This is a genomic window from Actinopolymorpha singaporensis (assembly GCF_900104745.1).
Taxonomy (GTDB): Bacteria; Actinomycetota; Actinomycetes; order Propionibacteriales; family Actinopolymorphaceae; genus Actinopolymorpha; species Actinopolymorpha singaporensis.
In genome coordinates, this window is sequence record NZ_LT629732.1 from 682,479 (window position 1) to 738,000 (window position 55,522).

Below are 55,522 nucleotides of genomic sequence, written 5' to 3' on the forward strand. Positions count from 1 at the left end.
ACCGAGGAGGCCACCCGGCTCGCCGACCGCGGGGAGACCGTGCCCGACTCCGTGTGGGACGAGGCGACCCGCCACTTCGGCGAGCCCGAACTCGCCGGGCTGATCTTCGCGATCGCCCACAGCAACGCCTGGAACCGGATCATGGCGATCACCCGGACACCCGCCGGGGCAGCACTGCGTGCCGCTGCCGCGAACCCGCTGTCCAGCGGCTGACATCGGGGGCTGACTGTTCTGCGGTAGGGCCCGCGACGTGCGATCATCGGACCCCTCGTCGGCGTCGCGGGCCCCGCGCCCGCCCCGGAACAGGGAGCACAGGCACATGAAGATCGTCGGGGTCATCGTCGCCATCTGGCTGCTCATCGGCGTCGTCGCCGTTGCCCAGCGGGGCTACTTCGCCGGGTCCGACCAGAGCTGCGCCAAGGCCGGCACCATCGCGGTGACCGTGGTCGCCGGTCCGCTCAACTACGTGGGCGCCAACCCCAAGGTGAAGTGCGAGCTGCCGCAGCCTTCCTCCTAGGGTGTGTCCTGCAGGCGACGGCCCTGCGGGCGAACCAGCGGGCAGGGAGGCGATCGGCGTGGCGGACACGGAGGCCGGCGGCGGCACGGTCGCCAAGTACGCAGCGGTCCGCGCGCACCTGCTCGAACTGATCCGCGACCGGCTCGAACCGCACCAGCGGCTGCCCACCGAGCGCCAGTTGTGCGCCGACCTCGGGGTGAGCCGGTTGACCGTGCGCCGAGCCGTCGAACAACTCGTCGGCGAGGGCGTGGTCTACCGCATCCAGGGTTCGGGCACCTACGTCGCCGAGCCCGCCATCCGCAAGCGTGAGCTCCTGTCCTCGTTCAGCGACGACATGCGTACCCGCGGGCTCGCGCCGGGGGCGAAGCTGCTGCGCGCCGAGCAGACCGTTGCCGGCGCCCGGGAGGGCTGGCGCCTCGGGGTGAGCCCCGGCGAGCCACTCGTCCACCTTGTCCGGCTCCGGCTGGCCAACTCGGTGCCGATGTGCCTGGAGGACGTCTGGCTGGTGGCCGGGCTCGTCCCGGACCTGCTGGACTCACCGGTGGAGGGTTCGCTGTACGAGACGCTGCTCAGCCGCTACCGCATCGCCCTGGACCGGGCCGAGCAGGAGGTACGCGCCACCATCGTGGACCGCGAGCAGGCCGCGCTGCTGGAGGTGCCCGCGCTGACCCCCGCCCTGCTGGTGGAACGCGTCACCTACGACGTACGCGGGCGCGCGGTCGAGTTCGCCCGGTCGCTGTACCGCGGCGACCGGTACAGCCTGGAGCAGACCCTCCGCCGCCAGTAGCCCCGCCGCCAGTAGCCCTGCCGCCGGTAGCCCCGCCGCCGGTAGCCCGCCCGACGCTTCGCCGGGTAGGTCACGCGTCCTCGGCCAGCAGGACCGCACCGTCCAGGCCGTCACCGGCGGGGTCGACCACATGGGCCCGCGGGATCTCCGTCTCCACCCGGCGACGCCACGGTTCCCGTACCAGATCCGCCACACCCATGAGCCCGCCCGCCCACGACACCGGCACAGTTGTGTCAGGTCGCGAGGCGGCCAGCTCCAGGTAGCGGCTCACGGCGGCGCGGGTCGTATCCACCAACGCGGTCACACCGTCGTGCCAGATCGCCGCCGCCACCGGGTCACCGGCCCGGGCCACGTCGGCGACCTGCCGGCTGAACGACGCCACGTCGGCCACCGTGCCGCCCGTCCCGTAGAGCCGGCGCGGCAGCCCGTCCAGCGGGCCGAACCGGTCCGCCGCCGCGGCAGCGAGCAGGGTCCGCGGGCCCCGGCCGTCGTACGCGGCCAGCGCGGCTCGCAGCCCGTGCCGGCCCACCGCGAAACCGCCGCCCTCGTCCCCGAGCAGGTGGCCCCAGCCGTCGACGCGCGCGGTGGCGCCCGTGGTACCCGAACCCGTCCTCGCCAGCGCCACCACGCCGGTACCCGCCACCACGACGACGCCGGGCTTCCCGGCCAGCGCGCCGAGGTGCGCGGTCACCGAGTCGTGGGCGACACGTACCTCCGGCGCTCCCAGCAGGTCCGCGACTCCCGCCTCGATCCGGCGTACCTCGTCGGGCCGGTGGTCCCCGGTCAGGCCCATGCCGACCCGGGCGACCGGCCTTCGCTCCGCCGCGGGCAGCCGCGCCCAGGCCTGCTTCACCAGCGCCAGTATGGTCGCCGCGGGGTCACCCGCGTCGTAGTCGAACCCGCCGCTGGTCGCTGTCGCCGTACTTCCGTCCGGCCCTACCACCCGAAGACGCAGGCCGGTCTGCCCGCCGTCGACTCCCGCGATCCGCACGTCCGGAATCCTCACGTCCGGGGCACCAGGTCGAAGTCGATCTCGAACGTCCGCCCCCACGGCAGCCGCGGCGAAGCGATCAGCCACCGGCGCGCGTCCGCCCCACCCAGTTCCTCCGCGACCTCCGGCAGCCGCTTCGCGCAGCGTTCGAGGTAGCTCGCGACGTCGGCCGGGTCGGGGAAGGGGACGGACATGTGGTCGGCGTACGGCCGCTCCTGCGCCAGCTCGCCGCGGACCACCGCCTGGTACGCGTAGTCCTCCACGATCCGGTGCCAGCGCAACCGGCTCTCCGCGGCCTCGTCGACGCCGCCGTGACGGTGGCCGACGGCGTGCGCGACCAGCGCGGCCACCACCGAACCGACCGTGTTGCCGGCGGTGTTCCAGCCGCCGTACGCCCGGATCCGGTCCAGGACGCCGCGTTCGGCGAGCGCCCGTACCAGGTTGGGGTCGGCACCGTTGACGTACCGGACGTCGGCCACCCCGACACTGCTGCCCGCCTCGACCAGTTCGGCCACCCGGTCCACCACCGCCTCGACGACTGCCCGGTCGGTGCCCTCGCCGCGACGTGCCATGTCGCCCCGGTGGGGGTCCGGCGCGTGCACCACGATCACCGCATCCGCCACACGCTGCTCCCCACCATCCGGCACCTCGGCGCCGGCGGCGGCGATCTGCCGGGCGACGCCTGCTGCGATGGGGACGTTCTCGTACGGCGCGATCCGGTCCGCGCCGCCCTCCTCGCAGATCTCGACAGCGATCCGCACCGGCTCGTCCTGCCTCTCCGGCCCGTCCTGCGCGCGCGCTGTCGGCACCGCGTCGAGCGCACCCTTCTCTCCGGCCGCACTGCCGGCCGCACGCCCGGCCGCACGCCCGGCCGCACGCCCGGCCGCATTGTCGGCCAGGGCGCGCGCCACGAGCACCGACCCCACCTCGTCCGCGCCCGGATACATCAGCACCCGGGTGTCCAGCCCGGTCGCCGACACCCAGTGCCGCAGCCAGACCTGCTCCAGCGAACCCGCCGCCCGCGGCGCGGTGTCGTCGGCGGTCACCAGCAGGGTGTCCAGCGTTCCCCTCCCGGCCAGGCCGAGGGTGAACAGGTCGACCGTGTGGTTGCGCAGGCGGCGCAGCCAGAAGTCCGCCCGTACGTCCGTCGGCACCGCCGCGGTCAGCCGGTCACGTTCGTGCGGCTCGCCGAGGAACTCCCGGTGCAGCGCACCGCCCAGGTCGTGCAGTTCGACACCGTGCCGGGACCAGTACTCCGGCTCCTCGGCAGGGCTGTACGAACGCGACGCGCGCATCACCGTCGTCACCGCGGTGATCGGCAGCCGGGGGAAGCGCGACCGAATGCTCTCCAGCACCGCCAGCCGCTCCACGACGGCGGAGGCGGCGTCCTGCGTCGTCCGCGAACCGATCAGCCCGCCGTACCCCAGCATGTCCAGCGACACCACGAGCGCGTCGACTGCTCCGGCCACCTCCGCCAGCCAGCCGGCCAGCTCGTCGGCGCGTCCTGGTGTGCGCATCCGCGGCAGTAGCTCCGCCGGCGGGGTGAGCACCTCCACGCCCGCGATCGCCGCGATGTGCGTGGGCAAGGTCGCGTTGACAGGTCGTTCGTCCAGGGGCAACAACGCGATGCGCACGGGGAGTCCCTTCCAGGGTTGCGGATTCATGTTCTTCACCGACCACGGCTCGCTCGACCGCGAGCTTCGGAGACCACGGCTTCACCGACCACGGGGCACACCGGCCGCGTACCTGCGGGTGAGCGAGATCGGGTCGGTGATCGCCGTACCCACCACCACCGTCCACGCGCCCGCCTCGAACGCCGCCCGGACCTGTTCGGGCCGGTCCACCCGGCCCTCCAGGACGGCGCGTACCCCGTGGCTCGCGAGGTCGGCCACCAGGGCGAGGTCGGGGCCGACGCGGGACGCCGAGGCAAGGGTGTAGCCGGACAACGTCGTCCCCACCAGGTCCGCTCCGGCCGCCCACGCGGCCAGGCCCTCCTCCAGGGTGGCGACGTCGGCCATCACCGGGCGGCCGAGTTGCTCGTGAACGGCTCGGATCAGGTCCGCCGCCTCACCGGGGTCGGTCCGGTTGTCCGGAACCGCCTCCAGCGCGATGATGTCCGCGCCCGCCTCGGCGAGCGCCGCGCAGTCGGCCAGCGCCGGCGTGATGAACGGACGATGCGCGCCCACGTCGACCTTGCGGATGCCGATGATGGGCAGCCCGATCCGGCGCCGCACCGCGCGCACGTCCTCGGCCGACTCGATGCGTACGCCGACCGCCCCGCCGGCCTCGGCGCACGCCGCGAGCCGCGCGATGATCTCCGGGTCGGCCAGCGGATGTCCGGCACTCGCCTGACACGACACCACGAGCCCGCCCTCGAGGGCCTGCACCGCCGCGCTCACCTCGGGGCCGGTCGCCATCCGCACTCCGTTCACTCGCCGTCTGCTCGTCGTCTGCTCGTCCGCTTTCCTGCTCGTCATGACGAAGGGGACGAGACAAAGGACAGTACCAATGCCTGCGTCGCCAGGCTGCACTCGATGACAGCTCACCGTAGACAGCGAGCGTTGGGATCGATGATTGATCCGGACCTTTGAGCCAGTCTCCGCGACCTCGCAGCGTCACTTCGTCGCCCCGTATTCGCTACCAGGAGCCTCAAGCAGGTGCGCTCTGTCGGACTGGGCCGTTACGATGCCCGGACATTCGCGTCGCTCGCCAGGCCCGGTGCCGGCGCGGATCGAGGCCGCTGATCGACGCCCACGCGGCGCTGATCGACAGGAGAACCTTCCGATGACCGAAGCCGCGACCGATGTGACCGCCACTGACGTACGCGAGGTGCCGCGAAACGCCGCCGAGCTGGAGGCAAGCCTGGCGCACCACCGGACGGAGCTGACCGGCTACTGCTACCGCATGCTCGGCTCGGGGTTCGAGGCCGAGGACGCCGTGCAGGAGACGCTGGTACGGGCCTGGCGCGCGTTCGACCGCTTCGAGGGCCGGGCGGCCTTCCGGTCCTGGCTCTACCGCATCGCCACCAACGTCTGCCTCGACCTGCTGAACGGCCGCAACCGCCGGGCCCGGCCGATGGACCTCCAGGCCGCGGCCACCGCCTCCGCGCCGCTTCCCGGTGCGCTGCCCGAGGCGACCTGGCTGGAGCCGATCCCCGACGGGCGAGTGGTCCCCGAGGACGCCGATCCCGCCGAGGTGGCCGCCCGCCGGGAGACTGTCCGGCTGGCGTTCGTGTCCGCGTTGCAGCACCTGCCTCCCCGCCAGCGAGCCGTGCTGATCCTGCGAGAGGTGCTGGACTGGCGGGCCAACGAGGTCGCCGAGCTTCTCGGCACCACGGTCGCGTCGGTCAACAGCGCCCTCCAGCGCGCCCGCGCCACGCTGGCGACCGCCAACGTCACCGAGTCCGACGTGTACGCCCCGCTGAACGACGAGCAACGCGACCTGCTCAAGCGGTACGTCGACGCGTTCGAGCGCTACGACCTGGAGTCCCTCACCTCGCTGTTGCGCGAGGACGCCACGCTCTCGATGCCGCCGTACGACCTGTGGCTGCGGGGGCACGCGGAGATCCGGGCGTGGATGCTCGGCACGGGCTGCGGCTGCCGGGGATCGCGGCTCCTGCCGACCGTCGCCAACGGTTCACCCGCGTTCGGTCAGTACCGCCCGGCCGCCGACGGTGGCCACGAGCCGTGGGCGCTGCAGGTCATCGAGATTTCAGGGGGCCGGATCGTCGGGCTCAACAACTTCCTCGACACCGACCGGTGGTTCCCGCTGTTCGGACTGCCGCCCCGCCTCGATCCCTGAACCACCCGGGCATCCCAGAGCGGGAGTGCCCGCCGGTAAGGACGGCACCACGTCGGCCAGACCGGCCAGAGCGATCAGCTGCCGTAACCCGCACCCGGCATGGCGCAGCCAGAGGCGGCAGCCGAGCCGGCGCGCCGTCAACTGCAGCCGCGCCAACGCCTCGACCGCGACCGCGTCCGGTTCGGTGAGCCCGGCGACGTCACAGATGACGCGCCTCCCGGGCCGCTCACCCACCAGGTCCGCAAAACGCGCGCACAGGTCCGGAATCTCCGACCGCTCGATCGGCCCTTCCAGGAAGACCAGCAGCTCACCGCGCACATTCGTGTCGGGCGCCGGCTGCCTGTCCTCGCCGGGGCGTCCTCGTGTTCCCCACCTGTCGTTCACGATCTCTTCGACCCGCGGGCAGTCCGCAACTCATCGGTCGCCGAGCCCGGATCCCCCTGGTCGGAAGTTCGCCCGCAGGTACCGATGAGTTCGCCGCGTCGCGGTCGTCAGAGCCCGTGGAAACACCCGCGTGACCGAAACAACCGGCGCGGACGGCAGAACACGGAGCTGGAGACGACAGTGAGCACCCCGACGCACACGACAGACAACACCACGACCACGACAGACAACACCACGACCACGAGAGCGAACACCACGATGAGCACGACAGAGAGCACCCACCCCTCGCAGACCCGTGCCGGCCACCGGCCCAGCCGCCGGATGAACGTCACGCTGTGGGTGGTGCAGGCACTCACAGCCGCCTTCTTCCTGGTGAGCGCGGTCCCGAAGCTCATCGCACACCCTTCCGCGACGGCCGTCTTCGACAAGATCGGCTTCGGCGACTGGTTCATGTATCTCGTCGGCAGCCTCGAACTCGCCGGCGCGATCGCCCTGCTCGTCCCGCTGCTTGCAGGCTTGGCCGGACTGGCGTTCATCGGCCTGATGGTGGGCGCGTTCATCACCCAGATCACCGTCATGGACGGCAAGAACGCCGCCACCCCGGTGATCGTCGCGGTGGTCGTCGGCTTCATCGCCTGGGGGCGCCGCGGCCGGACCACCGAGCTCCTCAGCCGCCTGCTCCACCGCCGCGGCTGAGCCAGGCCGCGCCGCCTGCGCTGCCGCTCCGCCGGGTCGCCGCGCTGCCGCTCCGCCGGGTCGCCGCGCTGCCGCTCCGCCGGGTCGCCGTTCGGGCGACGACGGTCAGTCCCGGCGCAGCGGCAGACCGGCGAACGGGAACATCTTCTCGGTGTCGAGGAACGCGTTGATCGCCGTCACCGCACCGTCGGCGACCTCGATCACCTGCAGAGCGAAGGCGACGTGGCCACCCGCCGGGTCGCGACGGTACTGACCGAACGCCGGCGAGCCGTTCACCTCGACCGGGACCAGCAGGGAGCCCGCGCACCCGATGCCGGGGCCGCTCATCCAGGTCGCGATCTCCGCCGGACCATGCACCCACAGGGCGTACGGCGGCATGGACAGGGTGGCGTCCTCGTGCAGCAGGGCCACCAGGGCGTCCATGTCGTAGCGTTCGAACGCGTCGACGTAGCGGGCCAGCAGCTTCTGCTGGCCTTCGTCGTCCACCCGCATCGGGTCGGCGGAGGTCACGTCGATCGCTTCCAGCGTGGCCCGGGCGCGCTGCAGCGCGCTGTTGACCGAGGCCACGCTGGTCTCGAGGAGTTCGGCGACCTCGCTCGCCCGCCAGCGCAGCACCTCCCGCAGGATCAGCACCGCGCGCTGGCGAGGCGGCAGATGCTGCAACGCCGCCACGAACGCCAGCCGGATCGACTCGCGGGCCACCGCCACCTCGGCCGGGTCACCCGAGGGGGGAAGCACCTGCCCGTCAACAACGGGTTGCACCCACGCTGCGTCCGGGAGCGGCTCACCGAGAGCGAAGTTGTCCGCCGTCTGCGCCGGCCCGAGATCCATCGGCCGGGCCCGCCGCTTGCGGCCCTCGAGCGCGTCGAGGCACACGTTGGTGGCGATGCGGTAGAGCCACGAGCGTAACGACGCCCTCCCGTCGTACCGGTCGTGGAAACGCCAGGCCCGCAGCATGGTCTCCTGCACGGCGTCCTCGGCCTCGAATCCCGAGCCGAGCATGCGGTAGCAGTAGCCGGTCAGCTCGACCCGGTGCCGGTCGAGCAGGTCGCCGAGCTCAGCTTGCTGGTCACTCGCCGCCAGGTCGCCGGCCGGCTGGTCGTTCGTCACCACGGGACTGGTCATGCGGGATGCTCCCCTCACCTCACCGGCATCACGTCGCCGGTGGGGAAACCGTAGGCGAGCCCACCGACAACCCGCTCTCCGACGGCTCGTGAACCGTGGCCCAGGCAGCCTCCGACGCGTCCTCGGGGCGGCCGGCGCAGTCGACCTCCACCGCCTCCGGCCACGGCGCGTATGTACGCGCCATCCGCCGCGCCACCTCCACCGTTGCCTCGGACAGGTCACCCACCCGCTCACGGATCCGCTGCTCGGCGACCTCCACCGGCGCCACACACCGGACCTCCGTCAGCGTGCTGGAAGTGTCCCGGGCGAGCCGTCTGGCCGCGTCGCGCTGGGCGGCGTCGTTCCAGGTGGCGTCGAGAACGACCGAATCACCCCGAGCGAGGAGGCGGCGTGCACGGGTGAGCAGTTCCCGGTACGCGGCGTGCACCCGCGCCGGCGTGTACCGCCCACGCCCGTAGCCGCTCGGACCCCGGAGGGCGTCGGTGTCCCCACGTGGAGCGGGCAGCCGGGGGGTTCGCTGCTCGCGGCGGATCTGGTCGGTACGCAGCACAACCGCGCCCAGCCGGTTCGCGAGCGCCCCTGCGACGGTCGACTTGCCGGTACCCGGCAGGCCGCCCACCATCACCAGCCGGACCTCCCCCGCCCGCAGGTGGTCGAGCGTCAGGGCGGCCAACTGCCGCGCCGTGGCCCGAGCCGGCGTCATTCCCTGCCGGTAGCGCAGGCAGGCCACCTTCGCCCGGACGAACGCCCGGTACGCGACGTAGTGGTGGACCAGGGACGCCACCGGCAGCCCACCGGTGAAGTCGCCGTACCAGCGGAGGAAGCTCTCGGCCAGTCCGGGTGATCCGAGGCGTTCCAGGTCCATCGCCAGGAACGCCGCGTCGTCCACCCCGTCCACGTACCGCAGGGCGTCGTCGAACTCCAGACAGTCCAGCACTCGCGGCCCGTCCGGGAGACAGAAGACGTCATCGGCCAGCAGGTCACCGTGTCCGTCGACGACGAGCCCCGACCGCGCCCGCGCGTCCAGCAGAGCGCTCCGCCCGGCGACGTACCGCTCCACGAGCCGGTCGATCTCGGCGACCGTCCCGGGATCCAGAACCTCGCCCACGAAAGGTTCGGTCCCGGCCAGGTTGTCACGCCACCGGTGCAGCAGCGCGGCGGGCCGGCCGGCGGCCGCGACCTTCGCACCGCGCCGACCGCGGGCGTGGAAGGCGGCCAGCATCCGGGCGAGCTCCCGCAGGTCGTGGCGTACGTCCACGCCGGCTTCGACCAACGTCGACAACCTGCGCGCGGACGGCATCCGGCGCATGACCAGCACCCAGTCCCGGGTCTCGCCCGCGTCGTCGACGACGTGGCGAACGCCGAGGTAGACGTCCGGAGCGAGCCGCCGGTTGAGGTCCAACTCCCGGCGGCACGCGTCCTCCCGGGCACGCACCGTGGTGAAGTCGAGAAAGCCGAGGTCGACCGGCTTCTTCACCTTGTACGCCCGGTCACCGACGAACACCACCACCGCGGAGTGGCTCTCGGCCAGCGCGGCGGTGGCGAACTCGTCGGCCGTACCCTCCTCCTCCAATGCGCCGTCCAAGATCTGGCTCAGGTCTTCGCGGCCGAGACGACCTCGACGAAGTGGCTCACCTGGTCCTCGCTCAGGTGGCGGCCGAGGTCCACCTCGCTGATCATGCCGACCAGCCGGTGGTTCTCGATCACCGGCAACCGGCGGATGTGGTGTTCCTCCATCACCTGGAGGACGTTCTCGATGTCGTCGTCGGCGTTCACCGTGAACGTCGATCCCTGCGCCAGCTCGCCCGCCGTCATCAGCGCGGGGTCGCCACCGGCCGCCACGCACTTCACCACGATGTCCCGGTCGGTGAGGATTCCGTGCAGCCGGTCGTCGTCGCCACAGATCGGCAGCGCGCCCACGTTCTGCTGGCGCATCCTGCGGGCGGCGTTCTGCAGGTTCTCGTGCTCGCCGACACATTCGACTCCGGCGTGCATGATCTCCCGTGCGGTCGTCATCTCGAACCTCCTTGTTCGTACGGCTCCCTCTGTGTTCGTACGGCTTGTACGGCTCCTCGGTCACTCCGCGCTGATCAGTCCGTAGTGGCCGTCGTACCGCCAGTACATGACCCGGCCCCGTCCGGTCTCGGGGTCCAGGTAGAAGACGAACGGTTCACCGCCCGCGTCCAGCCGTTCCCGCGCTGCCGCCTCGCTCAGGGTCGGCGGCTCCAGGTTCAGTGGCTCCAGGTCGACTCCATCCCGCACTCCGCTCCGCACGATCACGGCGTCCCGTCCGGTCTCCCGGTCCGTGTAGAGGTAGAAGTCGTGGTCGAGGACGTCCATCTCGTACGCCGCCTCCTCCGCCGTCAGCGGCACCAGCGCGAACGTCTTGCGGCGTACGACGGTCCTCTCCTCGACCGGGCGCGGGAAGTGCGGCTCCGGGCGACGGGGCTGGTCGCCGTGCCGCCACTCGTGCTCACTCGCCTCGCCGGTCCAACGGTGGCGGGTACGCTCCCGGTCCCGCAGGCGTACCAGCCGGCGACGCAACCGGTCCTTCATCAAGTCGGCGGCCTCGAAGGCGTCGTGCCCGCTGACCACAGCCCGTACGGGTACGCCGTCGACATCCAGGCCCACCTCGACCCGAACCGGCTGGTCCTGGGCCGGGTTCTCTGAGACGACAACCACGACATGCGCGTACAGAGCACGTGCGCGGGTGGCCTCCAGGACACTCTCGACCTTGCGGACGGCGTACGCGGCGGCCTCCTCGGGCACCTCGCCCCGGACCGTCACCTCGACCGGCGTACTCTCCACAGCTCCCGGTGCCGCCGTCGACCTGTGTGCTGATCTGGCCATCGGTCCCCCTCGGCTCGCGTCCGATCCGGCCCGCCCCGGCACTCCCGCGACGCACGTGCCCCCACCAGCACGCTCGCCGGTCCGCACGTCCCAGGCCAGGGACGAAGGTCACCCAGGATCAACGGCGCCACCCCGGCCCGAGATCGGCCCGAGCCCGGCCCGCGCCCGGCCCGAGCCCGGCCCGAGCCCGGCCCGAGGTCGGTACGGCTCGGTGACCGCTTGTCAGCGGCTCGCCGACGGACTTTCGCCACTGTGATTTCCCGCCGTACGGGCATTGGATCGAACTCGATCCCCGATCATGACCCCCACCGCGGTGGGTATGACCCGTTGGCTCAGAGGTCGTCCCGAGGTTGAGGAGGCTGACGATGCTCTTCGCGAACCGGAAGGAGGCCGGCCGACAGCTCGCCGATCGGCTGATGTCCCACAAAGGACCCGACGTGGTGGTTCTCGGGCTCCCTCGGGGCGGCGTGCCGGTGGCGTTCGAGGTAGCACGGGCACTCGACGCGCCGCTCGACGTCCTCGTCGTCCGCAAGCTGGGTGTGCCGACTCAGCCGGAGCTCGCGATGGGGGCGATCGGCGAGGGCGGCGTGCGGTTCGTGGACGAGTCGCTGGTACGAACGGCCGGCGTTCGACCGCAGGAGCTCCAGGCGGTCGAGGAACGTGAACGCGCCGAACTCACCCGGCGCGCGCAGGCGTTCCGCGGCAATCGCCCCCCGGCGCGGCTGGCCGGTCGTACGGTCATCGTCGTCGACGACGGGATCGCCACCGGGTCGACCGCCTGGGTCGCGTGCCAGGTGGCCCGCCAGCTCGGCGCGGCCCGCACGATTCTGGCCTCGCCGGTCGCCTCCCCACGCGCGGTCGAGCATCTCTCGAAGGCCGCCGACGAGGTCGTCTGCCTGGACACCCCGGAGTCGTTCTTCGCCATCGGGGAGTTCTACGCCGACTTCCGGCAGACGCCCGACAGCGAGGTCGTCGCGCTGCTGCACGAGGCGCAGGACGCGGCCCACGCTGCCCACACAGCCCCTGGCGACGATCCGCCCGCCCTGGACGAGGAGGTCACCATTCCGGCTGGCGGGCAGCACCTCGCCGGACATCTCACGCTGCCGGAGAACGCGACCGGCCTGGTGGTGTTCGCGCACGGCAGCGGCAGCAGCCGGCACAGTCCGCGTAACCGGTACGTCGCCTCCGCGCTGAACGACGCCGGCCTGGGCACCCTGCTGTTCGACCTGCTTTCCTCCGCGGAAGAAAGCGATCGCACCAACGTCTTCGACATACCCCTGCTGGCCGGCCGGCTGGTGGAGGTCACCGGCTGGCTGCGCGAGCAGCCCGCGACGCGTGACCTGCCGATCGGCTACTTCGGCGCCAGCACCGGTGCCGCCGCGGCGCTGTCCGCGGCAGCCCTGTCGGCGGCCGGCGAGTCTGTGGCAGGCGAGTCTGTGGCAGGCGAGTCTGTGGCCGGCAGACCCCGGGCCGACATCGCGGCGGTGGTCTCCCGAGGTGGCCGACCCGACCTCGCCGCATCCGACCTCGAACTCGTCCAGGCGCCGACACTGCTGATCGTCGGCGGCCACGACCCGCTCGTCGTCGACCTCAACCTCGACGCGGCCCGGCGCCTGCGCTGCGAGAAGTCCGTACACGTCGTACCCGGCGCCACCCACCTGTTCGAGGAACCCGGCACCCTCGAGGCGGTCGCGGCCGAGGCCACCCGCTGGTTCACCAGCCACCTGCGCGCCAAGGCCTCCCACTGACGATCCGACCGCGCACGGGCGGCTTCCGCGGAAGAATCCGCGAGGAGTCCCCGCCGACTCGCCGAACGAGCCGGTTCCCGGAACCAGCCACCCTGTCGGCGGCCGGGTCTACCATCGAACACATGAGCGATTGCAATGCCTCCGCAGGGACTTTCACCGCTGTGTCGAAGGACGCCCCCGTGTCTGCCGCCGCGCCCGGGGCACGGATCCCCCGTCCAGCAGCATCAGACCAGGCATGCGCCGGAGGAGGAGAGTCTCCGCCGGCATCCACCTCTGCGCCTCCAGACGGCCGCCGACCTTCGGATGCCCCAGATGCGCCGGCGCCGAGGGTGTCCGAGTCCAGCGCGATGGGCCGAGCTGCGACGGGCACCAGCACGGCCGGCCAGGGTGCCCCCAGGTCACTCGAGGGCCTGGAGGCCGAGATCTGCGACCTCGCTTCCAGGATCGCCATCGCCACGCACGAGTGGTTGCGGCTGATCGGCGCCTTCGACCGGCGCGGGGGCTGGCGTGCGTCCGGGTGCAGATCCGCCGCACAGTGGCTGTCCTGGCGTTGCGGCATGAGCCTGTCCGCCGCGTACGAACACCTCCGTGTCGGGCGGGCACTGGAGGACCTCCCGAAGATCGCCGCGGAGTTCGCCGCCGGTCGGCTGTCGTACTCCAAGGTGCGTGCCCTCACCAGGATCGCCGGCGCCGACCACCGTTCGTCCCCCGCAGATCGGGTCGGGTCCGGAGACGAGACCGCTCAGCCGACCTCCCCCTCCGATGGATCCACCAACGCCGACGCAGACGCCGAGGGCGAGGCCGGCATGGAGACCGCGGCAGACGCCGAGGACGAGTTGCTCAACCTCGCGCGAAGTGCCACCGCTTCACAACTCGACCGGATCGCTCGGGGCTGTTCGGCAGCGCGCTCCCAGGAGCAGAACCACCGGCGAGCCATGCGGCGCGGGGTCAGGTGGTTCTACGACGAGGACGGTTCACTGGTCATTCGCGGAAGGCTGGCCCCCGACGAAGGGGCGACGGTCGTCGCGGCGCTCGAAGCCGCACTGGACACCCTGCTCGCCAGGAAGCCCGCGCCACGGCCGACAACCGCACCACCAGCCTCACCAGTTCCGTCAGCCTCCCCTGCAGCACCTGCCCCGGTCCCCGAGACGACCGGTGCCCCGGGGACCATCAAGTCCACCGGCACCACCAAGCCCACCGGCACCACCAAGCCCACCGGCACCACCAAGCCCACCGGCACCACCAAGCCCACCGGTCCGACCGACACCTGGGCAGCCCCGACTCCGGGAGTCCCGACTCCAGGTCCCGGCGACACCACCCCAGCCGGACCAGGCCGCCGGCCCGCGACAGACCATCCACGGTCGGATTCTTCCGCGGGGGAATCCCGGCGGCCGGGCCGGACCTCGGCCAACGGCGTACCACCAGGCGACATACCGCCAGCCGTCCCGCACCGCCACCGCGGGGCGCTGGCCGCCGATGCGCTCGTCCTGATGGCGGAGACCCTGCTGTCCAACACGCCGGCATTCCTCAACTCCGCCGACAGGTACCGCGTCATCGTCCATCTGAACCCCGCGGCGGATCCGGGGAGGTTCACCCCGAGCGCCGTTCCTTCCCCCAGTCAAGAGACTCCGCGCCCCGATCCACACCGGGCCGACCACCTCGACGACGGCGTTCCGCTCGCGCCGGAGACCGCGGACCGCCTGGCCTGCGAGGCGACGGTGACAGCCGTCCACCTCGGCGGTGACGGCCAGATCCGCGACCTCCGCGACCCCACCAGGTTTCCGCGAGCCGCCACCGCACGGGCGGTCAGGATCCGCGCGCACCACGCCTGCCAGGCACCTGGATGCACCACCCGGCACGGACTCCAGGTCCACCACGTACGCCACTGGTGCCACGGCGGCGAGACCAGCTTGGGCAATCTCGTTCTGATCTGCCGGTTCCACCACTGGCTCGTCCACGAAGGTGGCCACACGTTCGCAGCCCGCCCCGGAGGAGCCTTCGGCTTCTACCGGCCGGACGGCACCGAGGTTCCGGCGACGCCCTCGCTACCGGGCATCCCCGGCGCGGCGGCCGTCGGCAGGCCCACCGGCGCGGCCGCCCACGGGCCCACGAACACGCACCTCCGCGGGACCGGCGGCGCACACGTTCCCAGCGCAACCATTCCCGACGGCGATCTCGCCCGGTCCGTACTCGACCGCTGGGTCGACGTCCGGCGAGCACTCGGTGAGGACGTGCTCACTCCGCCCTGGTGGTCAGGCGACCCGTTGGACCTCGACTACGCCGTCAGCGTGATCCTCGATTCGCAGGCCGCGAGGAACTGACGTGGCCAGGTGCCTCAACGCGCGGCCCGGTCACCGATCACTGGTAGACCTCGAGTTCGACGATGCGGGAGTACGTCGCGTCGTTCGAAGCGATGACGAGCACGCGCACCGCGGTCGTGGAGACCGGATCGAAGGTCGAGCTGACCAAGCCGGTGGCGTTTCCGCGCACGCTGGCGACCGTACGCCAGTCACCGCTGCCACCGTTGGCGCCGGCGTCCCACACCTGCACGTCCCAGTCGCGCAGGCCGTAGCGGGTCGCGGGGTAGCGAGTTGAGTTCAGCGTGTACATGTCGACGCGGCTCACCTGGTGGGTCTGGGCGAACGTGACCGCCAGCCAGTCAGGGAAGACCCGCGAACTGCCGTCGTTCCACCCGGTGGCGGTCTGCCAGTCGGCGGAGTTGCTGTTCCCGTCGATCGCGCCGCAGGCCCTGAAGTTCGCGTGGGTGGACGACGCGCTCACCGTCGACGAGATCGCGAGGTTCGCCCCTGGCCCGCTCGGCGCCGCCTTCACCACGACCGGGACCGAGATCTGGGATCCGCGGCCGGTCCGGCCGGCCTTGACTGTGATCTGGGCGTCGGCGTCGCTGCTGCCCAACGGCGCGGACACCAGGACCGGCGTGTGCAGTGTGTATCCCGCCGGCAGGTAGCTGGAGATCACGTCGGGCGACGCGCTGAGCGGAGCGTCGGGGTAGAGCAGGACGTCAGCGTAGGTCGCCTGCGAGGAGTCGTTGCGTACGGCGACGTCGACCGTCCGCGCACCGCAGGGCACGGCCAGGATCTGCAGCGCGCTCGGCGTCGCCGTCAACGTCAGGTTGTCAGCACCCGGCGGCGCCGCGTTTCCGACCGAGGCCGAGGCCGGTGCGCTCACCGACCCGGCCAACGCGAGCACTCCGGTGACGCACGCCGCGACGAGCGCCACCGGGTACCGAATTCGCCGCCGCGATCCGACCAGTGTTCGAGATCCCTTGCCCTCGTTCACTTCGAGCTCCCCTCCCATTTGACCGGGCCGTTCCTGGCCGGCTACTTGTCCGGCGGGTACTGCAGCGGCTCGGGCGGCTGGATGTTCTCCGAGTAGCGGAGGGCGCCCAGCGTCGGGTTGTCGGCAACCGGCTGCAGACCTGGGTGGCCGTCCTCGGTCACGAAGGTCGCCCTGGTCTGCACAGGCGCGCCGGGCTGGCGGATGTAGGGCACCACCCGGTAGTCCGACCGCAACTCCTGCTCGGTCAGGTCGAACCGCACATACCCGCGGAGCGCGCTGTAGAACTTCACGTGCTGGTTGGCCAGGAAAGGCTCGGCGTATTCGTCACGGTCCGCGCCGTCCATGCCGGAGCTGATCGACGTTCCCACGAACTCCGTCGCCACCGTGGCCGAGGCCGGATCGTCGAAGTCCGTCTTCACCTCCGCGGCCATGGCGCGGTGGAAGTCACCGGAGAGGATCACCGGGTTGGTGACGTGGCGTTCGGTGAGCCCGCCGACCACTCGGTCACGGGCGGGCTTGTAGCCGTCCCACAGGTCCATGCTGAACGCCCCGCCGGGATCGGTGGTGAAGTCCAGCTGCGACAGCATGATCTGCTGCGCGATCACGTTCCAGCGGGCCCGGGAGGCACCGAGGCCGTCCAGCAGCCACGCTTCCTGTTCGGCGCCGAGCAAAGTCCGCGACGGGTCGAGGCGCTCGGCGCAGTCGGTCCTCAGACCGTCGCCACAGGCCTGGTCGGAGCGGTACTGCCGGGTGTCGAGCACGCTGAACTCCGCCAACCGGCCGTACGTGAACCGCCGGTACAACGCGGCGTCCGGGCCGACCGGCTGCTGCGGCAACCGCAACGGCATGTGTTCCCAGTACGCCCGGTAGGCGTTCGCCCGCCGCACCAGGAAGTCGGCCGGTGGCATGCTCGGGTGGTACTCGTCCGCGTAATTGTTGACCACCTCGTGGTCGTCCCAGGTGACGATCCACGGGAACGCCGCGTGGGCGGCCTGCAGGTCGGGGTCGAGCTTGTAGAGCGCATACCGGTCCCGGTAGTCGCTGAGCAACGTGGTGACCCGGTTGTACTTGTCCGGCAGTGCGGGATAACCGGGGCGCCCACCGTTGGTCTGGACGCTGTACTCGTAGATGTAGTCACCCAGGTGGAAGACCACATCGAGGTCCTCGTCGGCGAGATGCTTGTACGCGGTGTAGTAACCGTCGAACCACGCCGCGCACGAGACTGCCGCGAACCGGAGCCGGTCGAGGTTCGCGGTCGGTGCCGGAGCCGTACGAGTCCTGCCGACCGGGGAGATCCGCGGGCCGGTGCGGAAGCGGTAGAAGTACTCCCGGTCCGGCTGCAGGCCGTCCACGTCGACGTGAACCGAGTGGACGTACTCGGGCAGCGCGAGCACCGCGCCGTCCCGGACGACCTTACGGAACGCCTCGTCCTCGGCGACCTGCCACTCGACCGCGTACCTCGTCGGCTGCATCCCGCCGAAGGAGTCCATCGGATCCGGCGCGAGCCGGGTCCAGATCACCACGGCGTTCGGCAGCGGGTCACCGGAGGCGACGCCGAGGGTGAACGGGTCGGTGCGGAACGACGGCGCCGCGGTGGTGTGCGTCGCCGTACGGTCGACCATGCTGAACGCGAGCCCGAACGCGCTGATTCCGCTCAGCCGCACGAACTCGCGCCGGTCCCAGAGTGCGTGTTCCTCGCGTTCCCAGTGACGTCGTAGGTTTGCCAACGCCAGCCCCCTGACATGACCAACTGCAACCAGAAATCCGGACGACGACTCGCACAGTCACACGGGTACAGCTATCACGTGTCAATGCCAGGTCCTCGCCGGCAGAGGCCGACTTCGCTGACACAGACGGGTCTTCACTGGCAGCCGGGTGTTCACTGACAGAGATAGGGCCGAAAACTCCTCCCGGCAATTCGCCGGGCCGAGAATTTGCCTAGTCGAGACCATCATCGAATTGTTGCCGAAACCGCTCTACCCACGTCAGGAGAACGGAAGACGAACAACTCGGAAGTGAACTGTTCGGTGAACCTACTCGGCGAACCGGTCGTCCGCCGCTCTCGCGGACTGACTGTCCGCCCGGGCGAACTGGCGGAGCTTGGCGAAGAAGTCCTCGAGGAGGAAGCGGGAGTCGATCGTCTCGTAGACCCGGATCGGACGGTGCGTCCTGTCCAGGTCGTAGCTGCCGTTGGCGCGAAAGGTCGGCGCGGGGCGTTCGACGATGCGGCCGCAGTTCTCGTTCAGGAGAACGCCGATCGCCGGTGAGTCGCCCAGGGAGCGGTACTCCATCGGACTATGCGCGTGGACGGCGTTCCACTCGACCAGCTGGCGTACGAGGTACTCGCCGAGCTCACCGCACGGGGCCACCTTCTCGTCGAGTTCGGCGTAGCTCACGGCGGTCATGACGTACGTCGACCGCGGGATCTGCCACACCTCGAGGGCGGAGGCGAAGACGACGTTGGCGGCGACGATGTCATTGGCCAGATTGAACTCCGGCCGGTTCGCGGCGGGCTCCGGCCCGTAGGACGGTCCGCCGATCCAGACCACCGTGACGTCGCGATCGGCGATCCGTGGCTCGGCCAGCAGCGCGGCGGCCATGTCGGTCAGCGGCCCGAAGAACGCCACGTAGAGCGGCCCCTCGTCCTCGCGCATCGCCTCCTCGACGATCAGCTCGGCGCCCGGCGACGGGATCGGCGTCAGCTCGTCCGGCAGCGCGTACGGAGAACCGTTCTCGACCCTGACCTTGCCGGTCAGGCCCATCAGTTCGAGCAGCAGGTCGACTTCCTCGCGGCTGTCCAGCATGCTGCGCTCGCTGCGGCCGGGGCGCATGCCGAAGTGAGCGGCGACGATCCCGCGGACGTCCAGGCTGGGCGAGAGGAGACCGTGCACGATCGCGAACTGGTCGTCGGCCTCGTTCTTCGCGTCGGTGTCGATGATGACGCGGCGCTGGGACGGGAGGGTACGCGCGTGCACCGGAAGCATGTGGCGAGCCTACGGGCTAACGAGCTCTGGCCGAGCGGGCGGCGGTCTGGGCTCGGCGCCACACCTGGCGGTACGCCTCCAGACCGTCGGGGCACAGCGGACCGTCAGGACCGGCTGTGATGGCGACGCGTTCGGGCACCGTCCCCCACACCGTGATGCCGGACTCCGACCAGGACCCGAGCGCCTCCTGGTAGCTGCGGGTGTAGGTGCGGGCCGAACACACCACCAGCCCGGTGGGGGTGTCGGGGGGTACGACCTCGAGCACAGCCTCCACCCGGGACGTCTCGATGCCACCCACCCGGGTCGGGATCACCACGACGTCTGCTCTGCCGAGCGCCCTGGTGAGCAGTCGTTCATGTGCCGGAGGCGTGTCGACCACCACCACGTCGTCGGCGCCGGCGCGGTCCAGGGCCTTGCCGAGCAGGCGCTCGGTGGGCGCCTCCACGACGGAGACCTTCAGCAGCCGCTCGTCGGCGGCGTACTCGATCCACTCGGCGGCGCTGGCCTGCGGGTCGGCGTCCACGAGGGTGACCGAACGCCGGCCGGAGGCCGCGAGCGCGGCGAGGTAGACGGACGTGGTCGTCTTGCCGACCCCGCCCTTCAGTGCGGCTGATACCACGATCACCTGCCTGACGCTACCTCGCCGAGGGCCCTCGGCACGAGACCCGCGCCCATGGACGTGTCTTGAAGTGGCCGCCGACGCGGTGCCGCCCGCCGGGGCCGGCCGGTAGCGTCGACGGACGGAAGGCGGCCCGGAGAGCGAACGGCACAGCGGACAGCCGAGCAAACGGCAGAACGAACGGCACAGCGAACGGCAGAGGACGGGAGCGAGGGCGATGCGGGAGACGCGGACCGACGTGCTGGTGGTGGGCGGCGGCCTGGGCGGGGTCGCGGCCGCCCTGACCGCGCTGCGGCTGGGCCGGCGGGTGGTACTCACCGAGGAGAGCGGCTGGCTGGGCGGGCAGCTGACCAGCCAGGCCGTGCCGCCGGACGAGCACCCGTGGATCGAGAGCCGGTACGCCTCACCCAGCTACCGCGACCTGCGCCGGCGGATCCGCGACTTCTACCGCCGCAACCTGCCGTTGACGAAGGAGGCGGCCGACGACCCGTTGCTCAACCCCGGGAAGGGTTCGGTGAGCCCGCTGTGCGCCGAACCAGCCGCCGCCGTCACCGCGATCCACGAACTGCTGGCGCCCTACCTCACGGCCGGGAGGCTGATCGTCCTGCTGCACCACGCGCCGGTGACGGTGCACGGGCGGGGCGACTCGGTGGAGGCGGTGACGTTGCGTGACTCCAAGGGCGGCGCCGGAGGCGAGGGCGGCGCCGGAGGCGAGGGCGGCGGGGGCGGTGAGGGTGGCGAGGTGACGGTCGCCGCCGCGTACGTCGTGGACGCCACCGAGCTCGGCGACCTGCTCGCGCTCGGCGGCGTCGAACACGTCGTGGGGGCGGAGGGACAGGACCAGACCGGCGAGCCGCATGCGCCCGCCACCGCGAACCCGCTCGACCAGCAGGCGATCACCTGGTGCTTCGCCATCGAGCACCGGCCCGGCGAGGACCACACGGTCGAACCGCCGGCGAGCTACGAGCACTGGCGTACGCACGTCGCGCCGTTCTGGCCCGGCCCGCAGCTGTCCTGGACGGACGTCGCCCCGGAAACACTCGAACCCCGCCACCGCCCGATCTTCGTCGGCGACTCCGACGCCGACGGCTCCCGTGACTTCTGGCACTACCGCCGGATCGTGGCCCGTACGCACTACCGCCGGGACTCCGGCGAGCCGCTGATCGACTCCGACGTGACGCTGGTCAACTGGCCCCAGAACGACTACTGGGAGACGCCGCTGCTGGGCGTCGACGACGCCGACCGGGCCCGCGCCCTGCGGGAAAGTCGGGAGCTGTCCCTGTCTCTGCTGCACTGGATGCAGACGAGCGCCCCGCGTGAGGACGGCGGCGAGGGGTATCCGGGGCTGCGGCTGCGCCCGGACGTCACGGGTACGGCCGACGGGCTGGCGATGCGGCCCTACGTCCGGGAGTCCCGCCGGATCCGGGCGGAGTTCACCGTCACCGAACTGCACGTCGGGGTGGAGGCCGCCGGACCGGAGGGGCCCGCGCAGTTCGACGACTCCGTGGGCCTCGGCAACTACCGGATCGACCTGCACCCGAGCACCGCCGGCCGGACGTACGTCGACATCGACTCCTACCCGTTCCAGATCCCGCTCGGCGCCCTTGTCCCGGTGCGGATGGACAACCTGCTGCCCGCGAACAAGAACATCGGCTCCACCCACATCACCAACGGCTGTTACCGCCTGCATCCGGTGGAGTGGGCGATCGGCGAGGCGGTCGGCGCCCTGGTGGCGCACTGCCTGGACGACGGCCTGCGTCCCCGGCAGGTGTACGCGGAACCCGCGCGGCGAGGCGACTACCAGCGCCTGCTGGCCGACGGGCTCGGCATCGAGCTGGCCTGGCCCCGGGAGATCCGCACCCTGTCCACCAGCCGGCGCCCTCCGTACCCGCAACTGGTCGAGTAGGGGCTCGACAGCCGGTGCGGTCCGGTGCAGGATCCTCGCCAGGACGGCGCCGCGTGACGGGACGGAGACCGGAGACCGGAGACCGGAGGTCAGGATGGCCGACCAGGATGACGTACGCCGGATCGCGCTGGCGCTGCCGGACACCTCCGAGGGAGAGGACCGGTTCGGGTTCTCCGTACGGAACAAGGGCAAGGACCGCGGCTTCGCCTGGGTGTGGATGGAGCGCGTCCACCCGAAGAAGGCCCGGGTGCCACAGCCGGAGGTGCTGGCGGTACGGGTGGCGAACGAGGGCGAGAAGCAGGCGCTGCTCGCCGCCGACAGCGAGAAGTACTTCACCGAGCCGCACTACAACGGATACCCGGCCGTGCTCGTCCGGCTGGCCAACGTACCGGTCGACGAGCTCGAGGAACTGCTGACCGACGCGTGGCGTTGCCAGGCACCGCGTCAACTGGTGAAGGAGTTCGACGCTGCCCGCGGCTAGGGGTTCCGCGGGACGGGCGCGCGGCGTTGGACCGAACTGGCCCTGATTCACCCGATCGGGGTGAGGCGCAGTGCACGCCGCGATGTCTTGTGGGGTCTGTGGGGGGCGGCAGACATCAGTTCTGGGCCGCCCGGTCTGTCAGGAAGGAAACGCCATGACGGCACAGACACCTGAAGGAACCTTGGGAGCCTTTTCGCACGGGGAGCACCCGATCTTCGCCCAGCTTGCCCAGATGAACGTCGACACGTTGCCCAACTCCGAACTGGACGCACGCACGTACCACATCGCCCGACTTGCCGCACTGATCGCGATGGACGCGGCACCCGCGTCGTACTTCGCCAACCTCGCAGTGGCCCGGGAAGCGGGCCTGACGGTACAGGACGCGCAGGGCGTCTGCGTCGCCATCGCGCCGATCGTCGGCAGCTCGCGCGTCGTCGACGCCGCGGGCAACGTGTTGCGGGCGTTCGGACTGGCCGACCTCGCAGCTGAGTACGTACGCGAGGAGGACCTCACCGAGGAGGGCATGGAAGAAGGCCCGGTAGGACGTCCCGTCGAAGGCGCCGGCGAGGGCGCTGCTGGCGGCCCGGCAGCAGGAGGAGCGGCAGCAGGAGGAGCGGCAGCAGGAGGAGCGGCAGGTGCGGGCACCGCAACCGCGATACCGGGGCAGCGCGGCGAGGGGGCAGTCACCGAGCCTGAGGAAGGACGGCTCGGGGAAAGCCGGCTCGGTGAGGAGAAGATCGAGGAAGGCCGACGCGAGGAAAGCAGGATCGAACAGGGCGGCCCGGCGGGTGGTGGTGCCGCGACGTACGAAGAGTCCAGGGAGGAACGCTTCGTCGGCGCCCCCGAGGGCGAACAGGGTGCGTCGGGCGTCACCGGCGCCCGCGAGGCCACTGAGGGACGTGTCGAGGAAGGCGCCGCGACAGGAGAGGGCGAGAAGGACGAGACCATCGAGGAGAAGCTGCGCGGAAAGGTCAGCGGCTGGATGAAGCGCGATCAGTAGGCCACCGCCGGCAGATCCGTCTGGCAGACCCTTCACCTGTCGGCCGGTCACCATCGGGCGCCGCGTCAAGGTCCACTTGACACGGCGCCCTGGTCGTCTCCTGGCGGCGGGTCTGCCGGTCGAGCAGGCGGTTCAGTCGAGCACGCGGTTCAGGCAGGTTCCGTCAGGTAAGCAGATCTCTCCGCCGCTCCAGGAAGGCCCGCTCGGTGTTGTTGCCGCTGCGCGCGATGGCCGTGCCGTACGCGCGAATCGCCTCCTCGTCCCGGCCCAGCCGGCACAGCAGGTCCGCCCGGATGGCGTGGAACAGGTAGTAGCCGCCCAGGTCCAGCTCGTCGACCAGCGCGAGCGCCACCGCCGCACCCTCCACCTCGGCGACGGCGACCGCGCGGTTGAGCGCCGCGACCGGGTTCGGGCCGAGCGCCAGCAACTGGTCGTACAGCGCGACGATCTGCACCCAGTCCGTCGCGGCGGCAGTGGGCGCATCGCTGTGCACGGCGTTGATCGCCGCCTGGATCTGGTACGGCCCCGGTCGTCCGCGCCGCAGACACCGGCGTACGAGCGACTGGCCTTCGGTGACCAGTGCCCGGTCCCACAGTGAGCGGTCCTGGTCGGCCAGCCGGATCAGGTCGCCGTCCGCGCTCGTGCGTGCCGGCCGGCGGGACTCGACCAGGAGCATCAGCGCCAGCAGGCCGAGCGCCTCCGGTTCGTCCGGCATGAGGTCGGCGAGGACGCGGCCGAGCCGGATCCCCTCCGCGCACAGCTCCGCCCGGACGAGATGCTCGCCGCCGCTCGCGGCGTACCCCTCGTTGAAGATGAGGTAGAGGACGGCCAGCACCGCCCGCACCCGCTCCGGGAGATCGGCCTCGTTCGGCACGCGGTACGGGATCCGGGCGTCGCGGATCTTGCCCTTCGCCCGCACGAGGCGCTGCGCCATGGTGGATTCGGGCACCAGGAACGCCCGGGCGATCTCGGCGGTGGTGAGGCCGCCCAGCAGCCGCAGCGTGAGCGCCACCCGCGCGGCGGGCGCGAGCGCCGGGTGGCAACAGGTGAAGATGAGGCGCAGCCGTTCGTCACGCACGGCACCCTCCTCCGACGGTTCGGTGGCCGCGTGCAGCAGGGCGGCCTGGGCGTGCCGGTCCGCGCGGGACGACTCCCGCCGAAGCCGGTCGATCGCGCGGTTGCGGGCGGTGGTGATGATCCAGCCCGCGGGGCTCGGCGGAAGCCCGGCGGCCGGCCAGCGTTCCACTGCCGCGACGAACGCGTCCTGGACCGCCTCCTCGGCGAGTTCGATGTCGCCGAGGACGCGGACCAGCACCGCGACCGCGCGGCCGTACTCCGCGCGGAACACGCGTTCGATGTCCGCCGTGGTGATCGCCGGCATCAACAGGGACCCGAGGGCTCGTGGCAACCCGGGGATCTAGAGGTGGTCGTCCGGCTCGCCCTGGAAGGGGCGCACCTCGATCGGCAGCCGGGTCGCCCGGGCCAGCTTTCGGCCCCATTCCAGAGCCTCGTCCAGATCCTCCGCCGCGAGGATCGACAGGCCGCCGACGTGCTCCTTGCCCTCGACGTACGGGCCGTCGGTGGTGAGCAGTTCGCCGTCGTCGTAACGGACCACGGTGGCCGTGGTCGGCTCGTGCAGCCCGCCGGCGAAGACCCAGGCGCCCGCTTCGCGGAGTTCGTCGTTGAACTTCGCGACGTCGGTCATGATCGGCTCCAGGATCTCCGGGGCGGGCGGCCCCCCGTCGGGCTGCTGGATGCTGAGCAGGTAGTGCTTCGTCACGGTGTCCTCCGGTTCTCCTCGTTCGGTCTCACCGGCTCCTGGTCGGATGACCACTCCTGGCCAGTCTCGGCGCCGGTCACCGTCTAAACGAACTCGACCCGCCCGGATCGACATCCGCGCCCGCCCGATCTTCACGGGCTTTCCGTACGTCTTCTCCTCGACCGCGGGAGGCGAAGTATCCGCATCCGAGGATCAGTACGCAGCCCAGCAACTGCGCCGCGGTGGGGCGTTCGTGCAGGACCAGCGCGCCCAGCGCCACCGCGCCCACGGGGGTGAACAGCAGGAGGATCGCCCCGATGTGGCTGGGCAGCCGCGGGGAGGCGAGGGCCACCAGCAGCCAGCCGATCACCTGCCCACACACCGACACCAGGGCCAGCCAGCCGATCGCGGTCCAGCCCGGCGAGAGATCCACGCCGTGCCAGACCGCACCCAGCACGAGCGAGACGACCGCGGCGGTCGCGATGACGTCGCCGTACGCCGCGATCACCGGACCGCCGTGGCCTCCGCGCCGGAGCAGGAAGAGGTACCCCGAGTAACACAGCGCGGCCAGCCCGGCGTGCACCGCGCCGGCCACCGGCCTGCTCCCGGCCGCCCCGCCGTCGACGACGCCGGCCGTCAGCGCCACCCCCACCAGCAGCAGCGGAAGGACCACCAGGAACCGTGAAGTGACGCGTTCGCGGTCGACGAGCCAGGCGAGCAGGGGCACGAACACGACCTGCAGATTGACCAGCACGGTCGACAGCCCGGCGCCGACCTCGGCGATCGCCTGCGTCCACAACAACATGTCGCCCGCGAACAGCACGCCGGCCGCCATGGCGAACAGGTGCAGGCGCCGCGACAGCACACCCGAGCGCCGGCGCTCCAGCGCGACCAGCGGGGCGAGCAGCGGCAGGGCGAGCAGGCAGCGGTAGAAGGACGCGGTGCCCGGTGACGTGCGGGACAGGTCGATGAGGACCGCCGAGCCGGATACACCGAGCGCGCCGGCGGCCAGTACCGGCCCCGGATGACGTCCCAGCCACGTCCTGTCCCGCGCCGTGTGACCCGCCGTGGGACCCGCCGTGGGACCCGCTGCCTCGCTCACAACGTCGTCGCCTCCCGGTCGTCTCGGCATCGTCCCGCGTCTGCCCGGCGGCCCACACTAGTTGTCCGAGCTGACTGGTACGTTCCCCCACATGTCGCGGCTGACCGTGGACCCGTCGGGCACTCACCTGCGTCTGGGTGAGGCGTTCTTTCCGCTGGTCATGGACACGGCATGGAGCAGCTTCGCCGACCCCGGCGAGGAGGAGTGGCGCAGCTATCTCGCCACCCGCCGCCTGCAGGGTTTCACCTGTGTGGCCGTGTCGGTGCTGCCGATCCTGCACGACCGGGACGAGCGGGCCGGTTCGCGCGAGCCGTTCGCCCTCGACGGCGCCGGACACCCCGACTTCGGCCGGCCCGACGAGGGCTACTTCGCCCAGGCGCGGGAGTTCACCCGGATCGCGCACGAGGAGTACGGCCTCCGGCTGCTGCTCGTCGTGCTGTGGAACAACTACGTTCCGGGCACCTGGGCCGCGGCCCGCACGCCCTACGCCGTGATGCCCGACAGGCATCGGCGCGCGTACGTCGAGCGCGTGGCCCGCACGTTCGGTGACCTGGAGCCGGTCATCGCCGTCGGCGGGGACGACAACTACCGCGTCCCGGAGGCGAACTCGGCCTATGTCGAGGCGGCCGCCCACCTGCGCGAGACCGCGCCACGCTGCCTGCTCACCACCCACTCGGCTCCGCATGCCGACCTGCCGGACGACCTCGCCGACGCGCTGGACTTCTTCTGCCACCAGTCCGGCCACGACGTACGCAACGTCGACCTGGCATGGCAGCAGGCCGTGCCCTACCTCGCTCGTTCCCCTCGCAAGCCGCTGCTCGCCGCCGAACCGGCGTACGAGCAGCACGGCAGGGTCAACGGGCACGGCCGGTGGAGCCGCGACGACGTACGCCGGGCGAGCTGGACGAGCGTGCTGGCGGGTGCCGCCGCGGGGATCGGGTACGGCGCGCACGGCATGTGGATGTGGCATTCACCGAGCGCGCGGTTCACCTCCGGCGGCGCGTCGCTGGAGCCGTACCCGTGGCCGACCGCGCTGGGCTTCCCAGGCGCGCTGGACATCTCGCTGATGGCTCGGCTGTTCGTCGACCACCGGCTCTACCGCCTCACGCCCGCGCAGGAGTTGCTCGCCGACGGCGCCGGTGAGGTGCTCCGGCTGGGGGCGAGTCCCGAACGGGACCTCCTCGTGCTCTACCTGCCGTACAGCCGGGACGCCGAGGTGCTGTTCGATCTGCGCGGCCACCGCCTCACCGGCTGGGACCTCGCCGAACGCGCCCCGGTCACCGTCGACCCGGTTTTCGGGAACGGCCGGACGCGGCTGCGACAGCTGCCGAGCCTGTCCGACCAACTAGTCGTCGCCGAGCGGACCCGCTGACATGGCCGTTGCGTTCCGGCCCGGGCAGGTGGTCGTCCGGCGGTGTCTGCATCCCGACGGCCGGTTGGCGGCCGTGCAGTGCGCACGGGTCGTCGCCGACGACGAGCGCGGGCTGGCGATCTGGATCGGTGCGGGCTCCACCACCATGCGCCGGGTCGACCTGCACGGCGAGCCCACCAGGCACCTGCCGTACGCCGAGGAACTCGCGATGCCGACCATGCTTGCGCCCACCCCGCACGAGCGCTTCGGCACGCTCATCCTCACCCCGGCCGACGCCGGGCACTCGGTTGCGTGGGCCTTCGACACTCCCGGCGAGTTGCTCGGGTGGTACGTCAACCTCGAGTCCCCTGTGCTGCGATGGAGCGGTGGCATCGACGTGTTCGACTTCGCCCTGGACGTCCTCGTCCGGCCCGATCGCCGGTGGGAGTGGAAGGACGAGGACGACTTCGCCGACCAGACCGGTCATCCGTTGTTCTGGACCGCGGCGGAGGCGAAGGTGATCCGGGCGCGGGCGGAGGCGGTCACGGAGGCGATCGACCGAGGCGAGTTCCCGTTCGACGGCACGTGGTGCGACTACCTCCCCGAGCCGGGCTGGGGCCCGACACCGCTGCCGACCTGGTGGGACCTCCCTACCCTGGCAGCGCCACGCGTCGACATGACCGCGGTCGGGCTGGAACAGCTCGCGCTCCCGAGGCGGGACAGCCCGGGCACCTGGTCGACGGCGACGTGATCGCGGGCGAGTTCACCTTGTCCACGATCATTCTGGGCGCGTTCCGGAGCGCGACGCTCGGGTACTGGATCGACGTCGGCTACACCCGCCGCGGCCTGGCGACTCGCGGTGTGCAGCAGGTCTGTCAGGCGGCCCGGGACGAGATGGGCCTGCATCGCGTCGAGGCGTCCACCATCGTCGCGAACGCCGCCTCCCAGGGCGTGCTGCGCAAGTCCGGGTTCGAGCAGATCGGTACCGCACCGCGCTACCTGCACGTCGGTGGCGAGTGGCAGGACTGCCATCTGTTCCAGCGGATCCTGCACGACGAAGCGCTGCCGGGGCTCTGACCGAGTTCACCGGCGGCGTGCTGGGGAGTCAAGGGGCGTACGCGCGGAATGCGGTGCGCCGGTAGCGGGTTGCCGAATGGCGTACGTACTCCTTTGAAGGGACCGACCGCGCAACTCCCGGCCGGCCCGTCCGCCGTGGTGAGGAGCCCGCCATGACCGCCGTTCTGCCCGAGGAACTGAAGAAACTCGTCGACGAGGAGAAGGTGTTCGCCACCGTGGCGACCCTGCTGCCGGACGGACAGCCGCACCTCACCGTCGTCTGGGTGAAGCGCGATGGTGACGAGCTGCTCTTCTCCACCATCGACGATCGTGTCCAGGGCAGGAACCTCGCCCGCGATCCGCGGATCAGCATGCTGATCAGCCCACCCGACGAGCCCTACACGTACACCGAGATTCGCGGTACGGCCGGCATCGTCCCGGACCCCGACAGTCGCCTTCCGCACGAGCTCTTGCTGAAGTACCTGGGAGGCGCCCCCGCCGAGGGCGCCTCGGAGACCGGTCGGATCATCGTGCGCGTGACTCCGGAGAGAATCACCCGCTGGCCGAAGTCCGCCTGAGTGTCGAAGCCTGTCTGGGCATCGGAGTGAGCGCGCGCCGAGGACCTGGCGGGCGAGGTCAACCACGGCCCATTCTTGCTTTCACAAAGAAACTTTCAAAAGCTTCGCAACCTGTTGGGTCGCTCACGACTTCTGCTCACTGGGTCCGGACGAGATCCGGTCCTGGCGCCTCTCGGAGGACGCCAAGCACTCAGTGGGGGACCAACCTTGTACAAGAAGATTGCGGCCGTTCTGGCCACCTGCGTTCTGGCTACGCTCGGTCTTGTCGGCATCGCCACCGCGGACGACGACAAGTACAACTGTGACGACTTCCGTTATCAGGAAGACGCGCAGGCGGTCTACAACCAGGACCGGTCCGACCCGAACGACCTCGACCGGGACAACGACGGGATCGCCTGCGAGACGCTGCCGCACCGCCCCAAGGGCAGCAGTGGCGGGAGCGACAGCGGCAAGAGCAACGACGACAGCAACAGCAACAGCCGCCAAGACGCCGACGACAACGGTGGCATCCGGCTGCCGTCGCTGATCCACACCGGCGGCGGGGCGACCGCCTGACAAGCCGAAACGTGCACGGGCGGGCGTGGGCGATCCCCACGCCCGCCCGGCGTCAACTCAACCTTGTCAGTCCTCAGGTCCCGGAAAGCCAGCCCACATGCGCCGCTTCGTCACGTGCATCTTTGTCGTACTGCTCACCTCAGCACTTCTCGCGAGCTGTGGTGGTGCACCCGCATCAGTCGCCGCACCCGGATCCGCGAAGCACGGCGCGACCACGCAGGCCGCTCCGTCCGCCAAGCCGGTCACCACTTCCAGGGCATCAGCGAATGCCGCTCGAGGTCAGGTCGCCGACCCGGCGTTCCTCACCATCCCCGCCATTGACGTGGATGCCACCGTGGTCGGTGTCGGGCTGCTACCGGACGGGGAGATGGAGACTCCGGCGTACGACTCCAACCAGGCCGGTTGGTACGTCGAAGGAGCACGGCCCGGCGAGCCCGGACCGGCGGTCATCGTTGCCCACGTCGACTCCAGGACCGGCCGAGACGTCTTCTACCGGCTCCGGGAACTCCAACCCGGCGATCGGATCACCGTGACCGACCTGGCCGACGCGCGTCACACCTTCACCGTCGAACGACTCGAACGCGCCGACAGGGATGCGCTTCCGTACGGGCGGATCTGGAACAGGGACAAGCATCCAGTCCTCCGGTTGATCACCTGCGCCGGCTCCTACGACCGCTCCAACGGCGGATACCAGCAGAACCTCATCGTGTACGCAAGCTGAGCTTGCAGTCGGTAAACCTCTGGGTACCAGCGCGGGCACGTGGAAGACTGTGCGCTCGTGAACGACGTTCCTGTGCTACCGGTGAAGAACGCCGACGGGTCGGTGCTGGTGAGTCTCGAGCGGCTCGCCGAGGAGGATCTCGTCCGCCTGGACCCATCCGTACCGTTGACGGCTTCGCTGGTGGTGCTCTGGCACGGCGGCACCTGTCTGATGGTCTTCAACCGGTTCCGGCAGCTGTGGGAGTTGCCGGGCGGCATGATCGATCCGGGTGAGACTCCTCGCGAGGCCGCCGTACGCGAACTCGAGGAGGAGAGCGGGCAGCGGACGCACGACCTCGACCTCGCGGGCGTGGCCCGGGTGACCTGCGCACCCGACGACCGGAGCGAGTTCCTCGCCGTCTACCGAGGCCGGGTGGATACGCCGCTCCCGTTCGTACCGAACGCCGAGATGTCCGGCGCGACGTGGTGGCACCCGGCTACGGAACTCCCCGACCTGACGCCCATCGACGCTGCCCTCGCCCGGCTGTGCCCCGCGGAGTAGGCCGGTCAGGCTTCGTTCGCGGCTACGACGGTGGCGAGGAAGTCCCGGGTTTCGCGGTGTCGATGCAGCAGGTCCGCGTACGTCGACGGCCCGTCGTCGCCGTACCTGATCCGCAGCGCCTCGGTGAGGATCGGCCGCCAGTGTGGCCCGAACGCCTCGGTTTCCACTGCCCATCGGCCGGCACCGCCCTTGGAGTGCAGCCGTCCGGTGACCAGCAGTGCGTGCAGTCGAACGGAGCCGAGTACGCACCACTCCACGAACCACGGATCGACCGCCCGGTCCGGCGCCGTCTCGGCGAGCCGATCCAGCTTGTTCACCCACCTCCTCCAATATGTCCGCAGGTTGTTGCCGGTGTTGGCGAGCAGCGTGGCCTTGTCCGTCCACACGCCGAGCTCCGCGACCGCGGGCCCGCGTACCGCCACGCCGTGCTCGTGCAACTCGTGCCACGTCACCAGGGACACGGTGATTCGCCCACTCGGCTCGAACTTGGTTTCGAGGCAGCCCGGAACGTTCGGGCACCGGTCGGGATCGGCGGCGAGATCTGCACGCAGCAGGTATCCCCCGTCGAAGTAGGGACGCGGGTACAGCCGGTCCAGCTCCTCGTGGACGGTGGCGAGTGCGGTGACCTCGGGCTCGGTGGGTCGGTGGGACGTCAGAGCCACGAAGTCGATGTCGCTGTGACTCGGGCAGAAGTCCCCCAGCGCCGTGGACCCGTGCAGGTAGAGGCCCCGGACGAGACCCGGAACGGCCGCGTCGACGAGTCGGAGATAGGTGTCCGTCACTTCGTGCACCTGCGCAGGCAACATGCCGCCCCATCCTATTGGTGTTGAGCGCGCCGAGCCCGCGTGGTAACGATTGCCGAAGGCCGTCGCGGCGTCTGACACAGCAGGCAGGTAGGCGAGCACATGCCCGGTGAGTACGAGGTCCGACCGCCCGTCCTAGCCGACGCCGACGCGCTCGGTGAGGTGCACGTTCGGGTCTGGCGGGAGGCGTACCCGGGCCTGATGCCACAGGAGTATCTCGACCAACTGGATCCCCGACGGTCGGCCGAGCGGTGGCGAGCCACGCTGACCGATGGGTCCGCCGAACAGCTCGTACGACTGGTCGGGCTGCACGCGGGAGAGATCGCCGGGTTCGTCGTCGTCGGGCCGGCTCGCGACGACAATCCGCCGGCGCCACGGGAACTCCAGGCCATCAACGTACTGGCTGCCCACCATGGCACCGGCCTGGCCGACCTGCTCCTGGCCACGGCCCTCGGAGACTCGCCGGCCTACCTGTGGGTCCTGGAAGGCAACGAGCGCGCCATCGCGTTCTATCGCCGGCACGGCTTCACGACCGACGGGGCGACGACGACACACGAGTCCACCGGGAAGCCCCTGCACCGGATGGTTCGGCAATAAAGGGCCTCACGCGCGTACCGCCGACCCCGCGCGGTTTGGCCAGAACTCTGTGACGTCTTGTCCCTCTGGAGGGATATACATCGAACTGGTTTGATGTATATCGTGGGGACGTGGCTGCCGGGTCGAAGCATGCGGACGTCTCCCCGCCCGTCTTTCTCCAGCTGGCGGGCAACCCCGTGCGCTGGCGACTCCTCACCGAGCTGGCGCGCAGCGACCTGCGAGTCGGGGAGCTCGTCGCCGCGATCGACCAACCCCAGAACACGGTTTCGTACCACCTCGGACGCCTGCGCGCCGCGGGTCTCGTCTCCATGCGACGCAGCTCCGCCGATCATCGCGACAGCTACTACCACGCGGACCTCAACCGATGCGGGGAACTGCTCGCGTCGACGGGCGCCGCGCTTCATCCCGGGCTGAGCACCGCAGTCCAGCCAGCCTTGACAGTACGCCGGACCCGCATCCGGAATCGAAACGCTCGGAAGGTCCGGGTGCTGTTCCTCTGCACCGGCAACAGTGCACGGTCGCAGATGGCCGAAGCGCTGCTCGCGCGGGCGGCCGGTGAGTACGCCGAGGTCGCCAGTGCCGGCAGCCACCCCAAAGAGCTGCACCCGAATGCCGTACGCGCCATGCGGGCGTACGACATCGACCTCACCGGTCGGCGGAGCAAGCATCTCGACGAGTTCGCCGGACGACGGTTCCACCACGTCATCACGTTGTGCGACAAGCTTCGCGAGATCTGCCCGGAGTTCACCGGGAGCCCCGAGACCGCCCACTGGAGCATCGCCGATCCCGCAGCGGAGGGCGGCTATGCCGCGTTCAGACGGGTCGCAGCCGACCTTCACACCCGCATCGTGTTCCTCACCCACTACCTGGGCATACCTACGACCACTGCGACACCAACGACACCAACGACACCAACGACAAGGGAGTGAGCCCGCCATGACCGAGACCGCGGACAACGTCGTCAGCGTCCGCTACGTCGTCGACGACGTACAGGCAGCGATCGACTTCTACACGACCCACCTCGGGTTCACGGTGCACACCGCACACGTGCCCGCCTTCGCCGACGTGACCCGCGGCTCCCTGCGACTGTTGTTGTCCGGCGAGCAGAGCTCCGGCGCCCGCGCCACCCCGCAGGACGCCAAGGGCCCCGGTCGCAACCGGATCCACCTCATCGTCGACGACCTCGACGCCGAGATCGAGCGGCTGCGCGCGGCCGGGCTGTCCTTCCGCAGCGACCTGGTGACGGGGCCAGGCGGCCGGCAGATCCTCCTGGCCGACCCTTCCGGGAACCTCGTCGAACTGTTCGCCGCTGCAGGACGCGGCTGACCAGGCGGACTGGTCGGACTGGTCGGGCTGGGCGGATTCAGTCGCGATCGTCGGCTCGGAGTCGCAGCAACGCCGGGAGTTCCGCCAGCGAACTGATCACCTGGATGCCCCGCTCGCTCGCCGGGCCCGCACTCGCACCCGTACGGTCGAGCCAGTACGCCTGCAGACCGGCATCCCGCGCACCCACCGCGTCCACGGCGTACTTGTCCCCGACGTAGGCGACCTCGTGGGGCGGCAGACCGAGCAGCGCACAACCGGCCCGGAAGATGCTCGGATGCGGCTTCGCCGTCCCGTGTGACTCCGAGCAGACGATCGCGGCGCCGAAGTACGCCAGCAGGCCGATCCGTTCCAGCTTGCGCAACTGGTGGTCGTGCGAGGAGTTGGAGATCACACCGAGGCGGTAGGCGGAGGCGAGGGATTCCAGCAGCGGCGCGGCGTCCGGGAACGCCGCCCAGCGCGCGTCGCGGTGGGACACATAACCGGCGAACCACGCGGCCGCCTCCGAGTCGGAGATCCCCTCGGCCGGAAGGCAGCCGAGGTGGGAGAGGAAGCGTCTGGTTCGGGAAAGCTGCTGCTCGGTGAAGGTCTGCTCGCCCGCCAGGAAGCGCGCGTGCTCCTCGTCCACGAATCGTCTCCAGACGGCGACGAGTTCCTCCGAGTCGGGAAAGCGGTCCAGGAGGTCGAGGGCGGCCAGGTGCGCGAGCAGACCGGACCGCTCCGAGGACGAGTAGTCGAAGAGGGTGTCGTCGATGTCGAACAGCACTCCCCGGACGGGCGCCGATCCGGAGAGCGCCGGTCCAGAGAGCGCCGATCCGGAGGGTGCGGGTGAGGTCGGCAGGTCGCTTGTCATCGCGGCGGCGCCCCTCACGTGTGGCTGACGTCGCGAAGCGCAGGTCAGCGTCGGATCAGCGTGGGCACAGCGCCGGATCCCGGTCCGGATCGGCGCCGGCTCAGCCCCATCCTGACATGTCGGCGTGGTCAGGCGGCGTGGAGTTCTCCGCGCCGCTGCCGCCACCCGCGGTCCGGGCCTGCCGCGCCTGCTCCAGCGCCTCCTCGCCCTTGAACCCGTAGGTCAGCCCGAAGAGCGCCAGCAGGGTGATGATGCTGAACACGATCCACCATCCCATGACCGCAGTGTGAGGATCGTTGCGCACACTGGCAACAGCCGGCCCGGATCGGTGATCCGATCGTGTCCAGCCGTACACCATCGGTCGATCCGTAGGTCGCTGATCAACGGTCAGTTGGCGTCGCGAGCTGTCCGCGCAGCCTTGGTCAACCCCCAGCAGGCCATACGCGGCGAACGCTGGTGTCAGGGGAGCCCACTCATGCGGCCCACCACAGAACACCACCCGCGACGACGGCGCGGCAGGATCGACCGACCGCAGGCCCGCCCGCGCCCTCCAGCGGTTCATCGCGTTCGCCCGCGACTCGTCCGGGTTGCGGTAGCCGAGTACGACGACGGCCTCCGTCCCTTCGCGATCGGGGTTGGTGAGGCGGCGCGACGCCCGCCAGTGAACCGCCTCCGCCCATGCCATGGCGAGCGCGACAGGCACGAGGAACCCCAAGGTCCCGCGAAGTGAGACCACACGTCCTCCTGGGAGATCCTCTGCGTCGTCCCATCATCCACCCTGCTCGCGTCCCCGCCCGGCGTGTCCTTGTTCGGTGTGGCGAGGGACGTTGGAAGGCCTTCCTCAACCCGCAGCGTCACAGGTCACTCGTCCCGGTGGCTGTTGACGTTGATCACGTTGCCGTCAGGAGCGCGTACGAAGAACCTCCGAATGCCCCATGGTTCGGTGGTGAGCGGGTAGACGATCTCGTAGCCGCGCCGTTGCGCGTCCTCGTACGCCGCCTCGATGTCGTCGCCGACCGCGGCCGAGATCACCGAGTCGACCGGAGCAGTGGCGTCGCGGGTGACGAGCTGGACGACGGCCCGGCCGTCCGGGGACCGGAAGTTGGCGACCCAGCCCATGTTGAACGCCTCGACGCTCAGCCCGAGGTAGTCCGTGTAGAAGTCGCGGGCCTTGCCGATGTCCGGGACGGACAGGTTGGCCCTGATCTCGGTGACCTGCATGGGAGGCTCCTTTTCTCGGCAGCGGTACGACCCAGTCATTCTGTTCCGGTCCGACTCGCCGATCCAGCACAGCACGACAAGACCTGCGGCGTGTCCGGACTCAGCTACCTGCGCACGGGCCGGGTCCAGTAGAGCCAGGGGCCGGAGCAGGGCTTGAAACCCGCCGATGCGTAGAAGCCCACCACGTCCTCGTCGAGAGCGGACACGAAGACGACCTCGGCGCCGGCCGCAGCAAGCCAGGACAGGCTGCGGTCGAGCAGCGAGCGGCCAACTCCCCGGCCACGAGATGCCGGCTCGACGAGGAGTTCCTCCACCGTTCCGTACGCCTCGATGCCGTAGTCGACGAACGTGGCGACCACCAGGCCGGCAACCTGCTCGCCGTTCGTCGCGACGAACGTCTGTGCTTCCTGACGTACGCGGGGAAGCGTCGTGCCATCAGCTCCTTCAGCGTGCAGATGGCGCAGGAGCCACGTGATGCCGTTGCGATCAGCGACCGTCGCCGGGCGAACGACGGCGCCGTCACGGCCCTCTTCATGTCCGGTCAACGTCCCACCTCCTCAGGTCCCCGGTGAGCGACCGTAGCTCCGGTTTCACGTGCATCCCATGGACTCCGAAGATCTTCCTCCCGGGGGTACGCATCGCTCCAACCCACAAATATTCGCTCGCCATGCAGCGGGCGCGCCCGTAACCTCGGCGCGACTGGCTGAGCAGAGGGGTCGGACCAGATGGACGGTGCTGCCGAGGTCGAACGCGGGGAGCGGGCGACGACAACCGGTGAACTGCTGCGTGCCGTCCGTACAACGTTCGAACTTGATGACGAACCCCCTCTCGGCACCTCGTCGGGAACGCCTGGAGACCTCGGCATCCGTGACCTCGGTGGCAGTTCGAATCTCAACCTGCTCGCCAAGCGTGCCGGACGTCCCGTGGTCGTTCGCGTGTATCTGCCGTGGGTCGACTCGACGAGGCTGGCCGACCTGCAGCGGATCCGCGACCTGTTGCGGGACGCGGGCGTCCCCACCCCCCGCACCCTTCCTACCGCGGACGGTCGGCCCTGGGCGTCGTTCGACGGACGTCTCGTGGAGATGGAGGAGTACGTCGAACACGACGCCGACATGGACACCTGGAATCGCTTGGACGCGGGGACGCCTGCGCTCGGCCGTATCCACTCCGTCCTGGACGGCGTCGACGCCGCGCCCGGAACGCGACGCCCGGCGTTCGCGAACGCGGTCGACGCCGCTGATGCTCAAGCAATGACGGCTCGTGGAGTCGCGCGCATCCGTTCGTGGGGCGAGATCAGCACCGACGTAGCCAGCATGTGTGACGAAGCCGAGGAAATCGCCGAGATCGTCGCGTCTGCCGAAGCCGCTGTCCCGCCTACGCATCCTCAACTGGTGCACGGCGACTTCTGGGACAACAACGTCCTGTTCCGCTCGGGACTGGTAGCCGGGGTCATCGACCTCGACTTCCTCGGTCGCCGGCCGCGTGTCGACGACCTCGCGCTGACGCTCTTCTTCGCGGACCAGACGCTCTTGCCAGCGATGGATGACCGAATTCGCCTGTTGCGTAGGTTGGTCGACCGCTATGAGAGCGGGCTCGACCAACCGCTGACATCCGATGAACGCGTGGCTGTCCCGGCCGCGCTCGCACGTCAACAGCTGTGGGCATTCGGGCATGTCGCCAACCTCGACGAGAAGTCTGCGAGGAGTCTCGTGAGCGTCATGGTCGGCGAGGTCCGTCGTACGCTTCCGATCGCGCGTGACCTGCCCGGCTGGCGCACTGCCTTTGCAAGGGCGGGATCGTGAGCGACTCTCGCTTCTGAAGAAGTACGGACGGCACACTGACTTTCCTGCCGTCTGGTCAAGATCTCGACGCGTGGGTAGGGCCGCCGGAACGTCGACCTGGACCACGCCCGAACGAGCCGAGCCGCCGAACAACCCGATCGACGAACGCGCCGCCCCTCGGTACGGCGCTCATGCGCCCGTGAAGTACGCGTTGATGACGTCTTGACGAACTCTGAGAACGTCCGCGTGCGTAAGCCGGCTGGGCGGTAGGCGCGCGGCGCAGAGCGCGGCGCGTTCGGAGTACTCAGCAGTCGAACACCGACCAGCAGATGTCGTTTCTCAACCGCTGGTCGTCGAGGACGAGCTCGCGGATCGCCTGCGGGAGCTGGGCACGCTGCCACTGGCACTCCCGTCGCCCAGCGGTCTCGCCCTCGCCTTCCGGGGCGGCGGCACGTACGGCCTTGATCGCGTAGGCGGCCGCGCCGAGTTCGTGCGCCGCGACATGTGCGACGACCGCGGCCTGACCCGCGGCGTACGCGGCGTGTCGTGCGGCCCCACGCAGGTCCCGGGCCGCGCCCATCGCGTGGCCGCCCGCCGCGCGGGCGTGCATCATCTTCACCTCACCACGCACCCAGGCGCGGGCGTGCTCGATCGCCCGACGCGGTCGTGGGTCCTCGGGCCGCACCGACTCGAAGAGGCCGAGGACGTGCTCCGCACACGACGCCGCCCACAGAGCGAGGAGCTGGTGGTCGGAGTCGGTGAGGGTTCCGCCGCGGCGGATCGTCACGAAGCGAAGGTCCCTGACCTTCGGGAGGATCATGGTCTGCGCTCCTGCATGTGGTGGCGACGGGTAGACCTCGCAAACCGCGGATTTCGCGAATGATGGTAACGAGGCATGGCCTTCTTGCTCTCGGTTGCCGGGCGTACTGTTGGCCGACGATCGGCAGCCCCGCCGGGCTCGTACCCATGTCGCGCGCCCACCGAGGGGAACGGCCGCCGATCCCTTCGTGGAGCTCTCGTCCTGCCGCGGAGCTCTCGCCCTGCCGCGGAGCTCTCGTCCTGCCGTAGAGTCTCGGCATGCAGGATCAGGCGACCGTTCTCGACGAGGTGGCGGAGGCGGCCCGGGAGCTTGGTGTTCCCGGCGTCGCGGTGGGTGTCGATCACGGCGGGAAGCGCGAGATCGCCACGTACGGCGTCACCAGCGTCGAGCATGGCCGGCCGGTCGACGAGACGACGTTGTTCCAGATCGGTTCGACGGCCAAGACGTTCACCGCCACGGCGATCATGGTCCTGGTCGACCAGGGGCGGGTCGAGCTCGACCAGCCGGTCCGCCGCTACCTCCCCGAGCTGCGGTTGCAGGACGACAGCACGACCGGAACCCTGACCGTCGGTCAGCTGCTCAACCACACCGCGGGCTGGGACGGCGGTGACGTCTGGACCGACACCGGCGAGGGTGACGACGCGCTGGAACGCTCCGTCGCGCTGCTCGCCGAGCTACCTCAGCAGTTCGCCCCGGGCACGGCCGCGTCGTACAACAACGCGGCCTTCCTGCTCGCCGGCCGCGTGGTGGAGAAGGTTACCGGCGAGACCTTCGAGCGGGCGCTGGCCGGGCTGGTCCTCGACCCCCTCGGACTGCGCCAGACGTCGACGTCGCTGAACGAGATCATGACGCGGCCGTTCGCGCACGGCCACCGGGCGGCGGGCACGGGCGACGGGGCGCTGTCGGTCTGCCGACCGTGGAGTGACCCGCGCGGTTACCTGCCCGCCGGGGCGCGACTTGCGTCCAGCCTCGGCGACCAGCTGACCTGGGCACGATTCCAGCTGGGCGACGGCCGCTCGCCGGACGGCACCCGGCTGCTGGCGGAGCAACGGTTGCGGGCGATGCACTCGCCGACGACGAACCACGAGCTGTGGCCCGGCGTCCGGGTGGGGATCGCGTGGCTGCTCCGCGAGATCGACGGCGTACGCCTGATCGAGCATCACGGCGACGTCGCCGGTCAGCACTCGACGGTCACGGCGGTGCCCGAGCACGACTTCGCGATCGTCGTACTCACCAACGCCACCCCGTCCGGCCGGGAACTGTCGGAGCGGATCGTGCGCGAAACCCTGGAGACCCGGCTCGGGCTGGTCGAGCGTCCGCCCGAGCCGCTCTCGCTCAGTCCCGGCGAGTTGGCTCCCTACGCCGGTGCCTACCGCACCGAGGGTCTCGAGCTGCGGGTCGTCGTCGACGGCGCCGGGCTGGTCATCCACGGCACCCTGACCGACGACGGTGTTGCGGAGACGCTGGAGTTCCCGTCGAGGCTGCTGCCCGACGAACGGTTCCTGGTCGTCGGCGGCCCGTTCGCCGGCCTGCAAGGGGAGTTCGTCCGTGACGCGGGCGCGGTCGTCGCGGTCAAGCACGTCGGCCGGCTGGTGCCGCGGGCCGCGGAGCCTTCTGCCTGACCTGGTCCACCGCCAGCAAGCCCGGTCCACCGACGGCAAGGAAGGCTACTCGCCATGGCATACGACATTCACCTCGTCTTCGACTGCAGGGACGTCGACAAGGTGTCGCGGTTCTGGCTGACGGCGCTCGAGGGGTACAACTACCCGGGCAGTCCGCCGGACCAGCCGGCCGGTAGTCCGCCGGAGGGCTTCGACAGCTGGGAGGCATGGGCCGACGCCAACGGCATACCCGAGGACCAGCGTCATACCATGCGAACGATCGTCGACACGCAAGGCAACCGGCCGGACATCTTCTTCATCGCCGTGCCCGAAGGCAAGGTCGTCAAGAACCGCTTGCACCTGGACATCAAAGCTTCCAAGGGGTTGCCGGCCGATCAGGTACGCGCACGGCAGGATGCCGAGGTGGAGCGACTGGTCTTGGCCGGAGCGAAGGTCGTCGCGCGCCCGGCCGCCGGCGCCGTCGTCATGCAGGACGTCGAAGGAAACGAGTTCTGCATCACGTAGTTCAGCTCAGGCGGGCCCCTCCACTGGTTGGTCTGGCCGTCGATCGCCTCGCTTCGTCCCGTTGCCGGTAGCATCCCGGCGTGCGCGTGCTGTTCACGTTCGTCGGCGGTCCCGGCCACTTCCGGCCGCTGGTACCGATCGCGCGGTCGGTCGTCGCCGAGGGCCACACCGTCGCCGTCGCGGGCAGTGGCTCGATGGTGCGGGCAATGGAAACCAGCGGCTTCGCCGCGTTCGCCACCGAGCCTGCCCGTGAACACGTACGACCGCGGCTGCCGTTGCTCGAGCCAGACAACGAACGTGCCGAGATGGAGTTGCGGGAGATCTTCGCCAGGTCCGAAGCGCCCGCGCGTGCCAAGGCGATTCTCGAGCTGGGCCGAGAATGGAAGCCGGACGTCCTCGTGTGCGACGAGGTTGACTTCGGGGGCATGGTCGCGGCGGAGCGGCTGGGCATCCCCCACGCCAGCGTGGTCGTCCTTGCCGCAGGATCGCTCCTGCGCAAGGAGACCGTCGCTGCACCGCTGTCGGAGTTGCGGGATGCGCACGGGTTGCCATCGGACCCGGAACTCACGATGCTCGACAGGCACCTCGTACTGTCACCAGTCCCGCCGAGCTTCCGCCATCCCGACTTCCCGCTACCGGCGACCGCTCATTCCATCCGCCCTGTGGACGCGCCGCCTCCAGTGGCCACCCGACCGAACGGTCGACTCGTCTACTTCACGCTCGGCACGGAGTTCAACACCGAGTCGGGCGACCTCTTCTCCCGCGTGCTCGCCGGACTCGGACCGCTGCCCCTCACCACCGTGGCCACGGTGGGCGAACACATCGACCCGGCCGAGTTGGGCCCGCAACCGCCCAATGTGCGGCTACGCCAGTACGTCCCCCAGGGCGAGATCCTGCCGAGCTGCGACCTGGTCGTCTCGCACGGCGGCTCGGGCACCGTCATCGGCGCACTCGCCCACGGGGTACCCTCGCTGGTGATTCCGATGGGGGCCGACCAACCGCACAACGCGGCCAGGTGCGCGGCCCTCGGGGCCGGAGAGGTGCTCGCCCCGACGTCGACCACGCCTGAGATGGTGCGGCGTACGGCATCCGCGATGCTGTCCGATCCGCGCTACCGCAACGCGGCCGAAGCCGTACGACGCGAGATCGCCAACCTTCCCGGACCCGAGTCCGCGGTACCACTGCTCGAGCGGTTGGCCACAGGCCAACGTACGGATGTCGTACACGTTGAGGACGAGACCGCCGGCCGCGACGCCGACATTGGCGCTCGCGTTCAGCCAGGCGCCGGAGATCTCCGGTGCCATGGCGTCGGATCGGATCGCAGCACTCTGGAACAGCGAGGGCGCCGGGCCGAATGCCGCGTTCCACACGTCCCCGAAGACGACCACCAGCAGCAGTGAGGGGAATCCGACGCTGACCGCGATCATTCCGGCGACGCTGACGAGCAGGACGATCAGGGCCGCTCTCCCGGTGGTGGGCGCCGCAGATCAGGCGTCGGCCGGCTTGGTCTGGGTGATGCGCCAGAGGCGGCGTGGAAGGTCGCCCTCCTCGAACGCGTGGACTTCCTGCAGGGTCCAGCCTTCGGCGAGTTGGTCGACCAGGTTGCGGTCGAAGAAGTGGACGGCGAAACCGCCGTGTTCGAAAATGTTGTCGCCGTGGTCTCGTCCGGTGCCGTAGTGAGCGTCGCCTGTGTGTCGGACGGTGTAGACGAAGGCACCGCCTGGACGTAGAACTCGGCGGATCTCGTCGACCAAGGCGTGGATCTGTGCAGAGGACAGCGCCATGCACAACAGCATGTGGGCGAACACGCCGTCGGCACTGCGATCAGGCTGTCGGAGCGGTTCACGTACGTCGTGCAGCTCGGTCGTGACTCGGTTGGCGACTCCCTGCTCCTCCGCGGCTCGGGCGAGCTGGTCGAGCGCAGCGACACTGAAGTCGGTGGCGTGCACGGTGTAGCCCTCGCGGGCGAGGAAGAGAGCGTCGCGGCCGTGTCCGGCACCGAGCTCGATCAGGTCGGTGGCGCCGGCGTCGGCGAAGACTCGGGCAGCGTGGATCGCGGGCTCGGACGGGGTGTCGCCGTACAGGCCGGGATGAGCGCGATAGGTGTCCTGCCAGTGTTGGCGCTGGCTTCCCGCCAGGTCGTCCGGGCTGCTCACGGCGCCTCCAGGCCAGCCCTCGGCCGAATCGTTCGTCGCGCTGTCGAGCGTACGCCGACCCCGGGGATCGCCAGGTGCGTGCCCTGTTTTGAGTGCTCGACTGGTCCTGCGGAATTCGGTTGGGGCGCAGCCTGGCGCTTCGTTACGTTTGCCACCGTGACCGACCCAGGCATCGATTCGTACCTGATCTGCGCGACGCCCCGCACTGGAAGCACCCTGCTGTGCGGACTGCTGAAGTCGTCCGGAATCGCCGGCCGCCCCGCCTCCTACTTCAACCGTAGGGGCCTGCACGACTACGCCGATGGCTGGCGGATAGCTCGCCCTCGTGACGGACGGATCGACGAAGCGTACGTTCGAGCGGCGCTGGCCGCCGGAAGGACATCCAATGGTGTCTTCGGCGGAAGGATCATGGCTGAGACGTTGCCGGAACTGATCGGTGACCTTGCCGCCGCCAACTCTGGATCAGCGGCGACCGACGTGGAGCTGTTGAGCGCCCAGTTCGGTCGGCTCAAGTTCGTTCACCTGCGACGACGTGATGTCGTGGCCCAGGCGGTGTCGTGGGCGAAGGCTCTGCAAACCCACTATTGGCATCCGGACGAGACCGTCGAACCCGGAGGCCGACCTCCTCACTATGACGAGGAACTGATCGGACGGCTGGTCACCGCAATCGAGAAGTTCGAGGCCGACTGGACCCTCTGGTTCGCCTCGAACGACATCGTGCCCCATGAGGTTGTCTATGAGGAGTTGGCGGCCGACCCGCTAAGCACTGCACATAAGGTGCTCGACCATCTCGGGCTCCACCTTCCGCCGGACCGGCAACTGGTGATCGGACACCGTCGGCAGGCCGATCAGGTCAATGCCGAGTGGGCTGCGAGATTCAGGGGTCGCTGAACCATCGGACCCGAGCGACGCGTTGCCGGCCGTGGAGGCTCTGTTGCGCGATCGGCCCGCGGTGTACCGCCTGGCCAGATGAGGCGGTAGGGTGCGGGCAGCGAGTGACCCGCGAGGAGCTGAGGAATGCCCGGTCGTTCAAGCGCGCGCTGACGTTGTAGGTCGTGAGTGACCTGTCATCGCGTGCTGCCCTTGATCTGCGGCACAGCGAGCCTTGTCCGCCTGCACTGCCGGTATGCCTGTCGTGCGCCGGCAGTGGCCTCGTTCTCGTTAACTCAAAGGGGTCCCTGTGTCGTCTACGTCCTCAGCTGTATCCGATCCTGCTCAAACTGTGCCGCCAGGACGCCGCATCATCGTGACAGGACAGGCCGGGTCCGGGAAATCCACGTTCTCACACGCCCTTGCGGCCAAGTCCGGCTTGCCCCTCATACATCTCGACCTGCAGTTCTGGAAGCCCGGCTGGGTCGAACCGTCGGAGGCCGAGTGGCGCGAGAAGCAACGTCGCATCCTTGCGGGCGACGCGTGGATCGCCGATGGCAACTACAAGGAGACGCTCGATCTCCGTCTCGAACGCGCCGACACCGTGGTAGTCCTCGCCACGCCGTGGTGGCGGTGCGCGGGACGAGCGTTCCTGCGCGGCTTCCGAATGCCGGGCCAGCTACCAGAAGGATGTGAATACTCGGCCTGGCAACGGTTGCGCGATGAATGGCGCCTGATCCCGGCCATCTGGCGGGACCGGCGCGCGAACGAAGACGAGCTCGCGATCATTGCCCAGCACGGGCGACACGTGTCTCGGCACGTGTTCAAGTCCAAACGGGCGATCAGGGAGTTCCTCGACGGATTCGACGCCGGCCACCGCCCAGCGGGACCGCCATCGTGCGGCTGCCGATGACGCCGTGATCGGCCTCGACGCCAACTGACGGGAGCGGCGGGTGCAAGTCCCGCGCCGGACGCCGGGCGTCCGCGCACGGCCCCCAGGGCCGCCCGCCGCGCCAACCCGCTGGGACGACCGGTCGGCTGTACATTGCGCTCGTGTCCGGTACGCGCATGCTCATCGTCGGTGGGGCAGCCGTCGCGGTTGCTGTCCTGGTCTCCGCCTGCGGCCCACCAGTGACCGGAACCATAGGTGTCGGGGTCGATGCCGCTCGAAGGCCCGTCGCCTATCTGCGCGTGTGTTCCGGCGACCACCTGGACCTGGCCTTCTTGGACGCCGAGCCACTCAGAGACAGCACCCCCAGCGCCGCCGCATGGGACGCGCGGCCTGCGGCCACCGGCTCGACGTCGTGGTCGTTCGACCGGCCCGATCACGGCTGGGTCGCCAAAGGGTCCGCGCCGCAGCTGGAACCAGGTGTCATCTACCACCTCGCAGCGGGAGCCAAGGACGGCTCAGGGACAAGCAGTTACGTCCTCTTCACCACCGAAGACCTGCAAGCGATGAAGCCGGGACAGGTGCGCATCTACGACACCACCCGTGAGGTACCAGCGGCCGAACCCACCGGCACCCTTGAACAACAAGCCCGCGACGAGAACGACAACTTCATGCGCGTCGTAAGCCAGCACCAATTCGAGCAAGCCTGCTGCTGACAGTGCTCATTGCGCCATCGAGAGGGCCAACGCAGATGTCCGCTCATGCCGTTGTCCGCGCGCGTCCTAGATGTCGCACATCAGTTGACGTCTTTCACCTGAGGCCGGGCTACATGCTTGCGTACGGCGGGAGATAGGAGTGCCGCCATCTGAGCGGCGATGGCCAGCAGGAGCTAAACCATGTGATGTGTCTTGTCGTTGATCCAAAGGCGGACCGGACATTACTTCCAGCAGCTATCTTCTGAGCACTACATGGACCTATCCGGGAGCCGCCGTGACGTTGGAGCAGAGTGCCGTGCGGAGGAGTGGACCACGCAAGCGCGCGACTGGGATCGTGCGCGGCATTGTCCTGGTCGTGATTGCCGTCATCGCGGTGTGGCTTGTGTACTCGTCGCTGTACTCGCCACTGTCCACGGGGACCTTCTCGGCTCCGGAGACTCGCTCGGTCAAAGCGTTGACCGATGGCGTGGCACCGACCCGCTACATCGTGGACGCATCAACTGGGCAGCACGGCCGGATCGCCTACGACCTGGCGAACGACGGCAGGTTCCCCGTTCGTGTCGATGGGCTGGCGTCCGACCACGCCTACGGCATCACGGCTGTGGGCTGGGTGCCGGATCAAGGCAACGGTGAGCTGATGGGCGGCTATGCAAGCGATGTGCGGGCGTTCCCCGTCACGATCAAGCCAGGCGAGTGGGTCGTGGTGTGGGTGACGGTGACCAAACCTCCCTGTCAGGCAGGGCAGATCACCACTGTCGAGGAGATTCCCCTGAGGTGGTCAGCGCTCGGACGGCACCACGTCTACAGGCTCCCGCTCAGCGACACGGCCGGGGGCATACGCGAGATAGCGCTCTGCCACCCTCCCGAGGCGCTCAAGCACCTCGAGTTCCCCGAGAGCTAGATCACCCGACATCGGGGCTGTACGCCAGCGATGTACAGCAACGTCGACGACCAGAGCCAACCCGTCCCGACCCAAGACGGCGTGGCCCACAGGTGGAGGCTGCGAGCCAGTCGGCGTCTGGTGGGGTGACGATGACCTCGCCAACGTCATCCGAGGGTTGGGCTCGTCGGCTTTGGTCAGGGGCCTTCCGAAAAGTGCGCGCTCGGAGGGATTCGAACCCCCAACCTTCTGATCCGTAGGACTCGACAGACCATGATCGGGACCATCTGGATGCGGGCCGACCTGGGTGTTTGCAGATCTGCCCGCATGATCGTCTGACGTTGGTTGACGGCTTGTGTGCGGCCAGAATGCGGCCACTTTCGCGCTCACTCGGGAGCATCAGGCGGGAGGACGTCGAAGCCGCCGTGGCGCCACAGCCATACGTGGGCGAACCGGTCGAGCCATGGTGTCCAGAACCAGATCCGCGCCCATCGCGGCACTCGCTCGAGGTGCGGTTCGACGCCATCGGGTGGCATCCAGTTCCAGCCGGGTCGTACTCCTGCTGGCGGTGTCCACCTACCTGGTGATGGGCGAGCGTAGGTCATCCAGCGGACACGCTGCTTGTCGTGCTCGCTCCAGTCGTCACCAGCATCGTCGCTCGGGCTCACTGCAGTTCGGGTCACCAGGGCGCGGGTGTAACCAGCTCGACCAGCAGGAAGACCAGGAAGAACACGGCCGCGACGCCGTACAGGAGGTGGAACACTTCGCGCTTGTATCCGCGCTTCTTGGCGACGATGCCAGAGATCAGCGCGACGAGGGCGAAGGCGAGTGGACCGAACGGCGCCAGCAGTATGGAGATCCCAAGCAGCAAGACCGCGGCCAGGAGGATCATTCCGATCCCAAGGATCCGCACGTTGCCGTTCGTGTTGCTGCCTGGTTCGGACATCCGACGCCTCTCCCGTGCCATCGCCATGGTGACGGGCAGAGCATGGCAGGTCGACAAAGGTCGCGCAGCAGATCGGAGACCTGGAAGCCCACCGAACCGGTCCCCGTACTTCGGCTGGGGTGACCTGCCTGAGCATTACGGGCGCCAGTGGGATGGCGACGACGGTGACCTTCCGGTATCGCAGCAGCCGACGCAGTCCCTCGCCGAGCTACCGCCGATCCTCCCGTGGTGGGGCAACCCGAACACAGAGATTAGCTACGACTCGCTTCCGCGAAGCATGACGTCCTTGTGCAGGTTCAGCGGTACCACTGTGCGAGCCAGCCCACAACAACAGCTGATGAGCCACACCGGTCGTGACCGTACGCAGGGCCGACTCGCTAACGCCTTCATTGCTGCGATGGCTCTGATGTATCAAGGCGCCGCTGACGCGGCGCGACCGCCCGGCCGCCCTGCGGGCGGCGCTGGGGCGCAGTGGCCGAAGGCATCCGGGCGCCCCTCCGGACATACGTGGAGGCGCGGGCTGCGCCTCGACGGCTTGTCCAGCACGCCTGGGGAGGTCATTTGCTGGTGAGCTTGAACAGGGCCATGCCGGTCAGGCCGATGGGGAACCAGATCGGCGTGAGGCTAGGGCCCTTCCGTTCGAGAAACCTGATCGCGTCAGGGACCATGATCTCGGCCACGGCGGTGATCAGGAAGCCCCCACTGGCCGCGGTCAGTGTCAAGATGACGGTCTCGGACTGGTTATTCAGCACCAGGTAGCCGACCAGTACGCCCACCAGGATGATCGCGAAGAAGGCCGCGATCAGTAATCGACGCCGGTTGGTGGGCATCCCCTGTGCCTTGGCGGTTGCGATGGCGACGAAGGCCAGTGGTGCCTGGGCGATAGCCATTCCGGTCGCCAGGAGTAGTCCGGTGCCCAGGTCAAGGGCTGCCCCGATGCCGATGACGACGGCATCTATGAGGAAGTCACCAACGACACCCACGAACAGGCCGGCCGAGCCGGTAGACGACTCTCCCTTCCCACGTCTGGCGGTGTGCCATGCCGAGGCGTAGTCGAAGACCACGAACAGGGCGCTTCCAACAAAGAACGCGAGCACGACTCGACCCAGCACCAGGCCCCTCACCGCCGGCGGTAGCAGGTCAACGAAAACGATGGCGACCAGGACGCCCGCGGCGAGCTGCAGTGCACCGCTCACAACGCGGTTGGACAGCGTAAGCAGCTCGCCTAGGACAGCACCCACCCCGGTGATTGCTGCCGCTAACCCAGCGATCCCGAGAACCTGCAACACACTGCCCACAGGGCGTGACTACCCGGACAAGAGGCAACCAGAACGTGACACCGTTCCCTTCGCCACGCCAGATCGAACAAGGTCGTTGTGCCCGTGCCTCAAGGTGGGCCACAGGACCCGTAGACATACATTCCCAAGCTTGGCCGGTGAGCACCCCGGAGCCTAGGGCACACCGAAGAGTCACCAGAGTCGAACGGTCCCGCTTCCACCGTCGCTGTGCGAGGAGCTCGCCGTCGTCCTGGAGGGCCGTGACCGGGATGCCCTCGTCTCCACCTCCCAGGGGTGGTCCGCTGTGGTTGACGAACTTCCGGCGTTCGGTGTGGCACCCGACCGTCGCCGCGCGGGCTGACGATCCACGGCATGCGGCACAGGGCGGCGTCGCTCTACATCTCGGCCGGCACTCCGCCCAAGGTCGTCCATAATCCTCGGCCATGCTTCGATCACGATGGATCTGTACGGCCACCTGTACGCCGACGAGATGGACACGTGGGCGGCGCGGCTCGACGACACGGCCCGGCAGTTCGACGTGTGGCCAGAACGTGGCCAAACGGCGTTTCCGAGGTGGTTGAGTCCAAGATCGTCCACTTCACGCGGGGCCACAGATCCACCGCCGACCGTTTCGTCGGCTGGTGTCCGTGATCATCCAGCGGTCCTGTTAGCAACTGTGTTAGCAACGAGCGACGCATTACGAGTGGGTTCTCGTGTGCAGGTCACCCGTCAGTTGGTGCATCGCTAACCGTCGGGTGCTGCTTGTTGATGTGGGTTGTTGAGGGCTGCTGACGGCCGTTCGGGGCACCTCAGGGGCATCGCCGTCACGCGACGGCCTCGGCCTCCTGTCCCATGGATGGCCCGAGTCCGTGCATCACGGGCGGCCTAGGCTCGGGCGTGGATCTGCTGATGACCGCGTGCCCTGGTCAGCTCGGACTGCCCGCTGCATCTCGACGGACGGCCACTTCTCTCCGTCAACAACGGCAGTGCGGCCGGGCTTCTGTGTTGCCTTGAAGCCCAGGCTCTCGTACAGGGCGCGTGCGGCCGCGTTGCGCTGGTAAACGCCGAGGCGGATCAAGCGCACGTGAGGCCGCGCCGACACCTCTTCAATGAGGGCCTGCATGATCGATCGTCCGAAGCCTTCGCCCCGGCGGGCTGGATCTACTAGTACTCTGCCGATACGTGCGCACTCTTGCGAGGTGATGAGGATCGATCCGGTCGCCACCGGCTGATCTTCGGTGTCTAGAAGCACACGCACGTCGCGCCCTGGCTCCTGCGTCATCGCGAGAAAAGCGTCAGCGCTCACTGGCCACGGAAAGCTCGCACCCGCGAACAGGGTCGCATCCATGCGCGATCGCACCCAGCGCGCGAGCACGCGTGCGAAGTCACCATTGAGCGCGACGAGGTTCGCCGAAGACACGCCCGACATCACATCATGGTGGAGATGCAGCGGTCGCGGGAGGGTACAGGACCGCCGCCGCGCCACTCGGAGCGCTCCCCTTCCCTCCCGAGACTCCCACAGAGGCTAAGCGCCAAGATCCTGGTGACCTCTCTATCCGTAGAGGCAGGCAGTCCGATCGCGACCTGCCCTTCCGCGCTTGGGCGGTCGTCGACCTGGTGCTCATCGTCGTCCTGCATTGCAGGTCGTTGGGGTCACGCTGGGGTCAGTGAGGTGATCGCCCGGATGAATATCTGGTGGACGTCACTGGCTGCGTGATCGTACGGTCGTCCGACTCGAGGGTTCCGACGTTCGAAGGGGTGACCCTGGTGGTCCGCGCAGCCGCGGTCGATGTTCACATGACCGCTCACCGTCACCATGACCTCTTCGACCGAAGGATACGACCCAGAAATGGACGACCCCGCACTTCGTAGCTTCACCATCAGTGAAAGCACTCACCGCATCAACAACCCGCTAACCAGCGAGAAGTTGGCAACGCTGGGCCGCGCACTCGATCTGCGACCCGGCTCGCGCATACTCGACCTCGCCTGCGGCTCAGGCGAAATGCTGTGCACCTGGGCCCACGACCATGCCATCACCGGGATCGGGATGGACATCAGCACATTCTTCATCGGCAAAGCCAGCGCACGCGCAGATGAGCTGGGCGTTTCGGCCAAGACCGAGTTCGTGCATGGCGACGCCTCCGGATACGTCGCCGACACGGCTGTCGATATCGCGGCATGCATCGGCGCGAGCTGGGTCGGCAACGGCGTCGCGGGCACTGTCGACCCACTTCGGCGCAGCACCATACCCGGCGGCATGATGCTGATCGGCGAACCGTTCTGGCGCCAGGACCCTCCAGACCAGGCCAGCGTCGAGGGCTGTTACGTCACGAGCAAGGACGTGTTCCTTCCGCTGCCGGAGTTGCTCGAGCACGTCGGCGAACTGGATTGTGATGTCGTGGAGATGGTCCTTGCCGACCAGGACGGTTGGGATCGCTACGCAGCAGCTCAGTGGCTCAACATTCGCCGCTGGCTGGACGCGAACCCCAACGACGAGCTGGCCGGCGAGATGCGGTCATCGCTCGCCACTTCGCCTGCCCGCCACGCCAGGTACGTGCGGGAGTACCTCGGATTCGGCATCTTCGCCGTGATGAACCGCTAGCGGCCGCCGGCCACCTTTCGCGGAGCGACGCCGCAGGCGCACTTGACGCGCGAAGAGGAGGCCGGAGACTGGCGTGCGAGGACGGCGGGGCGGTCAGAATCCTTGCCAGCTCGGGCACCGGCATCCTCCGCCCGGTGAGCCCGAGGACGGCGCGCCAGCGCCGCCCGCAAGACGGCCGGGCGGCTGCGCCGCGTCAGCGGCGCCTTGACTCGTAAGAGCCGGAATCGTCAAAGTAGAGATTCGCTCGTTGTCCTCCGTCGGGTGAGGCGCGACACCCGGGGCGCTAGGGGCTGTGCGACACCGGCGTGCAGAAGCGACGCGTGCGCATGCACGATCTCGGCGCGGCACGCATCAACAAGGACGCCTCGGATCGACCCGCCCGTCCCGCGTATGTACGACGACGGGTGTCGGCCGTGACGGACTTGAGCCAGCTCACGCGCCCAGATTCGGGGGTCACGATGTCCCGTGTAGGTGCGAAGACGACGACCTACCAGATGAGTCCTTCTAGATGGTTGTGGCCGGAGAGCAGGCGAGTGATGCGGTCCTGCGCCGCTTCGCGTTCGTCAGGCTGGGGGTGGCGTGCGTATAGCACGAGCTCCCCGTACATGTCATAGAAGTTCAACCGCTCGCGCAGATGCTCGCGCTCGAACAGCTCCGGATATGCGCCGTGCAGCCATCCGGGAACCTCTGTGAGTATGGTCTCGTCGAGCCCCTGTTCATCGGGTGTGGGTGGGAACTCTCGCGCCCTCGCACACCAGCGCAGGATGGTATCGAGCTCGACATCCGCCGGCTGAGCCAACGCCTCGGCGAAGTCGATGAGACCGGTGACACGTCCACGGTCGACGATCACATTAGATCCATGCAAATCGCCGTGGACAAGGACGGGTTCGTCGGCGGCGAACAACACCAACCGCTCCTGGACCCAATCGGCCACGTCCGCGACCAGGCGCGAGTCATGACCGGGCAGTCGCCGGGCAGCCTCGACCTGCTCGAGCGCCGCACCCACCACGGGTGGGTGGAACGCAGCCCACGACTTGCCGGCGAGCGCGGCGGCCAGCCAGGGCGGCAGCAAGCCTGCCGGGACAGGAACCCGGTGGAGGGCGCGCAACGCAGCACCAAGGCTCTCGATGATTGCTTGGCGCGTGTGCGAGTCCGCCGTCGGCCATGCCTCGTACAGGGTTTGGCCGGGCAGGCGTTCGGAGATGTACCACGGCCCGTCCGGGCCGTCGCCGTGGGCGATGTGCCGGGCGTGTGGGACCTCGCTGCCGGCGAGCAGGTCGACGACTGCAGCCTCGTGGCGATACGCGTCGCGGTGCCGTTCGTCGGTATTCAGTCGTACGACGTATTCGTCGCCGATCCACGCGCGGCTAACCCAGCCAGCCTTTCGAATAAAGCGCCCGGTTGCCGGCAGACCAGCGGCCGCCAAGATCCTCAGCAACGCCGGATCGGTAGCCGGCTCGTCGACGACCGGTGTTGATTGGTCACACACGTACCAAGTCTCACACCACACCAGGGTGATCTGCACACAGGATTAATCACCGGTTCCGTGTGCTCGGTGCACCGCTAGTTTGTGACGCGTTCGCCGTCGTGACTGCGGATGGCTGGCCGGGGCTCTTCTGTAGGAAGGGCGTCGAGGAGGCGGATGGCGTAGGCCTCGCTCATGCGGTCGCGGATCTGATCTGGTGTGAGCCAGGCGACGCGGTCGGTCTCGACGCTGGTCTGCTCGGTTCCGCCGGCGAGGTGGCAGCGGAAGACGAGGGCGACGATTCCGCGGTTCATGTTCTTGTAGACGCCGGTGAGTGCGTCGGGTTCGACGCGGAGGCCGGTCTCCTCTTTGACCTCTCTGCGGAGGCCGTCGTGGATGGATTCCTCGAGCTCGAGGACGCCGCCGGGTGGTTCCCAGTGGCCGTTGTCGCGGCGTCGGATGGCCAGGACCCGTCCTTGTGGGTCGAGGACGGCTGCGGCGACGCTGACGGAGTGGAGCGGGGCTGGGGACATGGGAGCTCCTCGGGACTCCAGTGACCCAGAGTGTACGAAGTCAGGTAGAGGAGTACAGGAGGCGGCATGGTCACGGGCGGCGTGGACACGGCCAGTGACCGGCCTGTCTACAAGCAGATCGCCGACTTGCTCCGGTCCTCGATCGAGCGAGGCGATCTCGGTCCCGGTGAGCGGTTGCCGAGTGAGACCGAGTTGATGAAGCGGTACGGCGTGGCGCAGGGGACTGTGCGCCAGGCTGTGGGCCTGCTGCGGAGTGAGGGTGTGGTGATCGCCGAACACGGTCGTGGCGTGTTCGTCCGTGCGCGTCCTCGGTTGCGTCGCTTGGCGCATGACCGGTTCGCTCGTCGGCACCGAGGCGGGTCACTCTGCCTACGACGCTGAGGCGGAGAAGGTGACGCCCTTCGTCGACTCGATCCGTGTCTACCCCGACAAGGCCCCGGCTGACATCGCGCAGCGCCTGGGCCTGCGCAAGGGTGCCGAGGTGCTCGTTCGTAGCCGGCGGTACCTCAGCGACGGCCAGCCCACGGAGACGGCGACCTCCTACATTCCGTGGGAACTGGCCAAGGGCACGCCGATGGTGGAGACCAACCCAGGCCCGGGCGGTATCTACGCCCGGATCGAGGAAGGCGGCCACCAGCTCGGCCGGTTCACAGAGGACGTTACGGCGAGGATGCCGACGCCGGACGAGGTGAAGGTCCTTCGCCTTGCACCTGGCTCGCCGGTGATCGGCCTGGTTCGCACGGCCTACGACGTCGACGACCAGGCGGTGGAGGTCTGCGACACGGTGATGTCGGCCGACCTGTACGTCCTCAGCTACGAACTTCCCGCCTCCTGACGCCCCGGCGCCAGGGTTTCCTTACCGCCGACTGGAGACACGGATTCCGGTGGCGAACGAGCACGCGTTCCCGCATGGGGTGTACGCGTTCACCTCTACGGAGGTGAAGCCCGCCAGGGACTTTGAGAAGTCCACGCGGGACAGCCCGGTGCAGATGATCGACCGGGACACCGATCTTCCGGTGTGGACGTTCGACGTGCTGGATGCGGATCCGAACGCGGAGGGCAAGAACGCCGCGATCACGGTGCGGATCCTGTCGAAGTATCAGCCGACGTTGCCGGAGGCGCCGGCTGGGTCGCCGTTCCGGCCGGTGGAGTTCGAGTGCCTGACCGGTACCCCGTACGTGGACTCCCAGCGGTGCACCGGCAACGGCCCGGGCCCGCACCGCTGCAGGTCGAGGCTGGCGTGGTCGTGGCGGGCGAGCGCGATCGTTGCGCCCCAGCCGACGAGTGCGGCGCGTGGCCCGATTGTCCGTAAGGCCCTCACGGATGCGGTGCGCGTCGACGAGGTTCTTGCGTCCAACCCGGCGGAGCGGGCCAAGCGGCCACGCAGGACCCGGCCCCCGGTTGGGTCGGTGTGGTCGGCCGAGGAGTTGCGGATCTTCCTTCGAGCGACGTCTGCGCATCGCCTGTCGGCGTTCTTTCATCTGGCCGCGTACACCGGTGCTCGTCGCGGCGAGTTGCTCAACCTGCGGTGGTCAGACGTCGACCTCGACGGGTCGGAGATCAGGATCCGGGGATCCGCGGCGGTCATCGCGGGTGAGCGTGTCGAGGGAACGACGAAGGGTGGGCGCGCGAGCGCCTCGTGAGCATCGACGCTCGGACAGTCCGCGTCCTCCGAGAGGACCGATCGAGGCAGGCACAGGAGCAGCTTGTGGCTGGCGCGGCGTGGTCGAGCGACGGCCACGTGTTCACGACAGGGCTGGGGTCACCGGTGTACCCCGACACCGTGTCCCAGCTCATGCCGAAATTGATCAGTGCGCACAACAAGTCGGCGGGCATCCAGCCTCCGCTGCCGCGGACCAGGCGCTCGACGAGGCCGATCCGCTGCCCCTCGCGACGACCTCGTGTTGGCAGAAGCGTTAGCAAACCGGCCGCCAGATGGGAACGGTTGTCAAATGACGAAGGCCCCTGCTCAGGCGTTGTGCCTGGTCAGGGGCCTCTTGTCTAGGTGCCACCATGTGCGCGCTCGGAGGGATTCGAACCCCCAACCTTCTGATCCGTAGTCAGATGCTCTATCCGTTGAGCTACGAGCGCCGGGAACGGTTGGAGAGTCTACAGGTACCCCTCCGGTGCCGCCGAACCAGTTACCCCTCAGCGTACCGAGTGCCCGTTCCGGGCCGGTTCGGACGGATCCTCCGTGGGATGAATCCGCAGGTCAGAGGCATTGCGGGCAAAGACCGAGCGAGCAAGGCCCGGCCGGAGCGAAGTCGGGAGTACTCAAGGATCGGGTTTCAGTGCTAAAACTGACTCCAACACCGGTGGACCTCCCAGCCCCCGAGCCACCGGTGCACGCGGAGGAGGGACGCGACATGGCGAACGGCTCGGCTGCCGACCCGGCTCGCACGACCGCGTCCGCCACCGATCGTGCCCCCGCCCGCCTCCGGCGACCGTCGGTCACCTGCGTTGTCGTCGGCGGCGGGCCGGGCGGCATGATCGCCGCCTACCTCCTCGCCCGGGCGGGAGTCCGGGTGACCCTGCTGGAGGCGCACGCCGACTTCGACCGCAACTTCCGCGGCGACACCCTCCACCCGGCCACCCTGGAGCTCCTGGACACCCTCGGCCTGGCCGACGAGCTCCTCCGGCTCGACCACTACCGCGCCCGGTACTTCCGCTTCCACACCCCCACCGCGACGATCACCACCACCGACTACGGCCGCCTGCGCACCCGCTTCCCGTACGTCGCGCTGATGCCACAGGACCGCTTCCTCGACTTCATGGCCGCCAAGGCGGCGGAGTTGCCGACGTTCACGTTGCGG

60 protein-coding genes and 1 tRNA gene (2 of these 61 only partly in view) are annotated in these 55,522 nt (G+C 69.4%); 33 read left to right on the forward strand and 28 right to left on the reverse strand.

Annotation, left to right across the window (positions count from 1 at the left end; translation table 11 throughout):
- The 3 genes from BLU27_RS03125 to BLU27_RS03135 form a co-directional block, all read left to right on the forward strand.
- A protein-coding gene (locus tag BLU27_RS03125) for a carboxymuconolactone decarboxylase family protein (RefSeq protein ID WP_241827756.1) crosses the window boundary here: on the forward strand, positions 1-213 show its final stretch. 273 nt of this gene lie to the left of the window's left edge; only the last 213 of its 486 coding nucleotides appear in the window; the start codon falls outside the window, past its left edge; it ends in the stop codon at positions 211-213.
- Between the two features lie 106 nt (positions 214-319).
- Positions 320-517 carry a hypothetical protein gene (locus tag BLU27_RS03130; protein WP_092650390.1) on the forward strand — a complete coding sequence of 66 codons (198 nt, stop codon included), beginning with the start codon at positions 320-322 and terminating at the stop codon, positions 515-517.
- 58 nt (positions 518-575) lie between these two features.
- The gene (locus tag BLU27_RS03135) at positions 576-1,304 is read left to right on the forward strand and encodes a GntR family transcriptional regulator (protein ID WP_092650392.1); all 729 of its coding nucleotides are present in this window, start codon (positions 576-578) and stop codon (positions 1,302-1,304) included.
- Between the two features lie 70 nt (positions 1,305-1,374).
- On the opposite strand, the gene BLU27_RS03140 is transcribed toward BLU27_RS03135, so the two are convergent.
- The 3 genes from BLU27_RS03140 to BLU27_RS03150 are packed head-to-tail and all read right to left on the reverse strand — an operon-like array spanning position 1,375 to position 4,712.
- On the reverse strand, positions 1,375-2,295 hold the full coding sequence (locus BLU27_RS03140; protein WP_157728184.1) for an N-acetylglucosamine kinase: 921 nt from the start codon (positions 2,293-2,295) through the stop codon (positions 1,375-1,377).
- An 11-nt stretch (positions 2,296-2,306) separates the two neighbouring features.
- A complete protein-coding gene (locus BLU27_RS03145) occupies positions 2,307-3,959 on the reverse strand; it encodes a DUF4127 family protein (protein WP_157728185.1) in 1,653 nt (550 codons plus the stop codon).
- 51 nt (positions 3,960-4,010) lie between these two features.
- A complete protein-coding gene (locus BLU27_RS03150) occupies positions 4,011-4,712 on the reverse strand; it encodes an N-acetylmannosamine-6-phosphate 2-epimerase (RefSeq protein WP_092657090.1) in 702 nt (233 codons plus the stop codon).
- 367 nt (positions 4,713-5,079) lie between these two features.
- On the opposite strand from BLU27_RS03150, the gene BLU27_RS03155 reads away from it, so the two are divergent.
- Positions 5,080-6,096 carry a sigma-70 family RNA polymerase sigma factor gene (locus BLU27_RS03155; RefSeq protein ID WP_092650398.1) on the forward strand — a complete coding sequence of 339 codons (1,017 nt, stop codon included), beginning with the start codon at positions 5,080-5,082 and terminating at the stop codon, positions 6,094-6,096.
- Here the strand turns inward: BLU27_RS03155 and BLU27_RS31075 are convergent.
- A complete protein-coding gene (locus tag BLU27_RS31075; RefSeq protein WP_197681649.1) occupies positions 6,007-6,480 on the reverse strand; it encodes an STAS domain-containing protein in 474 nt (157 codons plus the stop codon). The genes BLU27_RS03155 and BLU27_RS31075 overlap by 90 nt on opposite strands.
- Positions 6,481-6,738: 258 nt before the next feature.
- Between BLU27_RS31075 and BLU27_RS03165 the strand changes: the two genes are divergently transcribed.
- A complete protein-coding gene (locus BLU27_RS03165) occupies positions 6,739-7,176 on the forward strand; it encodes a DoxX family protein (RefSeq protein WP_092650402.1) in 438 nt (145 codons plus the stop codon).
- 105 nt (positions 7,177-7,281) lie between these two features.
- Here BLU27_RS03165 and BLU27_RS03170 read toward each other — a convergent pair whose 3' ends face one another.
- The 4 genes from BLU27_RS03170 to BLU27_RS03185 are packed head-to-tail and all read right to left on the reverse strand — an operon-like array spanning position 7,282 to position 11,151.
- On the reverse strand, positions 7,282-8,301 hold the full coding sequence (locus BLU27_RS03170) for a sigma-70 family RNA polymerase sigma factor (RefSeq protein WP_092650404.1): 1,020 nt from the start codon (positions 8,299-8,301) through the stop codon (positions 7,282-7,284).
- A gap of 28 nt (positions 8,302-8,329) precedes the next feature.
- Positions 8,330-9,886 (reverse strand): bifunctional aminoglycoside phosphotransferase/ATP-binding protein, encoded by a 1,557-nt coding sequence (locus BLU27_RS30765; RefSeq protein WP_197681650.1) that lies wholly within the window; start codon positions 9,884-9,886, stop codon positions 8,330-8,332.
- 8 nt (positions 9,887-9,894) lie between these two features.
- A complete protein-coding gene (locus BLU27_RS03180) occupies positions 9,895-10,317 on the reverse strand; it encodes a CBS domain-containing protein (RefSeq protein ID WP_092650406.1) in 423 nt (140 codons plus the stop codon).
- 60 nt (positions 10,318-10,377) lie between these two features.
- Positions 10,378-11,151, reverse strand: coding sequence for a sigma 54 modulation/S30EA ribosomal C-terminal domain-containing protein (locus BLU27_RS03185; RefSeq protein ID WP_092650408.1), 774 nt, complete (start codon positions 11,149-11,151; stop codon positions 10,378-10,380).
- 365 nt (positions 11,152-11,516) lie between these two features.
- On the opposite strand from BLU27_RS03185, the gene BLU27_RS03190 reads away from it, so the two are divergent.
- Together BLU27_RS03190 and BLU27_RS29725 are read left to right on the forward strand one after the other, a co-directional pair.
- The gene (locus tag BLU27_RS03190) at positions 11,517-12,899 is read left to right on the forward strand and encodes a phosphoribosyltransferase (RefSeq protein ID WP_092650410.1); all 1,383 of its coding nucleotides are present in this window, start codon (positions 11,517-11,519) and stop codon (positions 12,897-12,899) included.
- Positions 12,900-13,228: 329 nt separating this feature from the next.
- Positions 13,229-15,220 (forward strand): HNH endonuclease signature motif containing protein, encoded by a 1,992-nt coding sequence (locus tag BLU27_RS29725; RefSeq protein WP_197681651.1) that lies wholly within the window; start codon positions 13,229-13,231, stop codon positions 15,218-15,220.
- 37 nt (positions 15,221-15,257) lie between these two features.
- On the opposite strand, the gene BLU27_RS03200 is transcribed toward BLU27_RS29725, so the two are convergent.
- The 4 genes from BLU27_RS03200 to BLU27_RS03215 form a co-directional block, all read right to left on the reverse strand.
- Positions 15,258-16,199 carry a galactose-binding domain-containing protein gene (locus tag BLU27_RS03200; protein ID WP_157728186.1) on the reverse strand — a complete coding sequence of 314 codons (942 nt, stop codon included), beginning with the start codon at positions 16,197-16,199 and terminating at the stop codon, positions 15,258-15,260.
- A 41-nt stretch (positions 16,200-16,240) separates the two neighbouring features.
- Positions 16,241-17,926 carry an alkaline phosphatase D family protein gene (locus tag BLU27_RS03205; protein WP_241827757.1) on the reverse strand — a complete coding sequence of 562 codons (1,686 nt, stop codon included), beginning with the start codon at positions 17,924-17,926 and terminating at the stop codon, positions 16,241-16,243.
- 306 nt (positions 17,927-18,232) lie between these two features.
- Positions 18,233-19,183 (reverse strand): nucleoside hydrolase, encoded by a 951-nt coding sequence (locus BLU27_RS03210; RefSeq protein WP_092650414.1) that lies wholly within the window; start codon positions 19,181-19,183, stop codon positions 18,233-18,235.
- A gap of 16 nt (positions 19,184-19,199) precedes the next feature.
- Positions 19,200-19,808, reverse strand: a complete 609-nt coding sequence (locus BLU27_RS03215) for a ParA family protein (protein WP_092650416.1) — start codon at positions 19,806-19,808, stop codon at positions 19,200-19,202.
- A gap of 211 nt (positions 19,809-20,019) precedes the next feature.
- Here BLU27_RS03215 and BLU27_RS03220 point away from each other — a divergent pair, with 211 nt between their 5' ends.
- From BLU27_RS03220 to BLU27_RS29730, 3 genes are all read left to right on the forward strand, one after another.
- Positions 20,020-21,708, forward strand: coding sequence for an FAD-dependent oxidoreductase (locus BLU27_RS03220; protein ID WP_092650418.1), 1,689 nt, complete (start codon positions 20,020-20,022; stop codon positions 21,706-21,708).
- Between the two features lie 94 nt (positions 21,709-21,802).
- Positions 21,803-22,189, forward strand: coding sequence for an MmcQ/YjbR family DNA-binding protein (locus BLU27_RS03225; protein ID WP_092650420.1), 387 nt, complete (start codon positions 21,803-21,805; stop codon positions 22,187-22,189).
- A gap of 154 nt (positions 22,190-22,343) precedes the next feature.
- On the forward strand, positions 22,344-23,189 hold the full coding sequence (locus BLU27_RS29730) for a carboxymuconolactone decarboxylase family protein (protein ID WP_197681652.1): 846 nt from the start codon (positions 22,344-22,346) through the stop codon (positions 23,187-23,189).
- 163 nt (positions 23,190-23,352) lie between these two features.
- On the opposite strand, the gene BLU27_RS03235 is transcribed toward BLU27_RS29730, so the two are convergent.
- From BLU27_RS03235 to BLU27_RS03245, 3 genes are all read right to left on the reverse strand, one after another.
- Complete coding sequence (locus BLU27_RS03235) at positions 23,353-24,570, reverse strand: RNA polymerase sigma factor (RefSeq protein ID WP_092650422.1); 1,218 nt, start codon at positions 24,568-24,570, stop codon at positions 23,353-23,355.
- 36 nt (positions 24,571-24,606) lie between these two features.
- Positions 24,607-24,969 carry a YciI family protein gene (locus BLU27_RS03240; protein WP_241827758.1) on the reverse strand — a complete coding sequence of 121 codons (363 nt, stop codon included), beginning with the start codon at positions 24,967-24,969 and terminating at the stop codon, positions 24,607-24,609.
- Between the two features lie 76 nt (positions 24,970-25,045).
- Positions 25,046-26,050 carry a DMT family transporter gene (locus tag BLU27_RS03245; protein WP_197681653.1) on the reverse strand — a complete coding sequence of 335 codons (1,005 nt, stop codon included), beginning with the start codon at positions 26,048-26,050 and terminating at the stop codon, positions 25,046-25,048.
- Positions 26,051-26,141: 91 nt separating this feature from the next.
- Between BLU27_RS03245 and BLU27_RS03250 the strand changes: the two genes are divergently transcribed.
- The 7 genes from BLU27_RS03250 to BLU27_RS03280 all read left to right on the forward strand — a co-directional run bounded on the left by BLU27_RS03250 (position 26,142) and on the right by BLU27_RS03280 (position 30,851).
- Entirely contained in the window at positions 26,142-27,422 is a 1,281-nt protein-coding gene (locus BLU27_RS03250; protein WP_092650426.1) for an apiosidase-like domain-containing protein, read from the forward strand.
- 1 nt (position 27,423) lies between these two features.
- Positions 27,424-28,152, forward strand: a complete 729-nt coding sequence (locus BLU27_RS03255) for a ribonuclease FAU-1 family protein (RefSeq protein WP_197681654.1) — start codon at positions 27,424-27,426, stop codon at positions 28,150-28,152.
- Entirely contained in the window at positions 28,149-28,478 is a 330-nt protein-coding gene (locus BLU27_RS03260; protein WP_172804830.1) for a GNAT family N-acetyltransferase, read from the forward strand. Before BLU27_RS03255 ends, BLU27_RS03260 begins: the two co-directional genes overlap by 4 nt.
- A 152-nt stretch (positions 28,479-28,630) precedes the next feature.
- Positions 28,631-29,035, forward strand: coding sequence for a PPOX class F420-dependent oxidoreductase (locus BLU27_RS03265; RefSeq protein WP_092650430.1), 405 nt, complete (start codon positions 28,631-28,633; stop codon positions 29,033-29,035).
- 207 nt (positions 29,036-29,242) lie between these two features.
- Positions 29,243-29,590, forward strand: a complete 348-nt coding sequence (locus BLU27_RS29735; RefSeq protein ID WP_197681655.1) for an excalibur calcium-binding domain-containing protein — start codon at positions 29,243-29,245, stop codon at positions 29,588-29,590.
- Between the two features lie 97 nt (positions 29,591-29,687).
- A complete protein-coding gene (locus BLU27_RS03275) occupies positions 29,688-30,311 on the forward strand; it encodes a class F sortase (RefSeq protein WP_092650432.1) in 624 nt (207 codons plus the stop codon).
- Between the two features lie 57 nt (positions 30,312-30,368).
- Positions 30,369-30,851 (forward strand): NUDIX hydrolase, encoded by a 483-nt coding sequence (locus tag BLU27_RS03280; protein WP_092650434.1) that lies wholly within the window; start codon positions 30,369-30,371, stop codon positions 30,849-30,851.
- A 5-nt stretch (positions 30,852-30,856) separates the two neighbouring features.
- On the opposite strand, the gene BLU27_RS03285 is transcribed toward BLU27_RS03280, so the two are convergent.
- Complete coding sequence (locus tag BLU27_RS03285) at positions 30,857-31,657, reverse strand: nucleotidyltransferase domain-containing protein (protein WP_092650436.1); 801 nt, start codon at positions 31,655-31,657, stop codon at positions 30,857-30,859.
- Between the two features lie 99 nt (positions 31,658-31,756).
- Between BLU27_RS03285 and BLU27_RS03290 the strand changes: the two genes are divergently transcribed.
- The 3 genes from BLU27_RS03290 (at position 31,757) to BLU27_RS03300 (ending at position 33,577) form a co-directional block, all read left to right on the forward strand.
- Complete coding sequence (locus BLU27_RS03290) at positions 31,757-32,251, forward strand: GNAT family N-acetyltransferase (protein WP_092650438.1); 495 nt, start codon at positions 31,757-31,759, stop codon at positions 32,249-32,251.
- 110 nt (positions 32,252-32,361) lie between these two features.
- On the forward strand, positions 32,362-33,180 hold the full coding sequence (locus tag BLU27_RS03295; RefSeq protein WP_092650440.1) for an arsenate reductase/protein-tyrosine-phosphatase family protein: 819 nt from the start codon (positions 32,362-32,364) through the stop codon (positions 33,178-33,180).
- 7 nt (positions 33,181-33,187) lie between these two features.
- Positions 33,188-33,577, forward strand: coding sequence for a VOC family protein (locus BLU27_RS03300; RefSeq protein WP_092650442.1), 390 nt, complete (start codon positions 33,188-33,190; stop codon positions 33,575-33,577).
- A gap of 37 nt (positions 33,578-33,614) precedes the next feature.
- Here the strand turns inward: BLU27_RS03300 and BLU27_RS03305 are convergent, their stop codons facing one another.
- The 4 genes from BLU27_RS03305 to BLU27_RS03320 form a co-directional block, all read right to left on the reverse strand.
- Positions 33,615-34,427, reverse strand: a complete 813-nt coding sequence (locus BLU27_RS03305) for an HAD family hydrolase (RefSeq protein WP_092650444.1) — start codon at positions 34,425-34,427, stop codon at positions 33,615-33,617.
- Positions 34,428-34,527: 100 nt separating this feature from the next.
- A complete protein-coding gene (locus tag BLU27_RS28750) occupies positions 34,528-34,704 on the reverse strand; it encodes a hypothetical protein (RefSeq protein ID WP_157728187.1) in 177 nt (58 codons plus the stop codon).
- A 584-nt stretch (positions 34,705-35,288) separates the two neighbouring features.
- Complete coding sequence (locus BLU27_RS03315) at positions 35,289-35,648, reverse strand: VOC family protein (protein WP_092650446.1); 360 nt, start codon at positions 35,646-35,648, stop codon at positions 35,289-35,291.
- A 104-nt stretch (positions 35,649-35,752) separates the two neighbouring features.
- Positions 35,753-36,193, reverse strand: a complete 441-nt coding sequence (locus BLU27_RS03320) for a GNAT family N-acetyltransferase (protein ID WP_092650448.1) — start codon at positions 36,191-36,193, stop codon at positions 35,753-35,755.
- A gap of 180 nt (positions 36,194-36,373) precedes the next feature.
- Between BLU27_RS03320 and BLU27_RS03325 the strand changes: the two genes are divergently transcribed.
- Positions 36,374-37,450: a phosphotransferase enzyme family protein gene (locus tag BLU27_RS03325; protein WP_092650450.1), complete on the forward strand. Its 1,077-nt coding sequence runs from the start codon at positions 36,374-36,376 to the stop codon at positions 37,448-37,450.
- Between the two features lie 283 nt (positions 37,451-37,733).
- On the opposite strand, the gene BLU27_RS03330 is transcribed toward BLU27_RS03325, so the two are convergent.
- Complete coding sequence (locus BLU27_RS03330) at positions 37,734-38,249, reverse strand: putative immunity protein (protein WP_092650452.1); 516 nt, start codon at positions 38,247-38,249, stop codon at positions 37,734-37,736.
- Positions 38,250-38,506: 257 nt separating this feature from the next.
- On the opposite strand from BLU27_RS03330, the gene BLU27_RS03335 reads away from it, so the two are divergent.
- The 3 genes from BLU27_RS03335 to BLU27_RS03345 all read left to right on the forward strand — a co-directional run bounded on the left by BLU27_RS03335 (position 38,507) and on the right by BLU27_RS03345 (position 41,775).
- Positions 38,507-39,871, forward strand: coding sequence for a serine hydrolase (locus BLU27_RS03335; protein ID WP_092650454.1), 1,365 nt, complete (start codon positions 38,507-38,509; stop codon positions 39,869-39,871).
- A gap of 54 nt (positions 39,872-39,925) precedes the next feature.
- Complete coding sequence (locus tag BLU27_RS03340) at positions 39,926-40,375, forward strand: VOC family protein (protein WP_092650456.1); 450 nt, start codon at positions 39,926-39,928, stop codon at positions 40,373-40,375.
- Between the two features lie 80 nt (positions 40,376-40,455).
- Positions 40,456-41,775 (forward strand): glycosyltransferase, encoded by a 1,320-nt coding sequence (locus BLU27_RS03345; RefSeq protein WP_092650458.1) that lies wholly within the window; start codon positions 40,456-40,458, stop codon positions 41,773-41,775.
- An 87-nt stretch (positions 41,776-41,862) separates the two neighbouring features.
- On the opposite strand, the gene BLU27_RS03350 is transcribed toward BLU27_RS03345, so the two are convergent.
- Positions 41,863-42,531, reverse strand: a complete 669-nt coding sequence (locus BLU27_RS03350) for a class I SAM-dependent methyltransferase (protein ID WP_092650460.1) — start codon at positions 42,529-42,531, stop codon at positions 41,863-41,865.
- 156 nt (positions 42,532-42,687) lie between these two features.
- Here BLU27_RS03350 and BLU27_RS03355 point away from each other — a divergent pair, with 156 nt between their 5' ends.
- The 4 genes from BLU27_RS03355 to BLU27_RS03370 all read left to right on the forward strand — a co-directional run bounded on the left by BLU27_RS03355 (position 42,688) and on the right by BLU27_RS03370 (position 45,907).
- A complete protein-coding gene (locus BLU27_RS03355; RefSeq protein WP_157728188.1) occupies positions 42,688-43,422 on the forward strand; it encodes a Stf0 family sulfotransferase in 735 nt (244 codons plus the stop codon).
- Positions 43,423-43,777: 355 nt separating this feature from the next.
- Positions 43,778-44,314, forward strand: coding sequence for a P-loop NTPase family protein (locus BLU27_RS03360; RefSeq protein ID WP_157728189.1), 537 nt, complete (start codon positions 43,778-43,780; stop codon positions 44,312-44,314).
- Positions 44,315-44,454: 140 nt separating this feature from the next.
- Positions 44,455-45,006, forward strand: coding sequence for a hypothetical protein (locus tag BLU27_RS03365; RefSeq protein WP_157728190.1), 552 nt, complete (start codon positions 44,455-44,457; stop codon positions 45,004-45,006).
- Between the two features lie 274 nt (positions 45,007-45,280).
- Positions 45,281-45,907: a hypothetical protein gene (locus BLU27_RS03370; RefSeq protein WP_157728191.1), complete on the forward strand. Its 627-nt coding sequence runs from the start codon at positions 45,281-45,283 to the stop codon at positions 45,905-45,907.
- A gap of 658 nt (positions 45,908-46,565) precedes the next feature.
- Here BLU27_RS03370 and BLU27_RS03375 read toward each other — a convergent pair.
- The 3 genes from BLU27_RS03375 to BLU27_RS03385 form a co-directional block, all read right to left on the reverse strand.
- Positions 46,566-46,832, reverse strand: a complete 267-nt coding sequence (locus BLU27_RS03375) for a hypothetical protein (protein ID WP_092650471.1) — start codon at positions 46,830-46,832, stop codon at positions 46,566-46,568.
- 557 nt (positions 46,833-47,389) lie between these two features.
- Positions 47,390-48,028 (reverse strand): ZIP family metal transporter, encoded by a 639-nt coding sequence (locus tag BLU27_RS03380; protein ID WP_157728192.1) that lies wholly within the window; start codon positions 48,026-48,028, stop codon positions 47,390-47,392.
- 955 nt (positions 48,029-48,983) lie between these two features.
- Entirely contained in the window at positions 48,984-49,538 is a 555-nt protein-coding gene (locus tag BLU27_RS03385) for a GNAT family N-acetyltransferase (protein WP_092650475.1), read from the reverse strand.
- Positions 49,539-49,958: 420 nt separating this feature from the next.
- Here BLU27_RS03385 and BLU27_RS03395 point away from each other — a divergent pair, with 420 nt between their 5' ends.
- The gene (locus tag BLU27_RS03395; RefSeq protein WP_092650479.1) at positions 49,959-50,711 is read left to right on the forward strand and encodes an SAM-dependent methyltransferase; all 753 of its coding nucleotides are present in this window, start codon (positions 49,959-49,961) and stop codon (positions 50,709-50,711) included.
- Positions 50,712-51,198: 487 nt separating this feature from the next.
- On the opposite strand, the gene BLU27_RS03400 is transcribed toward BLU27_RS03395, so the two are convergent.
- Both BLU27_RS03400 and BLU27_RS03405 read right to left on the reverse strand, forming a co-directional pair.
- Positions 51,199-52,236 (reverse strand): phosphotransferase family protein, encoded by a 1,038-nt coding sequence (locus BLU27_RS03400; RefSeq protein WP_241827759.1) that lies wholly within the window; start codon positions 52,234-52,236, stop codon positions 51,199-51,201.
- A 38-nt stretch (positions 52,237-52,274) separates the two neighbouring features.
- Positions 52,275-52,709, reverse strand: coding sequence for an NUDIX hydrolase (locus BLU27_RS03405; protein ID WP_092650481.1), 435 nt, complete (start codon positions 52,707-52,709; stop codon positions 52,275-52,277).
- A gap of 66 nt (positions 52,710-52,775) precedes the next feature.
- Between BLU27_RS03405 and BLU27_RS31080 the strand changes: the two genes are divergently transcribed.
- The 3 genes from BLU27_RS31080 to BLU27_RS29745 are packed head-to-tail and all read left to right on the forward strand — an operon-like array spanning position 52,776 to position 54,352.
- Complete coding sequence (locus BLU27_RS31080) at positions 52,776-53,090, forward strand: GntR family transcriptional regulator (protein ID WP_197681656.1); 315 nt, start codon at positions 52,776-52,778, stop codon at positions 53,088-53,090.
- Complete coding sequence (locus BLU27_RS03410) at positions 53,038-53,544, forward strand: GntR family transcriptional regulator (RefSeq protein WP_197681657.1); 507 nt, start codon at positions 53,038-53,040, stop codon at positions 53,542-53,544. The genes BLU27_RS31080 and BLU27_RS03410 overlap by 53 nt, the downstream gene beginning before the upstream one ends.
- Before the next feature lie 49 nt (positions 53,545-53,593).
- On the forward strand, positions 53,594-54,352 hold the full coding sequence (locus BLU27_RS29745; RefSeq protein WP_197681658.1) for a tyrosine-type recombinase/integrase: 759 nt from the start codon (positions 53,594-53,596) through the stop codon (positions 54,350-54,352).
- 375 nt (positions 54,353-54,727) lie between these two features.
- Here BLU27_RS29745 and BLU27_RS03425 read toward each other — a convergent pair.
- Positions 54,728-54,800: transfer RNA gene (locus BLU27_RS03425), tRNA-Arg, on the reverse strand.
- Between the two features lie 275 nt (positions 54,801-55,075).
- Here BLU27_RS03425 and BLU27_RS03430 point away from each other — a divergent pair.
- Positions 55,076-55,522, forward strand: the 5' end (the start) of a protein-coding gene (locus tag BLU27_RS03430; protein WP_092657101.1) for an FAD-dependent oxidoreductase. It continues 879 nt past the right edge of the window; 447 of the gene's 1,326 nt are visible here — the first part of the coding sequence; the start codon lies at positions 55,076-55,078; its stop codon lies beyond the right edge, outside the window.

What these genes read in the sequence shown, in the direction of transcription:
- BLU27_RS03325 (WP_092650450.1), top strand. Translation starts at nt 36,374, where the DNA reads ATGGACGGTGCTGCCGAGGTCGAACGCGGGGAGCGGGCGACGACAACC.
- BLU27_RS03255 (WP_197681654.1), top strand. Translation starts at nt 27,424, where the DNA reads ATGGCCGTTGCGTTCCGGCCCGGGCAGGTGGTCGTCCGGCGGTGTCTG.
- BLU27_RS03190 (WP_092650410.1), top strand. Translation starts at nt 11,517, where the DNA reads ATGCTCTTCGCGAACCGGAAGGAGGCCGGCCGACAGCTCGCCGATCGG.
- BLU27_RS03300 (WP_092650442.1), top strand. Translation starts at nt 33,188, where the DNA reads ATGACCGAGACCGCGGACAACGTCGTCAGCGTCCGCTACGTCGTCGAC.
- BLU27_RS03335 (WP_092650454.1), top strand. Translation starts at nt 38,507, where the DNA reads ATGCAGGATCAGGCGACCGTTCTCGACGAGGTGGCGGAGGCGGCCCGG.
- BLU27_RS03315 (WP_092650446.1), bottom strand. Translation starts at nt 35,648, where the DNA reads ATGCAGGTCACCGAGATCAGGGCCAACCTGTCCGTCCCGGACATCGGC.
- BLU27_RS03180 (WP_092650406.1), bottom strand. Translation starts at nt 10,317, where the DNA reads ATGACGACCGCACGGGAGATCATGCACGCCGGAGTCGAATGTGTCGGC.
- BLU27_RS03275 (WP_092650432.1), top strand. Translation starts at nt 29,688, where the DNA reads ATGCGCCGCTTCGTCACGTGCATCTTTGTCGTACTGCTCACCTCAGCA.
- BLU27_RS03330 (WP_092650452.1), bottom strand. Translation starts at nt 38,249, where the DNA reads ATGATCCTCCCGAAGGTCAGGGACCTTCGCTTCGTGACGATCCGCCGC.
- BLU27_RS03155 (WP_092650398.1), top strand. Translation starts at nt 5,080, where the DNA reads ATGACCGAAGCCGCGACCGATGTGACCGCCACTGACGTACGCGAGGTG.
- BLU27_RS31080 (WP_197681656.1), top strand. Translation starts at nt 52,776, where the DNA reads ATGGTCACGGGCGGCGTGGACACGGCCAGTGACCGGCCTGTCTACAAG.
- BLU27_RS03340 (WP_092650456.1), top strand. Translation starts at nt 39,926, where the DNA reads ATGGCATACGACATTCACCTCGTCTTCGACTGCAGGGACGTCGACAAG.
- BLU27_RS29730 (WP_197681652.1), top strand. Translation starts at nt 22,344, where the DNA reads ATGACGGCACAGACACCTGAAGGAACCTTGGGAGCCTTTTCGCACGGG.
- BLU27_RS03395 (WP_092650479.1), top strand. Translation starts at nt 49,959, where the DNA reads ATGGACGACCCCGCACTTCGTAGCTTCACCATCAGTGAAAGCACTCAC.
- BLU27_RS03405 (WP_092650481.1), bottom strand. Translation starts at nt 52,709, where the DNA reads ATGTCCCCAGCCCCGCTCCACTCCGTCAGCGTCGCCGCAGCCGTCCTC.
- BLU27_RS03375 (WP_092650471.1), bottom strand. Translation starts at nt 46,832, where the DNA reads ATGTCCGAACCAGGCAGCAACACGAACGGCAACGTGCGGATCCTTGGG.
- BLU27_RS03385 (WP_092650475.1), bottom strand. Translation starts at nt 49,538, where the DNA reads ATGTCGGGCGTGTCTTCGGCGAACCTCGTCGCGCTCAATGGTGACTTC.
- BLU27_RS03250 (WP_092650426.1), top strand. Translation starts at nt 26,142, where the DNA reads ATGTCGCGGCTGACCGTGGACCCGTCGGGCACTCACCTGCGTCTGGGT.
- BLU27_RS03165 (WP_092650402.1), top strand. Translation starts at nt 6,739, where the DNA reads ATGAGCACGACAGAGAGCACCCACCCCTCGCAGACCCGTGCCGGCCAC.
- BLU27_RS03235 (WP_092650422.1), bottom strand. Translation starts at nt 24,570, where the DNA reads ATGCCGGCGATCACCACGGCGGACATCGAACGCGTGTTCCGCGCGGAG.
- BLU27_RS03150 (WP_092657090.1), bottom strand. Translation starts at nt 4,712, where the DNA reads ATGGCGACCGGCCCCGAGGTGAGCGCGGCGGTGCAGGCCCTCGAGGGC.
- BLU27_RS03185 (WP_092650408.1), bottom strand. Translation starts at nt 11,151, where the DNA reads ATGGCCAGATCAGCACACAGGTCGACGGCGGCACCGGGAGCTGTGGAG.
- BLU27_RS28750 (WP_157728187.1), bottom strand. Translation starts at nt 34,704, where the DNA reads ATGGGATGGTGGATCGTGTTCAGCATCATCACCCTGCTGGCGCTCTTC.
- BLU27_RS03290 (WP_092650438.1), top strand. Translation starts at nt 31,757, where the DNA reads ATGCCCGGTGAGTACGAGGTCCGACCGCCCGTCCTAGCCGACGCCGAC.
- BLU27_RS03225 (WP_092650420.1), top strand. Translation starts at nt 21,803, where the DNA reads ATGGCCGACCAGGATGACGTACGCCGGATCGCGCTGGCGCTGCCGGAC.
- BLU27_RS03305 (WP_092650444.1), bottom strand. Translation starts at nt 34,427, where the DNA reads ATGACAAGCGACCTGCCGACCTCACCCGCACCCTCCGGATCGGCGCTC.
- BLU27_RS03210 (WP_092650414.1), bottom strand. Translation starts at nt 19,183, where the DNA reads ATGCTTCCGGTGCACGCGCGTACCCTCCCGTCCCAGCGCCGCGTCATC.
- BLU27_RS03130 (WP_092650390.1), top strand. Translation starts at nt 320, where the DNA reads ATGAAGATCGTCGGGGTCATCGTCGCCATCTGGCTGCTCATCGGCGTC.
- BLU27_RS03285 (WP_092650436.1), bottom strand. Translation starts at nt 31,657, where the DNA reads ATGTTGCCTGCGCAGGTGCACGAAGTGACGGACACCTATCTCCGACTC.
- BLU27_RS03410 (WP_197681657.1), top strand. Translation starts at nt 53,038, where the DNA reads ATGACCGGTTCGCTCGTCGGCACCGAGGCGGGTCACTCTGCCTACGAC.
- BLU27_RS03170 (WP_092650404.1), bottom strand. Translation starts at nt 8,301, where the DNA reads ATGACCAGTCCCGTGGTGACGAACGACCAGCCGGCCGGCGACCTGGCG.
- BLU27_RS03145 (WP_157728185.1), bottom strand. Translation starts at nt 3,959, where the DNA reads ATGAATCCGCAACCCTGGAAGGGACTCCCCGTGCGCATCGCGTTGTTG.
- BLU27_RS03265 (WP_092650430.1), top strand. Translation starts at nt 28,631, where the DNA reads ATGACCGCCGTTCTGCCCGAGGAACTGAAGAAACTCGTCGACGAGGAG.
- BLU27_RS03220 (WP_092650418.1), top strand. Translation starts at nt 20,020, where the DNA reads ATGCGGGAGACGCGGACCGACGTGCTGGTGGTGGGCGGCGGCCTGGGC.